We start from the raw sequence: 57671 nt of genomic DNA, 5'->3' as shown, positions 1-57671 counted from the left end.
CTACGGGAGAATGCCGAACGCGAGTTCAAACAGACCGAAGCGCTTTACGCGAAAGTACTCTCGCCTCGCAGCAAGGCGCACCTGAACGTGCCGCTCGGGCGCGCCGCGATGTGGATGCGCGGCGCTCGCGACGACGCCGACCTCGACCGCGCCGCAGCCGCGATCGGGCAGGCCGTCGCACAGGAGCGCGCAGACGCGCCGATGTCGGCGCGCACGCTGCGCAGTCGGGCCGAACTCGCGTTATATCGCGACGCTGCCGCCGCGGCCGCAGCCGACGCGCAGTTGGCGCGGGCTCGCGACGCGGCCGATCTCGATCCCGCGGCGTGGCAACTTGCGCTCGACGACGCACTGCTCGGCGAGGCGATGCGCCAGCAGGGCCGCGGCAGCGAGGCGCGCACCCTGCTCGATTCCGCCGCCGCGCGCCTCGATGCGGCGCTCGGTGCCGGACACTGGCGCAGCGCGCAGGCGCATGCATGGGCGCAAGCGGCAGGCGGCGCGACGCCGGCTCAACGCGACAACGCATCCGGGTCGTAGCGCTCCATGAAGCCCGGCGGATGCTCCAGCGGCGTGAAACCGTATTGTGCATACAGGTCATGTGCGTCACGCGTCGCCAGCATGAAGCGGCGCACGCGCTGCAGGTCCGGATGGTCGAGCACGAACGCGACCAGCCGCTTGCCGATGCCGCGGCCGCGCGCCTCGGCGGCGACGAACACGTCCGCCAGATAGGCGAAGCCGACGCGGTCGGTCACCACGCGCGCGAAACCCAACTGCGTCGTGCCGTCGTACACGCCGAAACAGATCGAGTTCGCGATGCTGCGCTCGACCAGCTCGCGATGGATACCCGGCACCCAGTAGGACTCGCGGCTCAGGAAGCCGTGAATCACATCGATATCCAGCCGCGTCCGATCCGTGGAGAATAGAAGTCCGTCATCCGTGCGCTCGTGGTGCTCGCCCATGCTTCGCCTGCCCTCATCGTTTCGACCCAACGCTGTGCTGCTTGCCGCGGCACTCGCCACTTTGTCCGGCTGCGCCACCCCGGTGTTCAAGGACGCGCCGCCCGCCTCCGCGCCGCCGGCGGAAGTCGCCGGCGCACCGGAACGCTACCACGGCGCCGACGTGGTCTGGGGCGGCAAGATTCTCGCCGTGCGCAACCAAGTCGATACGACCGAGGTACAGGTCGTCGCGTATCCGCTCGATCGCGCGCAGCGCCCGAAGCCGTCCGCGCCGACCGAGGGCCGTTTCATCGTCGTGCTGCCCGGCTATGCCGAGGCGCTCGACTACCCGGCCGGGCGGTTCCTGACCGTGCACGGGCATATCGAAGGCACGCGCGCCATCCGCATCGACGACCGTGACGTCGTCTATCCCCTGCTGCAGCGCGATGCGCTGCGGCTGTGGCCGGCCAATTTCCCCGACGACGGTCCGCATTTCAGTTTCGGGTTCGGCGTGGGCGTCGGCATCCACTGAACGTCGCTGCCGCCGATTCCGCCTCAGGCCAGTGGTTTCCTGACCAGCCACGCAGCGGCCCCGAGGCACAAGGCCACGAGCGCGGAAAAGATCACCGGCACGATGAAGAAATAGATCCAGGCCAGCACGAGTCCCGCTATCTGCGTGGTGCAGAAGGCCCAGCCGAGCCAGCCGATCGCTTCGGGCCGCGTCCGTGCGAGCTGGCCCAGATGCCAGGCCAGGAACACGGAAAACACCAGATATACCGAAACGTTCAGGCCGAAGCCTTCGTAGAACGCGCCATACGTGCGAGTGCTTCCCTGCGCGAGGAAGGTGACGCCGTACATCGCGTCGTGCACCGCACGCGCTTCCGGCGTCGGCGCAACGAAATGCAGGAAGCCGATCGTGTGTCCCAGCGTAAACAGAACGAGCAGAACCGCTGCAATGCGATAGAGCAAGGTCGCGTTCATGGCGTCTCCGTGTGACTGGCGGGCAACGCGAAGGCGAGCACGTAGTCGCCGCGCGTCGTGTCCAGTTTCGCATGACCGCCCGCCGCGACGACAACGTACTGGCGTCCGCCGATCTCGTAGCTCATCGGCGTCGCCTGCGCGCCGGCCGGGATGCGCATCTTCCAGACCTCCGCGCCGCTCGCGGTGTCGAACGCGCGCAGGAAGTTGTCGGTGGTCGCGCCGATGAAGATCAGGCCGCCGGCCGTGGTCAACGGACCGCCCATGTTCGGCGCACCCTCGATGGACCAGAACGGCCACGGCGCCTTGTCGCGCGTGGTGCCGAGGGCCTTCGACCACGCGATCCTGCCGTGCGCGAGATCGACCGCGACCAGCTTGCCCCAGGGCGGCGGCGTGCACGGTATGCCGAGCGGCGAGTCGAGCAGCTTGCGGCGCATCGCGTACGGCGTGCCGGTCATGCGCGCGAACTCCCAGCCCTTGTAGTTGCCGGAGTCGTACTCCTCGCCCAGCTTGTCGCGCGGGAGCAGCGCGACAACGAACGGCAGGTCCATCACGTTCGCGATCAGCAGCTGCCGCTGCGGATCCCAGGCGCCGCCGCCCCAATTCGAGCCGCCTGCATAGCCGGGCCGCTGGATCGTGCCGGCGAGGCTCGGCGGCGTGAAGATGCCTTCGCTGTGCAGCGCGGCGATCTTGGCGCGGCAGGCGTTGCGGTCCCAGAACGACAGGCCCCAGGCGTCGTCTGGCTTCACCGGTGCGTGCGAAACCAGCGGCGGCAATGATGAGAACGGCTGCGTCGGCCACGGCGTCTCGCCGGCGACGACGTCCTGCGGCACCGCGCGCTCCTCGATCGGAAACAGCGGTTCGCCGTCCTCGCGGTTGAACACGAACACCTGCCCGGTCTTGGTCAGCTGCACGACTGCCGCGACTTTCGCGCCACCCTGATCCAGATCGACCAGCATCGGTTGCGAGGCGGTGTCGTAGTCCCAAAGATCGTGATGCACCAGTTGGCGGCCCCAGACGAATTCGCCAGTCGCCGCACGCAGCGCGACCAGCGAATCGGCCCAGTGGTCGTCGCCAGGCCGCTCGCCGCCGAAGAAGTCCGGACTCGCCGAGCCGGTCGGGATGAACACGAGGCCACGCTCCGCGTCGACCGCGAACGGTGCCCACGCATTCGCGGCGCCGGTCCAGTGCGCCTGCTGGTCCTCGATCTCGCCAAAGTCGGGATCGGCGGCGTCCTTCGGCACCTTCGCCGTGCGCGGAATCGGATCCCAATGCCAGAGTTCCTTGCCGCTGCGCACATCGAATGCGCGCACGACACCGAGCTCGAGATCGGTGCCGCGGTTGTCGCCGATCGCCGAACCGACCACCGCGACATCACCGGCGATCGCCGGCGGCGAGGTGACCTGGTAGTTGCCGAGCTGGCGCTCGATCAGGCGCACGTTCTTCGACAAGACGACTTCGCCATTCGTCCCGAAGTCCGCGCAGCGCTTGCCGGTCTTCGCGTCGATCGCGAACAGGCGTGCATCGATCGTTGCGAACAGGATGCGCTCCGCACAGGCCGTACCCGCGGTGGTCTGGGCATCGCGCCAATAGCTGACGCCACGCGTGGCCATCTCGGAATAGTCACGCTTCCTGTCGACCTGCGCGTCGAACTGCCAGCGCTGGATGCCCTTCGCGGCGTCGAGCGCGAACACCTTGCCGGTCGCGGTATTGAAGTACAGCGTGTCGCCAGTCAGCAGCGGCGTCGCCTCGAACGTCAGCGCCTCCTTCGCGCGGTCGAAGCCCTGCCCCAGCTCGCCGGTGCGGAAACTCCAGGCGAGTTCCAGATTGCCGACGTTCCGCGGCGTGATCTGCGACAGTGGCGCGTGGCGCAGACCGCGACCGTCGCCACCGTAGGCGGTCCATTCGAATGGGGCGGCGTGCAGCAGCGGCATCCAGACCAGCAAGGTCGACAACATCAGGCGCATGGGATTCTCCTTTTCGGCGCTATTGAATTCCGCCCGACCGGCCCCGACAACTTCCGCGTGACGAAGGGGACGGCCGATGACGCAGGCGGGACCGCATCGATCGCCGCTGTTCGCGTGTCCACCCGGGAATTGGAACTCCATGAAGATGACCTACATCGGCGGCCCGACCGCCCTGATCGAAATCGCCGGCCTGCGCATTCTGACCGATCCCACGTTCGACCCTCCCGGCGGCGAATACCAAGCAGCCGCATATTCGCTGTTCAAGACGCAGGACCCGGCGATCACGCGCGCGAGCGTCGGCCACGTCGACGTGGTGTTGCTGAGCCACGACCATCACTTCGACAACCTCGATACGTCCGGTCGCGCGATGCTGTCCGACGTCGCGACCGTGCTCACGACGCAGGCGGGCGCAGAACGACTCGGCGCACCTACCCGCGGCCTTGTCCCCTGGCAGACGCATGAACTTGCGCTGCCCGACGGCGGCACGCTGCGCATCACCGCGACGCCGGCGCGGCACGGCCCGGTCGATGGCGATCGCGGCCCGGTGATCGGCTTCGTCCTGCAACGCCTCGAAGATCCGTCCAGCGAAACGATCTACGTATCCGGAGACACTGTCTGGTATGACGGCGTTGCCGAGGTCGCGCGGCGCTTTCCGGTCACGGTCGCGGTGCTGAACATGGGCGCTGCACACGTCGCCGTCGCCGGTCCTTCGCATCTGACCTTCACCGCGACGGAAGGCGTCGAATTCACACGCGCTTTCCCGACGGCCATCGTCGTGCCGCTGCACTACGAGGGGTGGGCACACTTCTCGGAATCGAGGCGTGAAATCGACGACGCATTCCGCGCAAGCGGACTCGATGCGCGCCTGCGCTGGCTGCAGCCCGGCGCCGCCACGCCTATCGCCAGCCTCGCGTAACATCCGCCTGCTTACAATCCCCGAGGACCGCGCGATGGCGACGAAGCCCGTCACTACCAGCGAGCAGCCGCTGCAGATCGGATACTTCGAACGCCAGCGCGATTGGGCTGCGTGGCTGAAAAAGAACCATGCCTCTTCGCCTGGTTTATGGCTGAAATTCGCGAAAAAGGGCGCGGGGGCCATGTCGGTCTCCTACGACGAAGCGATCGAGATCGCGCTCTGTCATGGATGGATCGACGGCCAGAAAAAGGCGCTCGACGAGCAGTTCTGGTTGCAGCGCTTCACGCGCCGATCGGCGAAGAGCATTTGGTCGAAGATCAACAAGGACAAGGCGCTCGCCTTGGTCGACGCCGGCAAGATGGCCGCCGCCGGCCTGGCCGAGATCGAACGCGCCAGGCACGATGGCCGCTGGGATGCGGCCTATGACGGCGCCCGCCGTTCGGTCGTGCCCGACGACCTTGCCGCGGCACTCGACGCGAACCCGCGCGCGCGCGACTTCTTCGCGACGCTCGACAAGACGAACAGGTACTCGGTTTTGTTCCGGGTCCAGACCGCTGTGAAACCCGAGACGCGTGCGCGGCGCATCGCGCAGCTCGTGCAGATGCTGGCGCGTCACGAGAAGTTCCATCCTTGAACCGCGTTCTGGACAGCGTGAGGCGCTGCACCTCAGTGATCGGCACGCTCAGCGAGCGGCCGCGTTCGTGCACAACGATACGGCTGAGGCGCGGCGTGCGGACGAGACCGGGGCTGAGTCGCCGCATCCACTGACCGGCTCCGACCGTCGCACGCGCACAACGCCTCGTCGCGACCGAAGCTGCTCGAATGACTCTGGGCGTATCCAGCGCAGCGCCCGTTGCGGATACTCGACCGCTTCCAATCCGGGCAACCGACAAGAAGGCTGCTCCCGAAACAACGAGGGCCATGTGCCATGCTGGGTACCGTGATCGCTCTTTCTGCCGCGATGGCAACCGCGACCGGCCATTTCACGGCGATCGTGGATGCGACGCTGATCGACGTATCGCACCACGGAAAAGAGAGTTCCGATATCGAGAACGCCGTGGTCCTGATCGACGGCGATCGTGTCGTGGCCGTGGGCGATCGCACCCAGGTGGCGTTGCCGCCGCATGCGCACGTGATCTCCGCGCGCGGCCGCTACGTCGTGCCGGGACTGATCGACGGATTCGGCGCAATGCGCGGCCAGAATTTTGCGGACGCCTATCTCTACGAGGGCGTGACGACCGTCTACGTGACGGCGACACCACCCGGCGGCAGCGTCGATGGCGAGACGCACATCGTGGCTCTGCACGACGGGCCTTCGGTTTTGACGGGAGCCGCGATCAGCGGATATTCGCTCTCGGGAAATGTTCCGCCGCCCAACCAGTGGCTCGATCATCGCCTCAAGGATCAGCGCTTGGAGAAGGAGGCCTTGCTCAAGGCCGTGGACGCCGTGGCCGACGCCGGGCATCGCGCGATAACCGTGGGCTTCGACGTATGGCCGGACCAGCTCGACACGATCGTCGCGCAAGCGCACCACCGGGGCCTCGCGGTCACTGCGGAACTGGCCTACACGAGCTATCCGTACGCCGTGCGGGCGGGAGTGGATGCCTTCCTGCGCAACGACAAGTATTCCCTGATCGTAGGCCGGCCGCAGGATTTTCTTGCGTACGCGGAAAACCCCATCGGACCCGATGCACGCACCGCATTTCGAGCCATTTGCAGCTCGCAAGGCGTAAACGACGCCTTGGCGGCGTTCGGGAGCGAACTCAGCGCCTCGCATACTGCGTTGATGCCAATGTTGTCGATGGAGGCGACCGCCGACGACGTGGGCGGACCCAATCCCTGGACCCTCCGCTCAGCGGCCTTCGTGTCCGCTTCGGACCTGGACGATCCGGTTGATCCCAAGACGGGTGCACGCCCCTATCTCGACAGCCACCCCGAACGCCGCGAAGCGATACGAGCCTGCGCCCGCCGGAAACAGCAAATCGATGCCCATCTTCACGAACTCGGCGCCACTTTTCTGGCGGGCAGCTCCGCACCCGGCTACGGCGTGATGCCCGGAGGCGGCGTGCACGGCGAGATGAAACTGCTGCAGCAGATCGGGCTGAGCCCTCGCGAAGCGCTCGCCGCTGCCACCAGCAATTTCGCCGATGTCTACGCCCTGTCCGACCGAGGCCGCGTCGAGCCGGGGCGGCGAGCCGACCTGGTGATCCTCGCGTCCGACCCTCGAAAGGACGTCGCCGCCGTGGACGACATTTCGGAGGTCATGATTGACGGACGCTTCGTGGATCGGCTGAAGCTGTTGAAGGCAGCTCAGGCACGCAAGGGTCCCCACAAACCTCGCGGGTAAGTATCCCCCGGAAAAGCCGGGGACCTTAGCAGCGGAGCCGCTCAAAGCGGCCGAGAAGAGCTGCAGCCGGATGGTCCAAAGCGCCTCGCAGGGTTGCTTTGCTCGCGTTCGTTACGCCTCTCATCCGTTCGTGCTGATGCTTCGACAAGCTCAGCACGGGGCACGCTTCGCGTATCGAAGCATGAACGGCGCGACACCACGGGGGTTCGCCGTGACTCGCGCCATCCTGACGCTCGCCCTTGGGCCGGCTGCGCCGTTCGCGCGCGCTCCGGCGCGCGCAGTCGATACCTCAGGGCGAACGGCTCCGCCGTGACACCGCAGGAGCGGTCAAACTTCTGCCGCCTCCCCGGCAGAGCCGGGGGGACTCCGTCTGTAGTTCGCGTTGCCGTGCGATTGGGATGTCAATCTCAGTGGCCTGGATTCGCACCCTGCCAGCCGTCCGGCAGCAGTCCGCGATAGCGCCGGCTCAGCATCAGTTCGCCGCCGTCCTTCAAGGTCAGCTTGAGGTCGCCGTGCGCCCACGGCGCAATGCCGGCGATGAAATCCGCGCGAACCAGATGCGAGCGATGCACGCGCAGGAACTCGGACGGCTCCAGCCGCTGTGCGAGGCGTGACAGCGTCGCGCGCACGAGATGGCGGCGGCTCGCCGTATGCACTTCCACATAGTTGCCGGACGCGCTGAGGCGCTGCACCTCCTCAACCGGCACGATCAGCGAGCGGCCGCGTTCGTGCACGACGATACGGCTGAGGCGCGGCGCGCGGACGAGACCGGGGCCGAGTCTGCGCAGACGCTCCTCATCAGCAGCGTCGCCCTCGCCTTCGCGGCGTTCGGCCAGACGCTCGGCGACGCGTGCCAGGGTGCGAGCAAAGCGTTCGCGGTCGAACGGCTTCAGCAGATAATCGAGCGCGGCGAATTCGAACGCGCGCAGCGCATGTTCGTGAAACGCAGTCGTGAACACGATCAGCGGATACGGCGGCGACGCGCGCACGAGCAGGTCGAAGCCGCTTTCGGAACCCAACTGGATGTCGAGGAACAACAGGTCCGGCTTGTCGTTGCGCAGCGCGGTGAGGCCACCGGCGACATCCTCGGCTTCTGCGACGATGCGATAGCTTGCGTGTTCCGCGAGCAGACGACGCAGCTTGGCGCGCGCGGGCGGCTCGTCCTCGACGATCGCGACGCGGATCTCAGCCATCGTTCACCAGCGGAAGTTCGATGTCGACATGCGTGCCGCCGCCGGCGCGCGGAGCGATCGTGAAGCAGTGGTCGCCCGGGTACAGAAGCTCGAGCCGGCTGCGTACGTTCGCAAGGCCGACACCCGCGTTGAAATCCGCTGCAATACCAGCACCGTCGTCATCGACCGTGCAGTGCAGGCGACCGCCTCGTGTGCCAATCGCGACCTCGACGCGCCCTCGCCCGCTCTTCAGCCCGTGCTCGAATGCGTTCTCGACCAACGGTTGCAGCAACAGGCGCGGAATGCGTGCGGCATGCGCGGACGGCTCGACCGCGATGCTCGTCTCCAGCTTGCCGCGGAAGCGTTCGCGCATCAGTTCGAAATAGCGTTCGAGCCAGACCACGTCGTCGGCGACCTTCACGTGCGCGCTGCCCGATTCGCTGAGCGCCGCTCGCAGCAGCTCGGCGAACGCAGCGATCATGCGATCCGCCGCGTCGATATCCTCGTGCATGCGGTTCGAGATCGCGTTCAGCGTATTGAACATGAAATGCGGCTCGATCTGCGCAGTCAGCTGTGCGAGTCGCGCTTCGCTGAGATCGCGTTCAAGGCGGATCACCGCAAGCTCGCGTTCGCGGCGCGCCAGCACCGCGCGCCAGGCCACGCAGGTACCGACGATGATCGCGTAGGTAATCAGGTCTTTCTGGAACTCGTAGGCGAATGCGAGCGATGGATCGCCGAATTCGTAGCGATCCCCGTGCCAGGCATAGACGAACTTGCGGATACCGAACATGCCGGCCACATGTGCGAGGGAGAACACGATTGCGGCCGGAAGATGCAGCGGCAGGCGCCGCAGCCAGCCGGTGCCGGACAGCGGGCAGCGTCGCTCGAAGCGGTAGACGCCGATGACCAGAACAGCGACGAGCGCGACGCTGCTGAGTTCCCAGGTCAGCGGCTCCCAGGCCGCAATCGGCTGCCCGGCGTTGCGACGCCCGATGATCGCGTTGATGCCGAGCCAGACGCCGAGCGCGAGAAATGCGCACGCATAGATGATCCAGAACAGGACACGATTGCGCGCGATCGCTGAAGACGCCATCACCGACTCAGTCCGCGACGTCAGGTTCGAAAAACGACCAGCGGATCTCGGGGAAACGCACCTTCATGTCCTTCTCGACCGCATTGATGTCGTCGATCAGGCTCAGCGCGGAACCGGTCGTGTTCATCTCCGCCTTGATCGCGACCATCACATCGGGTCCCAGTTGCAACGTGATCACGTTGAAGACGCGGCTGATCTCGGCACGCTGGCCCAGGAAATGGACGATCGCGGCTTTGAGGTCGGGATCGGCACTCTGCCCTATCAGCAATTCCTTGACCTCGATCGCGATGAATACCGCGATCACCACCAGCAACGCGCCGATCGCAAGCGTCCCGATCGCGTCGAATAACGGATTGCCGGTCGCAAGCGTCAACAGCACCGCAGCGAGCGCCAGCATCAGACCGAGCAAGGCAGCGAGATCTTCGCCGAACACGACGATCAGTTCGCTCTGGCGGCTGTCGCGGAACCACCGCCACAGACTGCGGCGGGCGCGCACCTTGCCGATTTCGCGCAGCGCGCCCCACATCGAGAAACTTTCCGCCGCGATGCCGAACGCGAGGACGCCGACCGCAAGCCACGGCCAGCGCAGCGGCTCCGGCTCTCGCAATTTATGCAGCCCCTCGTAGATCGAGAACATGCCGCCCACACTGAACAGCAACAGTGCAACCAGGAACGACCAGAAATAGATGGCCTTGCCGTGACCGAGCGGATGTTCCGCGGTCGCCGGTGCCCGCGCGCTGCGCAGGCCGAACAACAGCAGGACCTGGTTGCCGCAGTCGGCCAGCGAATGCACCGCTTCGGCAAGCATCGCGCCGGAACCCGTGGCAAGCGCCGCCCCGAGCTTGGCGACGAAGATCGCGAAGTTCGCGCCGAGCGCGAGGAAGATCGTGCGGAGCGAGTCGGCCTGCCCTGACATGCGGATTCCGGCGGATGGGACGCCGCGCAGTCTAGCAACCGGCCAAGCCTTCGCGTTCCCGGGCGCTTCACGGAAGGCGACGACGCGCCGAAAAGGCATCGCCGAATCCGGTCGGGCACGACCGGTGGCGGACGCTGCTCGGAGGCTGCCACCGAGCGGCGACTGCAATGAGGCCGGTCCGGGAAGAACTTCCAGCAGCCATACAAGGCCAACAATTCCAATTTCACTTATGCTGTGAAGTACACAACGATATTGGAGGCGCCATGCGCAAAACGTTCGTGTTCGCGTGTGCGACCCTGCTTGCCGACCCTGCCGCGGCAACGACGGTTCTGGTCAACACGCTGGCAGACGACGGTTCGAATGCCTGCCCCGCGACATGCACCTTGCGCGCCGCGATCGCGAGCGCCGCGGCGGGCAGCGAAATCCGATTCGCGCCGGTGCTCACTGCGAGCGCAACGCCCGACGCTCCGGCGAAGGTGGCGCTCAAGGGCAACGAACTCGTCGTCGACAAGACGCTTTCGATCATCGGTCCGGCAGACGGCGTGCTGATGGTCAGTGGGGAACACCAGTCACGTGTATTCCACGTGACGGCCGGCCAGGTCGAACTCGCGAACCTGCGCATCGCGAATGGCAGCGTGCTCGGCCAGGCGGGAGGCGACGCCGGCGGCGGCGGTCTGCGCGTGGAAACCTCCACCACCGTGTCGCTGATCGGCTGCGCCTTCGAAAACAATACCGCTAGCGGTGGCATGGGCGCTCCTTCCGGTGCAGGCGGTGGCGCCTATGGCGGCGCGATCTACAGTGCCGGCACTCTCGCCATCGGTTCGAGCAGTTTCACCGGAAACGCCGCAACCGGCGGCATGGGGGGCATGGGCACGCCGTCGATCTTCGTGCCACCGGCGCCACCCACTCCAGGCGGCCCCGGCGGCCCGGGCGGTGCCAGCGTCGGCGGCGCCATCTATCTCGCATCAGGCGTGATGGATGCCCACAACATCACCGTCTTCGACAACACCGCGACAGGCGGAAGCGGCGGCCCGGGCGGCTTCGGCCCCCTTCCCGGGCCACCGGGTCCCGGCGGCAGCGCGAGCAGCGGTGCCGTGGAAGGCACCACCGGTACCAACCTGTCGCTCGCATTCGCGACGATTGCAGCGAACCTCGCCTCCGCAGCGGTCGGCCAGAATGCTGGCGTCGGCGGCGTGACGGCGCCGAATGCGTCGATCCGAAGTTCCCTGCTTGCCGCGAATCTCAGGCAGGTCGGCGGCGGCAGCACGAGCACCGCGAACTGCTCGATCGCGTCGCTGAGCGCGGCAGGCGCCAATCTGTCCTCGGACGCGAGCTGCACGGGCTTCACGCTGACGAATACCGCCGTGGCCTTCAAACCGGGCGCACGGGTCGGCGGGACATGGAACCTGCTCCCGCTGCGGCACAGCGCCGTGATCGACGCAGCGCAGGATTGCACGCTGCCCGGCGGTACGCTGCTGACCGTGGACCAGGGCAGCCTGCCGCGCCCGATGGACGGCAACGGCGACGGCGTCGCCCAATGCGATCTCGGCGCAACCGAGGCGGACTACGTCTTCGTTGACGGCATGGACGGCTGATCACGCATGACCGATCGGCGGGAGAACCCATCTGCGTTCTCCCGCCCGAATGCGAAACGCCCGACCGGGCACCCCCTACTGCGTCACGCCGTCGTAGCCGTCGGCGAAGATCACGTCGTCGCGGCATGCGTTCGCCTGCGAGCCGACCACCATCACGTTGAACGCAGCATGGCTCGGGAAATAGGCGCCGGTTCCGGATGCGGTGGATTCGGAGAGGATGCTCCAGTGTCCCGATGCGCCGTTGTAGCCCGGAGCATAGGCCACGCTCAGCGGAATGTTGTCCAGATCGTGGCCGACGCTGCCGTTGTTGTTGTTCTTGGTGACCAGCGGCGCCGCGCAGGGATTGTTGTCGAGCAGCGGATGGGTCAGGACCAAGCTCGGCTGACTCGGAAATCCGCTCGTGTCGGCCGTGTAGGCGACGAACGCATTGTTCGACCCGGGCGTGGCCAGCACCACGTTGAAGCTGACGCCGGCGGGCATCGTGGCCGCGTCCTGATTGCGAATGGCCCAAGTGCCGCCGCTGTAGTCCACGCCCACGGAATGATCGTGATAGGTGCCGCCGCTTCCGCCCGGGTTCCAGTTGTGCAACACGAACGGCATGGAACCGACGCCGAGCTGCGGGTTGTTCATCCTCGTGGTGTCGCCGCTCGTATTCGATGCGGAGGTCAGCTGCTGGAACTGCGGCCGCGCCAGCCCGGGCACCAGCACGCTGAAACCACGCCCCAGTGACATCAAGTCCAGGTTCTCGTTGAACACCGCGTAGTGCAGAGGTGTTCCTACGAGTTCGAACACGCCCAGGTTGTCCGCTTGATCGGCAGGCGCCGCCGACGAATGCTGCGGCGTGGCGAGCACGATCGCATTGTTGTCACCGGCGGGAAATACGTAATCGTCCAGCACGGTGTAGTCGCTGACGGTGTTGCCGGTTCCTGATACATGCCTGCCAGGCTGATCGAAATTCGCGGTACCGATGGCATCGCCGCTGTACTCATAGGCGCCGATGTCGACGGTGCCGACGAACCGCGCCTCATCGTCCGCGTCCGTTCCGAATGGCGCCAAACCGGGCGCATCGGCGTTGTTGCCGTTGTCGATCGCGGGAGATCCGGATCTCAGGCGCAGATTGTGCGTGCCGATCAGCATCGGATCGCTGGTGATCGTATGCACCCCCAGTCCGCCTGAGTTGCTGCCATTGGCGTAGACGAGGTTGTAGTCATTGCTGATCGACGGATCGACATACAAACCGCTCTGCTGGCTGAACGCAACGATATTGTTTGCGACACGGCCGCTGATGCCGCTACCCGACACGAACAAGCCATGCGAATTCCAGGCTACGGTGTTGTTGCGCACGTATACCTGAGTGTTGGTCAGCCCCAGCTCCAGCGCAGCAGCGGTTGAACTCGTTGGAGACTGGATGCCGCTCACTGAATTGTTGTCAACGTACAGGGTGTTGCTGGCGCTGCCGGAATTCTGCGAGACAGCGATTCCAAAAAGGTCGCTGCCGAAAATCTGGTTCTGCACGATGGAAACCGTACCGCTCGAAGTCCCCCCTTCGGACACGGCAGCCCTGAGTGACTGGTTCGCCGCCCATATGTGGTTGCGTTGGAACGTGACTGTCCACGGGCTGCCTGTAACTGGCCCGTAGGCGCATATGCCATCCGGCAGACTGGTGCCAATGGGGGCGGACGTTATTTTCGCCACGTTGTCGGTCGCGATGAAGGTCGGCGCTGCAACTGCGCCCGCATTGGCCGCATAGTTGCCGAACGCAATCATGCCGCCGCAACCTCCGCCGTTCCCGGTGCTCTCGATGACGCGCGAATGAGTCACGACGTACGTGCTCGCCGTGTCGGAACGATGATTCACGCGGATGTAGCCACGCTGCACCGTCAGGTGATCCAGCGTGACGTTCATCGCACCCGTGACAGGGGAAGTGACCGTGATGGTATTGCCCGGCGTGAGAACCGCATCGACTACAGCACCGTCGTGTTCGGCAGTCAGCGTCAACGATTTGGTGATCGTCAGCGATTCGTTGATGAAGATCTGCGTGCTGTAGATCGGGACCAGTTGGGCGACGATCTGCACCGTATCGCCGGAAGCCGCAGCATCGATGCAGCCTTGCAGGCTGCTGTGGCAGGAACTGCTGGTGCCGGGGTTCGGGAAAATCAGGGTATTTGCGTACGCAAGCGGTGCAGCGAACACGGTCGCCAGCAGGGCCATCCGGACGAACGATGCGGTCGACATGGCGTTTCTCCCAATTCGCATGTGCATTCCCTCCGACGTGCGCTCGGCCGGGACTCGCCGGCCTCCGCACACCGTAAGCGCCGGCTGGGCGGCGATCACGCAGTTTTTGCGTTGCAACTAACAGGAAATTCCGGTTAGCCTTCGGGCCAGCGATTCCGGTGTGGGGCCGGCGCGCGCAACGACCCATCCGCAACCGATGCGTTCGCCCATGAGCCGCAGCGTCCCCGCCCTGTCCACCGAGCAAGTCGCGGCCTTCGTCGAGTTGGCGCGCCACGGCAGCCTGCAGCAGGCATCGCAAGCCCTGCACCTTTCCGCCGAGGGTTTACGCGGCCGCATCCTTGCGCTGGAAACCTCACTCGGCATCGCGCTTTACGAGAAGGCACGCGGCCGACGGGAAGAAGTCGCGCTGACCGCGCCCGGACGTCAGTTCCTGCAGAAGGCCGTCCGCTTTCTCGACCAGGCGCATGAACTGACGCGCCTGTTCGAACCGCGCAGTCACCCCAACGAAATCCAGCTCGTCGCCAGCCACTACCTGATGGCGTATGTGATCACCGACGCGGTGCGCGAGTTTCGCGAACAGCACCCGGAATACCTCCTGCGCCTGTCCACGCGCGCGGAAGCGCAGATCTTCGCCATGCTGCTGGGCGAACCGCACTGCGTGATCGGCGCCTGCACACCCACCGATTTCCCGCGCGGGCTGCGCCACCATCCATGGCGCACGGTCGGCTGGAGCCTGGTGGTTCCGCACGGACATCGCTGGGCGGAAGCGCGCACGGTGTCGCTCACGGATATCGCGTGCGAACCCCTGATCGTCTTCGAGCGCGGCTCGATCGGCAGATTGCACGTGCTGGAGACATTCTTTTCGCTGGGCTTGCAGCCCGCGATCCGCATGGAGGCGACGTCGACACCGCTGATCCTGAGCATGGTGGACGCAGGCCTGGGCGTGTCGATCGTGCCGACGCCGTCGACACCGGCGCCGCTGCGTGGCCTCGACGTCGCGGTCGTTCCGATATCCGAGCCGATCCGGCCGATCGAGACAGGGCTGTTCCTCCGCGCCGAATGGCAGGACGATCCCGGTGTCAAGGCGTTGCTCGACACCATCCTGGCACGCGGCGCCTGAGCGAATCGCACCGTCTCATCGGGCTCATCCGGGACGATGGTCCTCGAGCGCCGCCTGCGTCTTCTTGGGCAGGTTCGCGCGTACCAGTTCATAGGAGCGGCGCACGAATGCGTTCAACTCTTCACGCGAAAACCGCTCGGGTTCGGTCACGCTGATCCAGAACGCGCGCGCCATGTAATGCGCGGGCGCCATGCCGGGCTGTTCGGTCAGTTCGAGGAAGCGTTCGGTATCGACCTTGAACGAGAGCCGCCCGCGGTCAGGCCCGAGCGCGCACATCACCACGAACATCTTGTTCGCGACGCTGTAGACGAGATCGACCTCCCACTTGATCGAGCGCGTCACGCCCGGCCAGTGTGCGCAGAGCGCATCGAGGTCGTCATCACGCATACCCGTGGCCTGATCACTCATTGCGCCTGCTCCCCGGTAAACGTCCATCCTAGCCGGCTTGGCGCCACGTCGGTACCCATCGGAGTTCGTGCGCCGCGCGCTGCGTGCGCTCAGCGCGCTCGTGCTGCTGCTCGGCGCACTGGTCGCATTCGGCCGCGTGCGCGATCCCGGCTTCGGCATCGGTCGCCGCCTGTGGCCGAAACTCGCGCCGCTCGGTCGCCGGCTGTTGCCGGTGACCAACCCTGCCGCGCGCCTTCGCGTTCGGCATGCTCTGGGGCTGGATGCCGTGCGGGTTCGTCTACACGGTACTGCTGATCGCGACACTGCAACTCGATGCGCTCAACGCTGCCATGACCATGGCCGCGTTCGGCTTCGGCACCGCGCCAGCCATGCTCGCCACCGCGTTCGGCGCGCAGCGCTTCGTCGGCTTCACCGCGCGCCCAGCCGGGAAACGCGTTGCCGGCGTGGTGCTGCTGGCGAGCGCCGCGCTGACGCTCGCCGGACCGTGGCTGCTCGGCAACGCGCCCTGGCTGCATGCGTGGCTGCCGTTCGATTGCACGACGGCGCTTCGCTGAACGCCGCCTTCTCTCCTCTTCGCCGGGTTCGCCACGGACGTGGCATGCTTGCGGCGCCGCGTTATCGACTCTGGCAGCGTTCAATGCAGGGCATGAACGGAATGAGCGACGACCGATCCCGCACCCGTCCTCCACGTCGCGAGCGGCGCGCGCGCACGGCGCCGCGCAGCCGAGCGGGCGGCGAGGCATTCACGACGGCCGATGGCCGCACGCTGTTTCTGCGCCCGATCCGACCCGACGACGTCGAAGCGCTGCGTCGCGGGTTTGCACGGCTGACGCCGGAACAGGTGCGCCAGCGCGTATTCCATCGCATGACCGAGCTCACGCCGGATGTCGCCGAACTGCTCGCCAACGTCGATCCCGACAAGGGGGCCGCCTATGTAGCGACCGACGCCGAGGGCGAGATCCGTGGCGAGGCGCGCCTCTATGTCGACACAAACGTCGAAGGCGCGGAGTTCGCACTGGTCGTGGACCCCGAACTGACCGGCCAGGGCGTCGGCCGCACCCTGGTCCGGCGCCTCATCGACGAAAGCCGGCGCCGCGGCCTTTCGGAACTGTGGGGTTTCGTGCTCGCCGGCAACGGACTGATGCTCGACTTCGCGAGCCGGCTCGGCGCGAAGCGCGAAGCTGTCCCGGAAGAACCGGACCTCGTCCGCGTGCACTTCGACCTGCGCGATCCGCGCATCGGCGCCGACGACTGACACGGCGATCCCGTATCGTCAGTCCCGCATCAACGCTACGCACGCGGCGCGTCGATCAAGCCACGGGCGGAGCGACGGCTGCGTCGTGCGCGCGCCGCCTCCGCATCCACTCCTGCAACTGCTCGAAGTAGAGATAGATCACCGGTGTGATGTACAGCGTCAGCAGCTGCGAAGTGATCAGGCCGCCGACCACGGCGAGGCCGAGCGGCCGGCGCGCCTCGGCGCCGGCGCCTACGCCGAGCGCGATCGGCAAGGTGCCCATCAGCGCGGCGAACGTGGTCATCATGATCGGACGGAAGCGGATCACGCTGGCATCGACGATCGCATGCAGGGCGTCCTCTCCTTCGCGCTGCTTCTCGAGCGCGAAGTCGATCATCATGATCGCGTTCTTCTTGACGATGCCGATCAGCATGATCAGACCGACCGCCCCGTAGAGGTCCAGGTCCTTGCCGAACACCATCAGCGTGAGCAGCGCACCGAAGATCGCGGTCGGCAGGCCGGACAGGATCGTCAGCGGATGGATGAAGCTCTCGTAGAGGATGCCGAGCACGAGGTAGATCACGAAGATCGCGAGCATGAGCAGGATGCCCATGCCGGCGACCGATTCCTGGAACGACTGCGCGGTGCCCTGGAACGAGGTCGTGATCGTATCCGGCATCTTGAGCGCCGCGACCACCTTGTCGACACCCGCAACCGCGTCGCTGAGCGACATGCCCGGCGCGAGATTGAACGAGACCGTGACTGCGGGCACTTGGCCGAGGTGGTTGATCGTGGCCGGCCCGACCGAATTGCCGGTTTTCGTGACCGCCGACAGCGGCACCAGTTGCGGCGAGGTCGTGGCCGCATCGGCGGTCACGCTCTTCGGCGGCAAGGTTGGCGTGATGTAGATCGACGACAGCACGGACGTGTCGCCCTGCCGGTTCGGATCGACCTGCATCAGCACCCAGAACTGGTCCGATTGCGTGTAGATCGTCGAGACCTGGGCCGGACCGAATGCGGTGTACAGCGCATTCTCGATCGCCTCCGGGGTCACGCCGTAGGCCGCTGCGGCATTGCGGTCGATGCCGACGTCGAGTTGCGGATTCGCAATCAGCATGTCGCTGGTCACGTCCTGGAAACCCGGCACCTTGGCCAGCGCCGCGACCAGTTTCGGCGTCCATTCGAACAGCTGCCGGGTGTCGGTATCCTGCAGCACGAACTGGTAGGTGCTGTTGGTCAGCTTGCCGCCGATGCGGATCAGCGGCAGGTTCTGCGGGAACGCCTGCAGGCCGGTGATGCCGTGCAGTTTCGGCCTGAGTTCCTGCACGACCTCGTCGGCGCTGCGGCGCTCGGAGGGCGGCTTCAGGTTGACGATCATGCGGCCGAGATTCAGCGTCGCGCTGCTGCCACCGGCACCGACGAAGGCCATCACGTTGTCGACGTTCGGGTCCTTGCGGATGATGTCCACGGCCTGGCGCTGCTTGGCCATCATCGCGTCGAAGCCGATGTCCTGCGCGGCCTGGGTGAACACGAACAGCTGCCCGGTGTCGTCGTTCGGCAGGAAGCCTTTCGGAATGCGCACGGCGAGCAGCGCGGTCGCGACGACCAGCGCGAAGAACACCATCAGCACGGCGAAACGGTGCTGCACGCAGGCCCCGAGCGTGCGCCGGTAGAAATCCTGGGCCGCGTCGAACGCGCGCTCGCAGGCCTGGTAGATGCGCCCGTGCCGCGCCCCATGCAGCGGTTTCAGCATGCGGCTGCACAGCATCGGCGTCAGGCTCAGGCTGACGAGCCCCGAAACCAGCACGGCCGCGACGATGGTGACCGCGAACTCGCTGAGCAGGCGGCCGATGATGCCGCCCATGAACATGACCGGGATGAACACCGCCGCCAGCGACAGTGTCATCGACACGATCGTGAAGCCGATCTCCTTCGCGCCGTCGAAGGTCGCGGTCCAGCGGTCCTTGCCCATCTCCATGTGCCGCGAGATGTTCTCCAGCATCACGATCGCATCGTCGACGACGAAGCCGACCGACAGGGTCAGCGCCATCAGCGACAGGTTGTCGATGCTGAAACCGAGCGCATACATCACCGCAAACGTGCCGACGATCGACATCGGCAGCGCCAGCGACGGAATCAGCGTGGCCGAGACGTTGCGCAGAAACACGAAGATCACCATCACGACCAGCGTGAGCGCGAGCAGCAGGCTGAACTTCACGTCGGTGACCGATTCGCGGATGCTCTGCGAGCGGTCGTAGATCACGTTGAGCTCGGCGCCGGCCGGCAGCGAACGCTCGAACACCGGCAGCGTGGCCTTGATGTCCTCGACGACCTTGATCGTGTTGGTGCCGGGCTGTTTCTGGATCGCGAGCACGACGCCGCGCTGGTCGTTGATGAACGCGCCGCCCTTGTCGTTCTGTACGCCGTCGTAGACGCGGCCGATGTCCTTCAGGCGCACCGGCGCGCCGTTCTGGTAGCTGACGATCAGGCCGCCGAAGGCTTCCGCGTCGTGCAGCTGGCCGTCGACCATCACGTTGTAGACGCGGTTCGGCCCGTACAGCGTGCCGGTCGGCAGGTTGACGTTGCCGTTCGAGACCGCCTTCGCCACGGTGTCGATGCCGAGGCCGCGGCCGGCCAGCGCGTCGGGATCGAGGTCGATGCGCACGGCGTATTTCTGCGAGCCGTACACGTTGACCTGGGCGACGCCGTTGACGGTCGAGATGCGCTGCGCCAGCGTGTTCTCGGCATATTCGTCCAGTGTCGACAGGCGCAGCGTCTTCGAGGTGAACGCGATGTAGAAGATCGGCGAGTCGGCCGGATTCACCTTGCGGAACGTCGGTGGCGTCGTCATCTGCGTCGGCAGCTGGCGCAGCGCGGCCGAGATCGCGGCCTGTACGTCCTGTGCGGCGGCGTCGATGTTGCGCTCGAGCGAAAACTGCAAGGTGATCGAGGTGCTGCCGAGCGAACTCGTCGAGGTCATCGAATCGACCGCGGGGATCGTTGAGAACTGTTTCTCCAGCGGCGTCGCGACGGCCGACGCCATCGTCTCCGGCGACGCGCCGGGCAGCGAGGCAGACACCGAGATCGTCGGGAAATCGACATTCGGCAACGCCGCGACCGGCAACGAGCGGTAGCCCACGATGCCGAACACGAGAATGCCGACCATGACCAGCGTGGTCATGACCGGGCGCCGCACGAAGATCTCGGAAACGTTCATGGACCCGGACCTGCAGCCGACGCCGCCTCCGTTCCGGATCCGGATCCCGCCCCGGTGACCTTCAGCGATGCGTTGTTCTCCACGCGCGACTGGCCGTCGAGCACGACCGTCTCGCCCGCGGCTAGGCCTTTCTCGATCACCGCCTGACCCTCGACGGTGCGCGCGACCGTCACGCTGCGCTGCTCGGCGCGCTGATCGGGTTTGACCACGAACACATAGGCTCCGTCGGGCCCGTTCTGTACGGCATGGTCGGGCAGCACGACCGCATTCTGATCGTGCCCCAGGGTCAGGCTCACGCTGACCAGTTGGCCCGGCCATAGCACATGCTCGGAATTGCCGAACTCGGCACGCAGCTTCACGGTTCCGGTGGTGCTGTCGACCGCGTTGTCGACGAACGCAACCTTGCCGTCGACCGGCCTGGCGACGCCGGCGATCGTCACGCTGGCATCGAGCGGTACGTCCTTCTGCGCAACCAGCACACGCCCGAGCAGGGAACCCGGCAGCGCGAAGTTCACATAGATCGGCGCGATCTGGTTGATCACGACCAGCGCGTTGGTGTCGTTCGCCTTCACCACATTGCCGGGCTGGATCAGGATGCGGCCGATACGGCCTGCGAGCGGCGAGCGGATCTCGGTATAGCCGAGCGTCACCTTCGCCGCGGCGACGTTCGCCTGATCCACCTTCACGGCCGCCGCGGCCGCCGTGAGGTTCGTGCGGTACTGCTCCATCTGGTCCGCCGACAGGTAGCCCTTCGCCGCGATGCCCTCGTAGCGCTTGACCTGCGAACGCGCCTGCTGGAGCGTGGCCTGGTCCTTCGCCTGCGCGGCTTCGGCCTGGTGCAGCGCCGCCTCGGCGGGGCGCGGATCGATGCGGAACAGCAGCTGGTTCACGGCGATATCGTCACCGTCCTTGACGAAGGACTGCAGCAGCTGCCCTTCGACCAGCGACTTCACCGCGACGCTGTTGATCGCCTCGACGCGGCCGACCACGTTGACCAGGACCGGCATGTCGCGCGTCGCCGCCTTCACCACGGTCACCGGAACCGGCGGCACGGCAGGCGGCGCGTGCTGGCGCGAGCAGGCCGCGAGCGCGAGCGCGGACACGAACGCGACGAACGGAACACACCGAAATCCGATTTCAGGGAACCTCATGCAGCCCACACTCCGCAGGGTGACTTGCTACAACGCAGCATTTTGACTGATTGCAGCGGACGCCGTTCGTCGCCCGCCCGTAAGCGTTCAGTAAAGAGGCAGCGTGACCTATGGCCTAGGGATGCTCTGATCCATGCCGCGCAGCCGGCATGAGGTTCGCCACGACAACCAGGGAGTATCGCGGCGTCCTGCTAGAATTGCGCCCTTTCGCGCTGCGCATACCGATGCTGCGGCGCTGTCGCTGTTTGGCCACCTATGTCTCCCACGTTGCTGACTCCTTCCCTTCCGACCTCGACCAGGCAACGCCGTTACTGGTCTGCCCCGCATGGCGCTGCGCTCGCGCTGGCGCTGGCTGAAGCCGGCCGCTCGCACAACGGACTCGTCGTCGCGGTCGCACACGACACGCACGCGGCGCATGCGCTCGAAAGCGAACTCTCGGTGTTCGCCGGCAATGACATCGAGGCGCTGCAGTTCCCGGACTGGGAAACCCTGCCCTACGACCTGTTCTCGCCGCATCCGGACATCGTCTCTCAGCGCATCGCGACGCTGTACCGTCTGCCTGCGCTGAAGCGCGGCGTGCTGGTGGTTCCGGTCGCCACCTTGATGCAGCGGCTCGCCCCACGCAGCTACGTGACCGGCTCCGGCCTCGTGCTGGAACTGAAGCAGAAGCTCGACATCGCCAGCGAACAGCGCCGTCTCGAAGCCTCCGGCTACCGCAACGTGCCGCAGGTGCAGGAACCCGGCGACTTCGCGGTGCGCGGCGCGCTGCTCGACATCTTCCCGATGGGCAGTACCGAACCCTATCGCATCGAACTGTTCGATGACGAGATCGACTCGATCCGCACCTTCGATCCGGAAACCCAGCGTTCCGACCACAAGGTCGATTCGGTGCGCCTGCTGCCCGCGCGCGAATTCCCCCTGACCGAGGAATCCGCGAAGGCGTTCCGCAATACGCTGCGCGAGCGCTTCCCGATCGACCCGCGCCGCTGTCCGCTGTACCAGGACATCAAGGAAGGCGTGACGCCGGCCGGCATCGAGTACTACCTGCCGCTGTTCTTCGAACGCACCGAAACCTTGTTCGACTATCTCTCGAACGACACGCTGTTCGTGCTCGGCGCCGGTGTGCTGGAAGCGGCCGAGGCCTTCTGGACGAACGCGGCCGAGCGCTACGAACAGCGCTCGCACGATGTCGAACGCCCGATCCTGCCGCCAACCGAGCTGTACCTGCCGCCGCAGCTGCTGCGCGAACGTCTGAACAACGAACTGCGCGTCGATATCGTCGCGAAGAATGCGAACGAGCACACGATCGACCTCGGCACGCAACCCGCGCCGAGCCTGCCGCTGAACCGCAAGGGCGAGGAGTTCGGCGAAGACCTGAAGCGCTTCGTCGCCGCATACCCGGGACGCGTGCTGATCGCGGCGGACTCGGCCGGTCGGCGCGAGGCGCTGATCGAGCAGCTGGCCGTCGCGCATCTGCGGCCGGCCACGGTCGCGTCGTGGCATGACTTCGCGCAGATCAAGCCCTCTCCCCCAGACTTGTCTGGGGGAGAGGGAGCAAGGCGCTTCGCCATCACCGTCGCCGCGCTCGAACAAGGCTTCGCACTCACCGAGCCCGCGCTGACCGTCCTCACCGAACGCGAACTGTTCGGCGAGCGCGCGCAGCAGACGCGCCGGCGCAAGCGCGCCGCGCGCGATCCCGAAGCGATCGTGCGCGATCTCGCGGAACTGTTGATCGGCTCGCCGATCGTGCATGTCGACCATGGTGTCGGCCGCTACCAGGGCCTGCTCAAGCTCGATGTCGGCGGTGAGAAAGCGGAGTTCCTCTCGATCGAATATGCCAAGGGCGACAAGCTCTACGTGCCGGTCGCGCAGCTGCATCTGGTGTCGCGCTATTCCGGCACCGCGCCGGAATTTGCGCCGCTGCACGCGCTTGGCGGCGACGCCTGGGAGCGCGCCAAGAAGAAGGCGGCCGAGAAGGTCCGCGACGTCGCCGCCGAACTGCTCGCGATCTATGCGCAGCGCGAGGCGCGCCAGGGCAGCGCGATCCCGGTTGATCGCGAGATGACCGAGCAGTTTGCCGCCGCATTCCCGTTCGAGGAAACGCCGGATCAGGCCACCGCGATCGACGCCGTCATCGCCGATCTGGCTTCAACGAGGCCGATGGATCGGGTGGTCTGCGGCGACGTCGGCTTCGGCAAGACCGAAGTCGCGCTGCGTGCCGCGTTCGTCGCGGCGACCGCCGGCAAGCAGGTCGCCGTGCTCGCACCGACCACCCTGCTCGCCCAGCAGCACTACCAGAACTTCCGCGACCGCTACGCCGACTGGCCGATCAGGGTCGAGGTGCTGTCGCGCTTCAAGTCGAAGAAGGAAGTCGCCGACGCGCTCGCGAAACTCGCCGCCGGCCAGGTCGATGTAATGATCGGCACGCACAAATTGCTGCAGGCCGATGTGAAGTTCAAGGATCTCGGCCTGGTCATCATCGACGAGGAACAGCGCTTCGGCGTGCGCCAGAAAGAGGCGCTGAAGAAGCTGCGTGCCGAGGTCGATCTGCTCACCCTGACCGCGACGCCGATCCCGCGCACGCTGAACATGGCGATGGCCGGCCTGCGCGATCTTTCGATCATCGCGACGCCGCCGGCGCACCGCATGGCGGTCAAGACCTTCATCGGCCATCACGACCCGGCGCTGATCCGCGAGGCGCTGCAGCGCGAGCTGGCGCGCGGCGGCCAGGTCTATTTCCTGCACAACGAAGTCGACACGATCGAGAAGACCGCACGTGAACTCGGCGAGTTGATGCCCGACGCGCGCATCCGATTCGCGCACGGCCAGATGCCGGATCGAGAACTCGAGCAGATCATGCTCGACTTCTACCGGCAGCGCTTCAATGTGCTGGTCGCGACCACGATCATCGAATCCGGCATCGACGTGCCGAGCGCGAACACGATCATCATCAACCGCGCCGACCGCTTCGGCCTCGCGCAGTTGCATCAGCTGCGTGGTCGCGTCGGACGTTCGCACCATCGCGCCTACGCGTACCTGATCATCCCGGACCATCGCTCGATCACCGCCGATGCCGAGAAACGCCTCGAGGCGCTCGCCTCGCTGGAAGAACTCGGCGCCGGCTTCACCCTGGCCACGCACGATCTGGAAATCCGCGGCGCCGGCGAGCTGCTCGGCGAAGAGCAGAGCGGCCAGATCGAGGAAGTCGGCTTCTCGCTCTACACCGATATGCTCGACCGCGCCGTGCGTGCGCTGAAGAGCGGCAAGGTGCCGGATTTCGACCTGAGCCAGGAACACGAGACCGAAGTCGAGCTGCACCTGCCCGCACTGATCCCGGACGACTACCTCGCCGACGTGAACACGCGCCTGACCCTGTACAAGCGCATCGCCAGCGCGCGCAACGACGATGAACTGCGCGAGCTGCAGGTCGAGATGATCGATCGCTTCGGCCTGCTGCCGGACCAGGTCAAGCACCTGTTCGCGGCCACCGCATTGAAGCTCGCCGCGACGCCGCTCGGCATCCGCAAACTCGAAGTCGGCGCCGCCGGCGGCCGCGTGATCTTCCGCCCGCAACCAGCGATCGAACCGATGACCGTGATCCGCCTGATCCAGTCGCAACCGCGCGTCTATGCGCTGGACGGGCAGGACAAGCTCAAGTTCAAGATGCCGCTCGACGGCGCCGCCGAACGCCTGCGTGCAGCGAATGACCTGCTGGCGACGCTCGGTGCGCGCGTGGCCGCCTGATTGCGTCCGTCGAGATTCGCCGCCATACACCGCATCCGTAGAGGAATTCCGCCGCGGATGCCTGCACCCACACACCCATGACGAACCCCGCAATGTCCGACGATTTCCTTTATCGCTTCCAGCTCGAACGCGCCGGCGTGGGCGGCGCGCTCGTGCGCCTCGATCAGAGCTGGCAGCGCGTATGCACCAACGGCGACTACACCCGGCCGCTGGCCGAACTGCTCGGCAAGACCGTGGCGGCGAGCGCGCTGTTCACCGGTTCGATCAAGTTCGAGGGCCGCTTGTCGATCCATCTGCGCGACAGCGGTCCGCTGCGACTGCTGTTCGCCGACTGCACGCACGACGGAGAACTGCGCGGCATCGCGCGCTGGGACGGGGCGCTACCGCAGGCGCCAGTGCAGCTCGAATCGAGCGCGCGCCTCGCGATCACGATCGAAAACGCGGCGACCGACACCCGCTACCAGGGCCTCGTGCCGGTCGAGGGCACGGAACTCGCCCGCGCGTTCGAGGGTTATTTCGAGCGCTCCGAACAGTTGCCGACACGGATCGTGCTCGCCGCAGCCGACGACCGCTGCGGTGGCCTGATGCTGCAGCAGATCGCCAGCAGCGGCGGCACCGCGGTGGGCGACGCCGACGGCTGGAACCGCGTCGGCCACCTGCTCGCAACCCTGACCCGCGAGGAACTGCTCGGCCTGCCGCCGGAGCAGGTCCTGCTACGCCTGTTCCATGAGGAAGGCTTGCGCCTGCAGCCGGCGCAAGCGCTGGCGTTCGGCTGCACCTGTTCGCGCACGCGAGTCGAGGACATGCTGCGCTCGCTCGGCCGCTCGGAAAACGAGTCGGTACTCGCCGAGCAGGGTTCGATCGACGTCAACTGTGAATTCTGCAATCGTCGCTACGTCCTCGACGCGGAGGACGTCGCAGCGATCTTCGCCTCGACGCCACAGACCTCTGCCCCCGTGACGCGGCACTGAGCGTCACCAGGATCGCCGCACCATGCCCAGCCGCGCTCGCGAACTTGTCGACGCCCTCGTTCTGAGTCCGCATCCCGAGGGCGGCCATTACCGCCGCGTGCACGCATCCTCGCTGCACGTGCGTCTGGAGGGCAATGAACACCGGCGCGCCGCGCTGACCGCGATCCACTATCTGCTCGCCGCCGGCGAAGTCAGTCGTTGGCATCGCGTCGATGCGGACGAGAGCTGGCATCACGCCGAAGGCGAGCCGTTGGAACTGTTCGTGTTCGATCCGGCTGCGCGCCGCCTCGACCGCCATCTGCTCGGCCGCTTCGACGCGACGACCGGCGCTTCACCGCTCGTCGTCGTCCCGGCCGGCTGCTGGCAGGCCGCACGCGCGCTCGGCGACTACGTACTGGTGGGCTGCAGCGTCGGGCCGGGCTTCGAGTTTGCCGGCTTCACGCTGCTCGCCGATGCGCCGGATGTGGCGGCGCTGCTCATGGCGATGCGCCCGGAACTCGCTGCGCTGGCCTGAGCGCAGCGAGGCCGCGAACACACGGCGCTGTCCATCGCACGGCCTTCACTGCGCGTCGCGCCTGCGGTGGCGAGCCTCCCCCGTCATATCGGCGCGCCCGGCGGGATCACCGGCAACGATCGCAGTTTCACCGACTTCGGATCGGCGAGGTACTTGACGATCGTCGCGGCCGCTTCGGTGCGGCTCGCGGCGACGCCGGCTTGACCGGGATTCTTTGCCAGCCACTTCTGCCATTGCTGCAGCGACGCGCGCAGTTCGGCATCGACCTGCGCATGCAATTGACCGGCGTCGAGCGTGTTGAGCAGCGCATCGAGCACGACCCAGTTCGCGGCCGTCTGCACCGCGTCGCCGGCCGGCAGGTTGTTGCCGATCGCATCACGCTGCCAAGTGCCACGGAATGTTGCGTCGAGCACGTCGGCAATGCCGGGTTCACGTGGATCGCGCGCATGCTGCCACGCTACGCGGTTCAGGCGCTGCGGCGCGAACAGGAACTGCGTGGTCTGCGCAGCAGCGGCTTCGACCGCAGCGAACGCATCGAACAACGGCGTGCTCTTCGTCGCGAAGTATTCACGATTGCGTACGTAGTCGTTGCCGGGTGGAGTGACCAGATCGAGCACATTGGCCGGCAGCGCGAGTTGTTCCGCGCCAAGCGTCGCGACAAGACGATCGAGTGCGGCGCGCTGCGCGCCCGCGGGCACCGGCTTCGAGCCGGCCTGGCGATCCGCAGCTTGCGAGTACGCGTATTCCGCTCCGCCGACGAGACGCGCGACCGCTTCGGTCTGATAACGATGCAGCAGGTAGACCGGCACCAGTCGCGCTTCGAGTTCACCGGCCTGGCGTTCAGGCGGCAGTACGCCGATCGAAAAAGCGTCAAGCGCCTTGCGCCGCACGGCGAGCAGGTCGTCGAATGCCTTCAGCGTGTCCGGACCGAAGTCCCAGAGCAGCCCATCGGGTTCAGCATCGCCGGGCGCGCGCGCGTCCGGATCGCTGACATAACGGAAACCGGCCTTGGCGATATCGGCGCGCAGCTTCGCCAGCGACGCGGCTTCCGTGCCGGGTGCGAACTGGCCATAGGCATGCGCGACGATGAAATCGTCCCACGGGCCCACGCCGACGCCGTACGCATTGTCGAGGCTGATCGCGCCATCCGCGCCGAGCTTCAGCAGCGGATGCGGATAATCCATCACCGAGCCGTTGCCGAGCCGGCTCGCGGCGAAGTTGTGCGCGAAGCCGAGCGCATGGCCGACCTCGTGCGCGGCGAGTTGGCGCAGGCGCGCGAGCGCCATCTGCTCGGCCTGCCCTTTCAACCCGGCCGCGTTCGCCTTGTCGTACGGTGCGAGCAGGCTCTCGGCGATCAGGATGTCCTGGCGCACGCGCTGCGATCCGAGCGTGACCGAGCCCTTGATGATTTCACCGGTGCGCGGGTCGACGATCGGCTGGCCGTAGGACCAGCCGCGCGTGTAGCGATGCGCCCAGGTGATCAGGCTGTAGCGGATGTCCATCGGATCGACGCCTTCCGGTAGCAGCTCGACGCGGTAGGCGTCCTTGAAGCCGGCCTTCTCGAACGCGCTCTTCCACCAGTTCGCGCCGTCGAGCAGCGCCGAGCGCACCGGCTCCGGCGCACCGCGATCCAGGTAGAACACGATCGGCTTCTTCACCGCACTTTGCGCTGCGGCCGGATCGGTCTTGTCGAGCCGGAAGCGCGGCTGGAAACGCACGTCGATGCTCGACGCGAGCGGCTGCGCATAGTCGTAGTACCCAACGCTGAACGCGCCCGACGCCGGATGGTAGGCGCGCGGCGCAAAGCCCGGGCTCGGCAGGCGCACGAGGCTGAGATGCTGACGGAACGTCAGGCTCTGCGCATCCATCGCCACGTCCTTCACGAACGCGCCCTCGCCCGGGCCCTTGAAGGTCAGCTGCGCCTCCAGTTCGGTGTTGTCCGGAAAGCTCTTCGCCTCGCCGAGCGAGACCGCGCTGCGCTTGTCGTCGACCTCGTACTTGCCCTGCTTGGTCTCGGCCAGTCGGCTGGCGATGCCGTGGCGATCCGAGATCAGCAGCGGGCTCACGTCGATGACCAGCTCGGCATCGGCGCCCTTGCGCTCGGCGACGATGTCGGCAGCCCACAGCACGGATTCGGCGAACGCCTGGCGCACGCTGAGCGCCTCGTCGGGGTTCGGCGACACCGCGCGGAACTTCGTGTTGTCCTCGACCAGCAGCAGGCGCGCGCCGACACGACGGAACTCGACCAGGTGCGATTCGCCGCTCTGGCCGCGATCGAGGCCCACGTCATTGGATCCGAGCGCCCACGGCAACGACGTGACCAGCAACAACGGCGTGTCCAGCTTGCGTACGCCGAGCAGCACACGGCCTTTTGCGGTGTCGCGATAGACGTCGAAGAAGCCGGCAGCATGCTCCATGCCGCGCGTCGCCGCGGCAACATCGAGCGGCGCCTTTGCCTCGGCCTTGGCCGCGACTGCGTCGGCAGCCGTGGCGGTCGTGACTGCGAACGATGCGGTGAGAACCGCGCAAACCATCCGGCCGATACGCTTCATCGTCTTCCCCCTTGCCTGGACCAACACCCGAGCCTGCACGATCAGCGGCGCTGCCCCATGTGCCAAACATCATGCCCATGGAATGACAGGGATTCGCTGCTCGACGAGTGCGGGCCGTGCCCTGGAGCGTCGCGGCGCCAGGGCGAATGGATAGCCTCGCCGATTCAACGGGTCAGCGCACCCATGCGTTCGCGCAGCTCGGCAAGTTCGGCGCGCAACGCGTCCGCCTCCGCCTCCAGGCGCTCGACGCGCTCCTGCAGGTCGGCGCGCGCGGCGATCGGCGGCGCCGCTGCGGATGCGACGAACGCATCCGCCGCAACCGGGCCGCACAACAGGTGCATGTAACGGTCCTCGCGCTGGCCGGGGCCGCGCGCGAGGCGCACGACGAGCGACGGTTCTCGCCCGATCAAGCGGTCGAGCGTGTCGCGCACGTCGTCGAGACCCGGAAACTCGGCGAGCCGATCGGTACGCGTCAGCAGCTCCCCCAGCGTCTGCGGGCCGCGCAGCAGCATTACGCAGAGCACCGCCCGCTGGCGTGCGGTCACGCCGTAGATTGCATCGAAGCGATGTTCGTAGCGCATCGCTCGTTGCGAGGCCGGCGCCACGCGGACCAGCCCCTTGCCTTCCATTGCGCGCAGTGCATGAGCGACCGCGCCCGTTTCAAGCTGCATGAGCGGCTCGCGGCTGGTCTTCTGGTTGCAGGCTGCAACGATCGCATTGACGGTGAGCGGATACACCTCGGGCGTGATCGCGGCTTTCTCGATCAGGCAACCGAGGATGCGCGCCTCGATCGCGTCGAGCGGCTGTAGTTCGATCGATTCACTTGCGTTGGGCGGTGTTGCATCTTCCACGGAGGACTCATCGATTTGGGCGAGTCGCATCAGTGTAGCGCGCCCAATCCCCTCTCCCCCATCGCAACGCGATGGAGGAGAGGTCGCATGGTTCAATCGAAGCCGTTCGCGAAGATCCGATCCGTGATCGGCGCGAACACATAGGTGCCGGCTTCCTGGGCGAATGCGAACACACGACCGTCCGGCGCCAGCGCGAGCCTGCTCACGAAGAATCCGGTCTCATGCCGTGCAGTCTGCACCGGCGCCTGCGGGTGGCTCACATCGACTTCGTCGACACCCTCCTCGTTGCCGACATAGGCAACGGTGCCGACCACGACCACCGCATGGGCGACGTTGTAGTTCGGCAGGCTCGCGCTGCCCGGCAGCGTCACGCTGCCGAGCAGAACCGGATTCGCCTTGTTGCTGGTGTTGACAATGCGCAGGCTGCCATCGTCGCAGGCGACATAGGCCGTGTTGCCATCGGCGCTCACATCGACGCCACCCGCACTGGCGCAGTCGGAGTACTGGCCGACCAGCAACGGGGCGGCGGGATTGGAAACATCGACGACGCGCAGGCCGCCGGTGCCGAAAGCGCTTCCATCGACGAGGAAGGCGTAGTTGCCGCGCACGGTGAGGTCAAAGGTCTGGCTGGTCGTAAGCGATCCGAGCTCCTGCGGACTCGCGGGGTTGGAAACGTCGAGAATCTTGAAGATGCCGCCGTTGGTCGTGCTGGCGACATAGACACGGTTGCCATGTGCCTCGATCGCGCTGGCGAACGGAAAGGCGAAGCGACCGAGTTCGGTCGGATTCGCGGGATCGGCGAGGCTGGCGATCAGCACGCCGTAGCCCCAGGCCGCGAGATAGGCGCGGCCGCCGTCGACGGACATGTCTTCCATGTCTCGCGCAGCAAGACTGGCCGGCAGGGCCGCGTCGTAGCGTCCAAGCGAAGCCAGCGTCGTCGCATTGAACGCGCCGAGGCCATAGCCTTCCTCGGCGAAGTAAGCATGCGAGGCATCGAAGTCGCCGGCATGAACCGAGACTCCGAACGGCAATGTGAAACTCGCCGCGAGCACCGGATTCAAGGGGTCGCTGACGCCGAGCACCAGACCGCGATCGGTGTGGGTCAGGATCACCGGGCCGAACGACGTGGCGGCGGCCTGGTCCGGAGCGAACGCGTCCATCGCGACCGTGCGCAACAGGGTCGGCGCGCTCGGTGTGGTGAAGTTCCAGACCTGGATGCCGCTCGCGCCGACCAGGTACAACACGTTGCCGGCGCGGATCGCGTGGGTCGCCACGGCAATCGGAGCATCGAACACCTTGGTGATGTGGGCCGGATCGTGCAGGTCGTAGACCATCAGATCATTGCCAACACCGATCGCATAGCCATCGGTCAGCACCGCGCGCAGCACGATGCTTCCGTCGAGTGCGGTGTTGCCGACCTCGACAGGAGCCGCCGGATTGGAAACGTCGACGACGTGGACGACGCGACCTCCGATGAAACTCGACCCGGTGGTCAGCAACTTGCCGCCGTACACGCCCATCGCATCGAATTCATACACGCCGCTGACCATGCCCGCATACACCGGCGCGAGCGGGTTGCTGGCATCGAGTACGACCAGGCCGTTGTCGGCATCGCCCAGATACACGTAGTTGCCGGCCGCGGCGAGACCCACCGGCCGCTTCATGGCCCCGGCGACATAGTTGTCGATTTCCGCGACCGCCAGCGGATGCGCCGGATCGGCCAGCGAATAGATCGTGATGCCGCCGGTATCGGACGGGCTGTTCCACGCCGCATAGAGGTATCCACCGACCATCGCGAGCGCGCGCACCGGGCCCGGCGCAGGCGCCCGGTTCGTGCGGTCCGCCACCACCGGATGGGCCGGATCGGTCATGTTCCAGGTCGTCAGGGTGGTGCCGGTGCCGACATACAGATAGTTGCCCTGCGCGACCGGCGGCGACAGCGAACCCCCGCCGACGTCGGCGAGCGTCAGCGTGGCCGACTGGGCGGCACCGACGAAAATCAACAGACTCAGCAATATGAAGCCACCGGCACGCAGCAATTTCATGGTCGGACGTTCCTCGGTTGTTGACGACGACAGGATTCGCGGACACGACCGCGGCGCGCACGTCTGCGCCGGGTCGGTGCCTCATCGAATACGCCGTGGATTGTCAGCGACGATTTGTGGATGCGCATGCAGCATCGATGTCCTGACGATGCGAAATCGGTGAATCGCGGCGTAACGTTCGATTTTCCATGCGATTTCCGATGCGATCAGGGCGACTCGTCCAACCCGGGCGGCGGCTGCTCGGGCGAAATCCGCCTTGCACCCTCCTCCGCCTTGCGCGCGGCGTCCTCGTTGCCGAGGGCGCGATGCAACGCGATTTGCGCGCCTGCCGCGCGCAGGTCGCGATCCGCCCACGGCGCGATCCGGCCGGCGACGACCCGCGCGGCGTTCAACTGGCTGGCTCTGACCAGCGCAGCGAGGTAGGGCGTCGCGATGGCGACGAGGTCTTCCGGCACGTTGAAGTGCTCGGCCGACCGCATCGCCACGGCGAATTGTTCGAGCGCGACCTCATGCCGCCCGGCCGCCCAGCTCTGCTCCGCCTCAGCCAGGGTCGCGTACATCCCGCGCCAGTCGTCAGAGGCGCTGTCGACCCAGGCGCGCAGACCGCGCGTGGCCGCCGCTGCCTCCTCGGCGTGGCCGCCCTGTCGCAATGCACGCGTGCGCAGCAGCAACGCCTTCGTGTACGACGCCGCATCCGCGTCGCGCAGCCCAGGCACCAAAGCATCCGTCGAGCGTTGGGCGGCGATATCCGCTTCACCGCGACGAAACGCGATCCGTGCCGCCAACGCACCGGCCAGCGCGCGCGTAACGAGATCGCTGCGCGGGTCCGAGTCGGTGCGAATGCGCTCGATCAGCGCCTGCGCCTCGCTGTATCTGCCCAGATCGGCCAAGGCTTCGGCTCGCACGCACGTCAAGGTCCAGCGCAATCGCAGGTTGTTCGTGTGCGACTCGGGAGGCCAGAAGCGTTCGGTCGTCGTCAACGCGGCACCAAAATCAAGCATCTCGCGCTCGGCGATCGCCTGCTGTGCGAGCGTATGCGCGAGGCCCTCGCGCGCGCCCACCTGTTCGAACTCGCGCACCGCAGCCTTGAGAACCGGCAACGCGTCGGCCGGACGGTGCCGCATCAACAGGAACTCGCCTGAATTGACGTCGACGGCCGCGACGCCCAGACCGTCGCCGACCGTCTCCAGCTCGATGCGTGCACGCGACAATTCACTGGTCGCCTCGTCGAAGCGCGACTTCTCGGCGAGGACCGCAGCGCGCCCGAGATAGGCAATGCCGAGTACTTCGGAGTCGGATTGTCCCCGGCGCAGCGAGATCGCCTCATCGTAGAGTTCGTTCGCCTTGTCCAGTTGATTCTGGCGCAGGTACGCCACGGCAAGCGTGATCGACGCGCGAGCCCGCAACGCAGCGTCGCGCTGCGGCGAGAGCCGGTCCAGCAGGATATGCAGGCGCGTTTCGACCGCCCGATAGTCGCCTGTGCGCAGTTCGATCTGCGCCATGCGCTGTTCCACGCGCGGCTGCTGCTGCAAGTCCGGCGGGGCACGCGTGATCAGGTCGCGTGCCTGATCGAGCTGATCGGCCAGCATGGCCGCTCCCGATCGCTGCAGCAGTTCCTCCAGCGCGGGCGACAACGGTTCGGCGCTGACGACGTTCGGCGTATGCCCAAGCTTGCGCAGCAGCAGGTCCGCTGCTTCGCGGCCGGCCTTGATCGCGTCGTCCGCTTGCGCCTCGACGCTCAACGTGCGCTGCGCGCCCCATGCGTCGAGGCGCACGTTCCAGCGATTCCCTTCGACGCGCACGCGCGGCAGCACGCGCAGCGCCGCGACCTTTGCGAGCCGCGTGTCGTGCAGCAGGTCGTCGCCAGCGGCCGCGTCGCGCTGCTTGAGCAGGCCGACCACGCTCTCGCTCGGCATGGTGTGCAATGCGCCGTCGCGCAGGCGGTTCGCGACGAGATCCATCAGGCCGAAACGCAGCCAGCGCCAGTCGTCCGGCGCCGTGACCTCGGCAGGCAGCACCAACGCAGGCGCCACCAACGCTTCCCCGCCCTGCTCGCTCTTCGCGCCCGGCGACAACCCGACGCTCGCCGCGGTCAGCGCAGAACGATGCACAACGGTCGCAACGCCCATCGTGATGACCGCGAGCCCGGCCATTGCAATAGCGACGAAGCGCGGGAAACGTCGCGGTGGCGCGACCGGCGTTTCGATCGCCGGAGAGGCGGCAAGCATCACCGGCATCGCCGCATCAGCGGCAGGCGGGGCTGGCGCCGCTGACTCCGGTGGTGCCGGCGTGGCTGCGATCTCTCCGATCCAGCGGTATCCGAAGCGCGGCACCGTGCGGATCGTGCGCTGCTCGTTGCCGGTGTCGCCGAGGCTGCGCCGGATTCTCACGACGGTATGGTTGAGCAGCGCCTCGCTGATCTCGGTGCGCCCCCACACGGCCGCGATCAACTCGTCACGACCGACCGCGCGATCGCGATGCTCGATCAGGTAGGCAAGACAATCGAACGCGCGCGCCGGCAGCGCGACCAGCGCGCCCCCGCTGCGCAGTTCACGAGTGGCGGGATCGAGGTGGAAGTCATCAAAGCGATACGTCATCGCCCTAGGGTAACGTGAGCGTCAACAAGCTGCCGGTTCCGCCCTCGCATATACCGGTTCCTGTCGCCTCCGCTCGCTTGGGCATAGACTGGACGCATTTGCACCCTCATCCGTCGCTGCACATGAGAACGTCACCGCAGACCGCCTTCCTGTTCGACCTCGACGGTACGCTCGTCGACAGCGTCTACCAGCACGTGCTGGCCTGGCAGGAGGCACTCGAATCCGAAGGCATCGTGCTCTCGGTCTGGCGCATCCATCGCCGTATCGGCATGAGCGGTGGCCTGATGATGAACGTGCTGCTGCGCGAGAGCGGTTCGGCCATCGACGATGCCCGCGCGGAGCGGATGCGCAAGGCTCACGCTGCAGCGTACAACCGCCGCTCGGCGCAGATCCGCCCGCTGCCGGGTGCGCGCGAGCTGGTCGCGTACCTGACCGAGGCGCAGATACCGTGGGCGATCGCGACCAGCGGACGCATGGAGACGGCCGGCGCGGTACTGGAATCGCTCGGCGTCAACCTCGCGCGCGTGCCGGTGGTGACGCGCGACCAGGTGAAATATGCCAAACCCGATCCCGACCTGTTCCTCGCCGCGGCCGATCGCCTCGGCGTCGCGATCGGGACCGCGACGGTCGTCGGCGACGCGGTCTGGGACATGCTCGCCTCACGGCGCGCCCGCGCACTCGGCATCGGCCTGCTCTCCGGCGGCTACTCGCAGGACGAACTCGAACGCGCCGGTGCCTACCGGGTATTCGAGGACCCGGCCGACCTGCTCAAGCACATCGACGAGGTTGGCGGACGGCGTTGACCCATGCGGTGCGGAGCGTGGACGATCCGGAGTCCACACGATAGCTGAACGACGTCCGACCAGCGGACGTTACCGGTGTCATCCGAATGCCCGGATGATCGTTGTCCCATGCCGAACACATCCATCCCCTTGCGCAGGCGCCCGATGACGAACCCGATCAAGATGATCCGCCCGGTTCCAGATGCCACGTTTCCCGGGGGCGGACGTCCCCTCGTTACACGCCTGCTCGGCCTTGCCACGGGACTGGCGATCGCGTCGGCGGCGTTCGCTGCGCCCGCGCCGACGCCTGAGCCCGCGCCCCCGCCTGCGGACCTGGAGTGGCTGAACCGCGTCACGTTCGGCGTAGACAGCGCATCCTTGGCGCGCTTCGAGAAACTCGGCCGCAAGCGCTTCCTCGATGAACAGCTTTCCGGGCGCAACGATGCCCTGCCCGCACTCATCGCGCAGCAGGTCGAAGTGCTCGACGTCACACGCCTCTCGCCGACGGCAGTGATGGCCGAAACGGTCGCCGAGAATCAGCGCATCAAGGCGATACCGGAAGGCGACGAGAAGCAGGCTGCGCGCAAGGCGCTCAACGAGCGCGGCAACCAATTCGCCTATCAGGCCGCGCGCGTGGAACTGCTGCGCGCGGTCTATTCGCCGGCCCAGCTCAAGGAGCAGATGACCTGGTTCTGGCTGAATCACTTCAGCGTGTTCCAGTACAAGGCGAACCTGCGCTGGCTGGTCGGCGACTACGCCGAGCACGCGATCCGCCCGCACGCGCTCGGCCATTTCCGCGACCTCGTGATGGCCACCCTCACCCACCCGGCGATGCTGGAGTACCTGGACAACGCACAGAACGCGAACGGACACATCAACGAGAACTATGCTCGCGAACTGATGGAGTTGCACACGCTCGGCGTCGATGCCGGCTACACGCAGGCCGACGTGCAGCAGCTCGCGCACATCCTGACCGGCATCGGGGTGAATTTCGCGGACGACAAGACGCCGAAGCTGAAGCCGGAATGGCAGGCCTTGTACCGCCGCGCTGGAAACTTCGAGTTCAACCCGGCACGGCACGACTTCAGCGACAAGACGCTGCTCGGCCATGCGATCAGGGGCGCCGGGTTCGCCGAAGTCGAGCAGGCCGTGGACCTGATCATTCGCCAGCCGGCCTGTGCGAAGTTCATCTCGCGCGAACTCGCCACGTATTTCGTCGCCGACGCGCCGCCGCCCGCACTCGTCGATCGCATGGCGAAGACGTTCCAGCGCACCAATGGCGACATCGCGGCCGTGTTGCGCACGCTGTTCGAGTCGCGCGAACTCACGCAGTCGCTCGGAAAGAAATTCAAGGATCCCATGCAGTTCGTGGTCGCCTCGATACGCCTTGCCTACGACGGTCGGCCGATCGCCAACACGCACCCGCTGGTCAATTGGCTCAATGGCCTGGGCGAACCCCTGTTCGGCCGCCTTACACCCGATGGCTACGCGCTCACCGAGGCCGCCTGGACGGGTACCGGCCAGCTCAGCCGGCGCTTCGACATCGCACGTGCGATCGCCTCGGGCAATGCCGGCCTGTTCGATCCGGAGGACGGCAGTTCCGCAACCACGACCGGCTTCCCGCAGTTGTCTTCGCGCCTGTACTACGCTGCGATCGAACCACGGCTGTCCGCGCCGGTGCGCGAAGCGCTCGACCGCGCCAATTCGCAACAGGAATGGAACACGTTCCTGCTCGCCTCGCCCGACGCCAACTATCGTTGAACGGACCCGCCATGAACCGTCGAACCTTTCTCGCTTCCTCCGCGGCCACCGTCGCCACGTTGACGATGGGCGGCCGCCTGTTCGCCGCACCGGTCGACACACCGCGCTTTCTGCTGGTGTTCCTGCGCGGCGGCTACGACTGCAACTCGCTGCTGGTTCCATACGCAAGCGATTTCTACTACCAGTCGCGGCCGAACATCGCGATCGCGCCGCCGGATGCCGCCAACCCGTTGGCCGCGCTCCGCCTCGACGCGAACTGGGGGCTCACGCCGGTCCTGCACGATTCGATCAAGCCGATGTTCGAGCGCCGCGAAGTCGCGTTCATCCCGTTCGCAGGCACCGAGGACCTGTCGCGCAGCCATTTCGAAACGCAGGACAGTATCGAATCGGGCCAGCCGCTCGAGGAGCGCCGTGACTTCCGCTCGGGCTTCCTCGCGCGCCTGGCGGCGACGCTGACCGGCGTGCAGCCGATGGCGTTCACCGATTCGCTGCCGCTGGTGTTCCAGGGCGTGGGCGACGTACCGAACGTGTCGCTCAAGGGCACCGTCAAGCCGACCTTCGATACGCGGCAGGCGCAGATCCTCTCCGACATGTACCGCGGCCAGCACCTGCATGACGCGGTTGCCGAAGGGCTGGAGCTGCGCCAACAGGTTTCCAGGGATCTCGAAGCGGAAATGAACAAGGCCAACCGCGGTGCGGTCAGCGCGAAGGGCTTCGAGCTGGAAGCGCAGCGCATCGGCACATTGATGCGCGATCAGTTCCGGCTCGGCTTCGTCGACATCGGCGGCTGGGACACGCACGTCAATCAGGGCGGCGCGCAAGGCGTGCTGTCCACCAATCTCGACAACCTAGGCCGCGGCATCGCGGCTTACTCACGGGCGCTCGGACCGCAGTGGAAAAACACCGTGGTGGTGGTGGTCTCGGAGTTCGGACGAACCTTCCGCGAGAACGGCAATCGCGGCACCGACCACGGCCACGGCACCGTGTACTGGGTGCTCGGCGGCAGCGTACGTGGCGGCCGTATTGCCGGCGAGCAGGTCCGCGTCGAACGCGCGCGCCTGCTGCAGGATCGCGACTATCCGGTGCTCACCGACTACCGCGCGATGCTCGGCGGCCTGTTCGCGCGGATGTGGGGGCTGTCGCCGGAGCGGCTGCAGCAAGTGTTCCCGGACGCTCGGCCAACGGACCTCGCCCTGGTCTGAATCACGGTCCCGCGCCGTCGGCCGCGTCTTCGTCGGACCTGCTCGCCGGCACGCAGCCGCGCACGAGCGCGTCTGCGCCGGCCATCCACCATTCGCGGCGATTCGCATGACCGACGTGGATCGCCTTCGACTTGTCGACGCACTCACCCATCGCGTCCTCGAGAATGAAGATGCGCCGCCGCGCAGGCGCCTCGGCCTGCCAGCGCACGGCGTCGGCGTACTGCTTGTCCCAGGTCAGATTGAAACCGAACTCGCGCACCGGCCCGACGGCCATCAGCAGGTTCTGTTCCTTCCATGCGACCAGGCCGATCTCGGTATCCGGTCCGGCCACCTCGCGCGCGTGGCGCATGATGCCGGCCGCGGAACTCGAGTCGTTGAGCAGCGGATAGGCCCAGAGGCTGACAATCAGCCATAGCGCGCCGATCCCGCCGAGCAGTGCCTGCACGCCACGCCTCGCCCGGAACCACGCGGCGGAGGCAACGAACGCAACGCCGATCGCGGCGATCATGCCCCAGATCTGGTGTGCGACCTCGTCGAGCTCGCGCTGATGGATGAAGCGCTCGGTCGCGGCGGAATGTCCGAACAGTCCGAACAGACCGATGCCGGCGATCACCACGCCGCCCATCAATGCGAGCGCGAACGCGGCATTGCGCAGCCAGCGCGCGTTGACGATATCGACCAGGTAGGGCGCGATCGCCAGCGCGACCATCGGCAGCACCGGCATCAGGTAGACGTCGCGCTTGCCGTGCGCGACGCTGAAGAAGACGATCACCAGCAGCGACCAGGCGAGCGGCAGCAGAATGCGCGCATCGCCGGCCGCAAGGTCGCGCCGCCAACGTGGCGCAACGCTGAAGTACGCGAGCGACAGCGGAAACCAGTTCAACAGCAGCACCGGCACGTAGTACCAGAACGGCTGCGGATGCGACCACGAGCCTGCGTAGCGCCCAGCGGTCTGGTGGAAGAACAAGTCATCCACGTAGGTCATGTATTCGGGCGTACCGCGCGCATGTGCGACGAGCAGCACCGCGCCTGCCCAGAGCAGGATCGGTGCAACGAAAGCGAGCGCACCGCCGAGCCAGCGCAGCGTGGAATTCGACGCACGCGTCACGCCCTGCCAGCCGCGCAGCAACGCGAACAGATACGGCACGAACATCAGCAACGCGAGCACGCCGACACCTTTGCTGATCACGCCCAGGCCCGCGGCGAAACAGCCGAGCCAGTACGCGCGCCAGTTCGGCCCGCGCAGGAAATGCAGCAGCAGGCCCCAGTTTGCGAGCGTGATCCAGGCCATCACCAGCGGATCAATCTGCGCGCGCTTGACCTGGTACATGAAGTGGAACGTGAACAGCACGCCGATCGCGGCATACAACCCGGCGCGATGATTCCAGAAGCGCCGGCCGAGGTCCCAGGTCAAACCGAGCGTCAGCAGTCCGGCCAGCAGCGACGGCAGCAGGAACGCGACGCGCCAGTTGCGTACCAACTCATACGCAGCGGCCTGCAACCAGAACAGCATCGGTGGCTTGTCCGAGTAGAGCTCGTGACCGCGATGCGGAAACAACCAGTCGCCGGATTCGACCATCTGCTTCGCCGCGAGCAGGTAGCGCGGTTCGTCGGACGGCCACGAATCGCGCAGACCGATGCCCGCGCCGAGCAGGACCAGCGCGAACAGCATGAACAGCCAGAACTCGCGGCGCTGGGCCGACTCCAGATGCTCCGGTGAGGCGATGCGGATCATGACTGCCGACAGGGTGGACGAGGCGACGGATGGTAGCAGTCCGACCGCAGATCACAGGGGAAAACAACGACGGGTAGCGCCCGGCAGGAACGCCTGACCACGAGCATGTGAGCTTCCGGCGTCGCTCTTGCGTGACCGGACGATGCGGCCGGATACTCGCGGCGACCCCGAACGCCCTTCGAGCGATGCGCCCGATGCCCGCAAACGCCGATTTCGCCGGACAGCCGCTCGCAACCGCAACGGCGCTGCCGGCCCACTACTACGTGGGCGCACAAACCGCGGAACTCGACCGCCGCGCCGTGTTCGCGCATAGCTGGCAGCTCGCGGGGCATGCGGCGCAGCTCGGCAATCCCGGCGACCATGTCGTCGCCGAGATCGCCGGTGTGCCGTTGCTGATCGTGCGCGGCAACGATGGCGAACTGCGCGCGTTGCACAACGTGTGCCGGCATCGCGCCGGTCCGCTCGCCCTCTGTGACGGACTGGCAGCGAAACGCTTGCGCTGCCACTACCACGGCTGGACCTACGCGCTCGACGGCCGCCTGCTGAGCGCGCCGGAAATGGGTGATGCGGCGGATTTCAAGGTCGATGCGATCCGGCTACCGCAGGCGCGCGTCGCCAAATGGCACGGCCTGGTGTTCGTCGCGCTCGACGAGGCGCCGCCCTTTGCGGACGTACTCGATGGCGTCGACGCGCGTATCGGAATGGACGCCCTCGCCGATTACGTGCTGCACCAACGCGTCACCTACGACATCGCCTGCAACTGGAAGGTCTATGTCGACAACTACCTCGAGGGCTACCACGTGCCGCACATCCATCCGGAACTCAACCGGATGCTCGACTACCGCAGCTACGTGACCGAACTCTCGCGCTGGCATTCGCTGCAGTGGAGTCCGCTCGAGAGCGCCGGTGATCTCTACGGCAACGGTGAGGCGTTGTACTACTGGATCTGGCCGAACACGATGCTGAACATCCTGCCCGGTCGCCTGCAGACCAACCGCGTGCTGCCGCTCGGTGCGGAGCGCTGCCGTGTCGAATTCGATTTCCATTATCCGCGCCATGCCGATGACGCCTTGCGACGCGAACGCGACCTCGCGTTCAGCGATATCGTGCAACAGGAAGATGTCGATATCTGCGAGCGCGTGCAGCGCGGTCTCGCGTCGGGTTCGTACGTCGCCGGACGCCTGAACCCGAAACGCGAGAGCGGCGTACACCAGTTCCACGAACTGCTGCGCGAGGCCTACCGCGGCGAGATGACGCGTCGCCTGTAAGCGCAACGTCACAATAGCCCCATGAGTGCGTGTCGTGCTGCACGCCGGTGGACGTCGACATCGAATCATGCATCACAGTTCCCCGGCACACGGGATCGACGCGGGTTAACCCGACTGCAACACCTCGTTAACCGCATGAACACCACCGCCCGGTAACCTGCGTAGCATCCACGACGGAGGTCATCATGCTCAACAAACGCCGGACCGAAGTGAATGTGCTCGGCTATCGCATCGAGCGCGTGCAGAAGTTCAACGAACGCGGTGAAGTTTCCGCGCACTGGTATGAAGTGCTCGCCCCGGAATCCACCTATGTCCTCGGCACGTTTGCGCATCGCGCGGAAGCGGAGCGCGAGATCGTTTCGCGCGAACTGCGCGCATTGCAGCGGCCCGCTGCCTGATTGCGAGCGCGTTGTGAATCGCGAAGAATCGGGTTCGCGCATCTGGCCCGAATAGGGATTGCGCCATGAGCGAAGTCGTCATCCTGCACAATCGGCGCTGCTCGAAATCACGCGAAACGCTTGCGCTGATCGAGTCACGCGGCATCGCGCCGCGCATCGTCGACTATCTCGGCTCGCCGCCGTCCGTCGAGGAACTGGAATCCATCCTCGACAGGCTCGGCATCGAGCCACGTGCATTGATGCGCCGCGATGAACCGGAATACGCGGACCTGAACCTCGATGACCCCGCGCTCGGCCGCAAGCAGCTGGTCGCCGCGATGCACGCACACCCACGCCTGATCCAGCGACCGATCGTGCTCGCAAACGGCAAGGCCGCGCTCGGCCGCCCGCCAGAGAACGTGCTGGCGATTCTTTGATCCATCGGTAGCCGATCAGCTGCGAAGAAGCCCCTCTCCGATCGGGAGAGGGGTTGGGGAGAGGGTTCGGGCAGAGCAGGAGCCGTGACGACGGCGCGAATTCCAATTGCGCCCGTCGGTATTTGCAGATTGCAGCGCCACCGCTACGGTGTGATCACGAACTCGTCGGCGTCCATCCATGCCGGGAAACGCTCGCGGTGCGCGACGAGTGCGGCGGGATCCAGCGTCACGGTGACCACCTGCTCCTGCGCTCCGAGTTCGACCAGCGGCTGACCGAGAAAATCGAGCGCAGCACTGTCGCCGGAATAATGCAGGTCATTGCCGTCGACGCCCACGCGGTTGACGCCGACGCAATAGCTCAGGTTCTCGATCGCACGGGCCTGCAGCAGCGTGCGCCAGGCGTGCCGACGCGCGCTCGGCCAGTTCGCGACGAAGATCAGCAGGTCGTAATCAAAACGATTCGCCGTGCGGTCGTAGCGGTTGCGCAGCCAGACCGGGAAGCGCAGGTCGTAGCAGACCTGAGGGCAGATCCGCCAGCCGTTCAATTCCACAGTCAGGCGTTCATTGCCGCCGGCGTAGCGTTCGTGCTCCTTCGCCATGCGGAACAGATGGCGCTTGTCGTACTGCGCGAACGTGCCGTCCGGACGCATCCAAATGAGGCGATTCACGCACCGATCGCCTTCGCGCATGACCAGGCTGCCGGTGATCGTCGCGCCGCTTTCACGGGCGAGGTCGCGCAGCCAGCGCAGCCCTTCGCCGTCCATCGTTTCGGCATTGCCGAGCGTTTCGTTCGTGAAGCCGGACAGGAAGGTTTCCGGCAGCACGAGCAGATCGCTCTGCCCCTTCAGCGACCGCGCCAGCGCGCCGTAGCAGGCGCGGTTCGCGGCGGCGTCGTGCCAGCGCGTCGCGCCCTGCAAGAGCGAGATGCGCAACGGCTGCATCGTGGCGGCCACGTCAGAGCACCTTCAGGCGCGACGCCGCGTGCTGCAGCGTCTCGTTGTTCTTGGCAAAGCAGAAGCGGATCAGACGCTGCCCGGCCGGCGGCGATTCGTAGAACGCCGACAGCGGGATCGCGGCGACGCCGCCCTCGCGGGCGAGCCATTCGCAGAATGCGAGATCGTCGACGTCGCTGAGCGCCGAATAGTCCGCCACCTGGAAGTACGCGCCGCCGACCGGCAGCAGCTTGAATCGCGAGCCGTCCAGCAGGTGACAGAAATGATCGCGCTTGGCCTGGTAGAACGCAGGCAGATCGAGATAGTGCTGCGGATCCTTTTCCAGGATCTCGGCGAACGCGACCTGCGCCGGCGTGAATGTGCAGAACGTCAGGTACTGGTGCACCTTGCGGAACTCGGCCGACAGTGCGCGCGGCGCGATGCAGTAGCCGACCTTCCAGCCCGTGCAGTGATAGGTCTTGCCGAAGGAACTCACGACGAAACTGCGTTCGGCCAGCTCCTTGTGGCGCAGCACGCTCTGGTGCGCGGCATCGTCGAACACGATGTGTTCGTAGACCTCGTCCGACAGCACGAGAAGGTCATGCTTGCGGGTCAGCTCCGCGAGTGCATCGAGATCGGCTGCGCTGAACACCGAACCACAGGGATTGTGCGGCGTGTTGACCACGATCATGCGCGTCTTCGGTGTGACCGCATCCGCGATGCGCTGCCAGTCCGGCGAAAAATCATGCGGATCCAGCGCCACATGCACCGCGCGACCGCCGTTGAGTTCAATCGCCGGCTCGTAGCTGTCGTAGCAGGGATCCAGCACGATGACCTCGTCGCCTGCGCGCACAACCGCGGCGATCACGGCGAACAGGGCTTCGGTCGCACCCGAGGTGATCGTGATCTCGGTGTCGACGTTGACCTTGCGCCCGTACATGCGCTCGGTCTTGCGCGCGATCTGCTCGCGCAGCGCCGGCAGTCCGGTCATCGGCGCGTACTGGTTGCGACCCGCATTCATCGCTGCGGCGAGCGCATCGCGCAACGCCTGCGGACCGTCGAAGTCCGGAAAGCCCTGACCGAGATTGACGGCCTTGTGCTCGATGGCGAGCTGGCTCATCACGGTAAAGATCGTGGTGCCGACCTTCGGCAGCTTCGTTTCGATCTGCATGTCGCCTGTTCGTTTGGACGGCCAAAGCCGGAGCGATCGATGGTAGCACGCAGCTGCCGCCGGACCGCTACGGCCGCTGCGTGCCTCGCCGCCGATCACTCATCCGTTCAGTGCGACGGACCCGACCCCAACAGAACGCGGTTCACCCGTGCGATGAACGCAGCCGGATCGGCAAGCTGGTCACCCGCCGCGAGCTGTGCTTCCTCGAACAGCAGCTGGCCGATATCCGCGCTGCGCGTGTCATCGGTCTCCGCGGCAAGCTTCTGCACCAGCGGATGCGCCGGATTGATCTCGAGGATCGGCTTGCTGTCCGGCACCTCGTGCCCGGCTTCGCGCAACAGGCGCTGCATGTGCAGGGCCATGTCGTATTCACCGAGCACGATGCAGGACGGCGATTCGGTCAGGCGCTGGCTGACGCGGACCTGCTCGACCTTCGGGCCAAGCAGCTCGGCAAGCTTCTTCAGCACCGGCTGGGCGGCCTCGTCCGCCTGCTTGCGGCGCTCGGCGTCGCCGCCGTCGGCGGCATCGAGGTCGCCCTTGGCCGCATTGCGCAGCTTCTTGCCGGCGTATTCACCGAGATAGCCGATCATCCATTCGTCGATGCGATCGCTCAGCAGCAGCACCTCGGTGCCTTTCGCACGCAGCGCCTCGATCTGAGGACTGCCCTTCGCGGCTGCATGCGAATCAGCGGTGATGTACCAGATCGCCTCCTGGTCCGCCTGCATGCGACCGATGTAGTCATCCAGCGAGACGCTCTTCTGTGCGTCCTCGGATTTCGTCGACGCGAAGCGCAGCAGCTTCGCGATGCGCTCGCGATTCGCGCCGTCCTCGGCGATGCCTTCCTTGAGCACGTTGCCGAACGCAGTCGTGAACTGCTGGAATTTCTCCGGTTCGTCCTTGGCAAGCTTCTCGAGGAGATCGAGCACGCGCTTCACACAGGCGCTGCGGATCTGCGCGACCAGGCGGTTCTCCTGCAGGATCTCGCGACTGACGTTGAGCGGCAGGTCGTCGGAATCGACGACGCCGCGCACGAAGCGCAGATAGCTCGGCAACAGCTGTTCGCTCGCATCCATGATGAAGACGCGGCGGATGTAGAGCTTGAGGCCCTTGCGTTCGTCGCGCCCGCTGAAGACCGCATCGAACGGCGGCCTCTCCGGCACGTACAGCAGCAGTGAGTAGTTCTGCGAACCCTCGACGCGATTGTGCGTCCACGCCAGGGCATCGTTGAAGTCGTGTGAGAGCGACTTGTAGAACGCCTGGTAGTCCTCGTCCTTCAGCTCGCTCTTCGGCCGCGTCCACAGCGCGGCGGCATGGTTGACGGTCTCGAACTCGTCGGTTCGGCTCTGATCAGACGCGCCGCCGTCCTTCTGCGCCGGCAGGCGGATCGGGAACGCGACGTGGTCGGAATAGCGCTTGATGAGCTCGCGCAGCTTCCACGCATCGAGGAACTCGGATTCGTCCGGCTTGAGATGCACGGTCACGGTCGTGCCGCGCTGCGGGGCGTCGACGTTCTCCAGCGTGTACTCGCCGCTGCCGGCCGATTCCCAGCGCACGCTCTCGCCCGCCGGCGCGCCTGCCTTGCGCGTGGTCAGCGTGACGTTGTCGGCGACGATGAACGCAGAATAGAAGCCGACGCCGAACTGGCCGATCAACTGGGTGTCCCTGCGCGCGTCGCCGGACAGCGATTCGAGGAACTTGCGCGTACCCGAGCGCGCGATCGTGCCGATGTTCTCGACGACCTCATCGCGGCTCATGCCGATGCCGTTGTCGCGGATCGTCAGCGTGCGCGCATCGCGGTCGACGGAGATCTCGATGCGCAGCTCGGCGTCATCGGCAGTCAGCGACGCATCCGACAGTGCGGCGAAGCGCAGCTTGTCGCAGGCATCGGACGCGTTCGAGATCAGCTCGCGCAGGAAGATCTCCTTGTGCGAGTACAGCGAATGCGTGACCAGGTGCAGGACCTGCGAGACCTCGGCTTCGAACGCGCGGGTTTCAGTGGCGGAACTCATGCGGCTTCCCTCCGGGATGTAATGGGGCGCAGATGGAGGCAGGCCGGCGATGCTTCAAGCTGCCAGGCAGAAACGCCCATAGAAGCCTGCTGTTGATTGAAAAGCGCGGCCATGGATGGCCGCTCTGGACACCACGAAGGCAACAGGTTGCGCACCGGGCACGCGACCTCGAAGCAGCGCCCAGGGACGAGCGCACAAACAAATCCATAAAAAAAGCGGTCGTCGTTGCCGACGACCGCTTCTGACGAGGAGCACAGACGCGACTCGATGCTCCAAGACGGATGACTTTGGCGTCAGTCGTCCTTGCGGGCGTTGGCGCCGAGATCTTCCTTGATGCGCGCTGCCTTGCCTTCGAGGCCGCGCAGGTAATACAGCTTCGCGCCGCGCACCTTGCCACGACGCTTGACGACGACCGAGTCGATCGCCGCGCTATGCGACTGGAACACGCGCTCGACACCGAAACCGTGCGAGATCTTGCGCACGGTGAACGCCGAGTTCAGGCCCGCGTTCTTGCGCGCGATGCAGACGCCTTCATAGGCCTGCACGCGCTCGCGGTTGCCTTCCTTGACCTTCACGTTGACGATGACGGTGTCGCCCGGGCTGAATTCCGGCAGCGTACGGGTCATCTGGGCGGCTTCGAATTGCTGGATCAGGTTCATCGCATTCACCAATAAGTTTCGATTTCTTCAATCGCCGGATTCACGACCCGACGTCGTTCTTTTCGCATGCTCGTCCTGGAACTCGGCCAGCAACGCGCGTGTTTTCTTGTCCAACTCGACCCGGTCCAGAAGGTCCGGGCGTCGCAGCCAGGTCCGCCCCAGCGACTGCTTCAGACGCCAACGGCGGATCGCCGCGTGGTCACCGGAGGTCAGCACCGCCGGCACGTCGCCCCAGTCGTCATGCTCGGGGCGCGTGTAGTGCGGACAGTCGAGCAGGCCGTTCGAGAACGAATCCTGTTCGGCCGAAGCCGCGTCGTTCAACACACCTTCCTGCAGGCGTCCGACCGCGTCGATCACGATCGCCGCCGCCAGTTCTCCGCCGGAGAGCACGTAGTCGCCGATCGAGAGTTCCTCGTCAACCGCGTGCTCCAGGAAGCGTTCGTCCACGCCTTCGTAGCGACCGCTCAGCAGGATCAGATGATCGCGCCTCGCGAGTTCCGCCACCTTGGCCTGGTCGAGCCGCGTTCCTTGCGGACTCAGGTAAATTACTTTTGCTTCGGCATTCGCCTCGGCTTTGGCTTCCGACCCACTCGCGGCGCGCACGCTGGCAAGCGCCTTTCGCAATGGATCGACCATCATCACCATGCCGGGACCGCCGCCGTAGCAGCGGTCGTCGGCCGAACGGTAGTTGTCGCTCGCGAAATCGCGCGGATTCCAGGTTGCGATCTGCAGCAACCCGCGTTCGCGCGCGCGCCCGACGACTCCGATCCGCGCACAGCTTTCGATGAAGTCAGGAAACAGCGTGATGACGTCGATGCGCATCGCGCCGGGTCCGTTATTTTTGCGATCGTCCATGATCGCGAGAAACAAAAAGCGTACATCCTGCACGCACTTTTCAACCAAAAGCCGTAAAACCTAGAAATCCGGATCCCAGTCGACCGTCAACCGGCCTGTACCAAGATCCACCTCCGTCACGAACTGCCCGATCAGGAACGGAATCAACCGCTCGCGCTCGGCGTCCTTCACCACCAGCACATCGTTGGCGCCGGTCGCGATCAGATGCGAGACCTTGCCGAGCGATACGCCGTCGATGGTGACGATCTCGAGTCCTTCGAGATCGGACCAGTAGTACTCGCCGGGTTTCGGCGCCGGCAATGCCGAACGCGCCACCCAGATTTCCGCTCCGGCCAGTGCCGCCGCCGCATCGCGATCCGCGATGCCTGGCAATTCGGCGACAAGGCCCTTGCCCTGGGCACGCCCACGGCAACCCTCAACCTGCTTCTCGCCGGACGCGGACCGCACCAACCAGGGCTGGTAGCGGAAAATCTGCGTTCTCGGCTCGGTATACGATTCGAGCTTCAGCTCGCCACGTATGCCGTGGACACCGACAATCTTGCCGAGCAGGACGAGTTTTTCGCCCGGACTGCTCATAGGTTTGCAAAACCAGGCATCCTGCCGCGGCTTGCAAACAAACGGTCGCGGCAGAGCCGCGCCACGTTTGTCGCATCAAGCGCTTGCGCGCCTGATGCGGCGGCACCTCCTGGTGCCGGAGCGGCTCTGCGACCCGCTCTCACGACGCTCAGGCAGCGGCAACCTGCTTGCCGGCTTCCTTGTAGAGCGACCTGACCTTTTCGGTCATCTGCGCGCCCTTTTCCACCCAGGCCTTGACCTTGGCGGTGTCGAGCTGCAGACGCACATCCTTGCCGGCCGCGATCGGGTTGAAATAGCCGACGCGTTCGATATTGCGACCGTCGCGCGCATTGCGCTCGTCGGTCACGACGATGTGGTAGAACGGGCGCTTCTTGGCGCCGCCGCGGGAAAGGCGAATCTTGACCATCGTAGCTCTCTGAAAATACTGGAATTTTTTATTGGGCGAGCCGAACCGGCCGGCCGCTCCCGAGGGAGCCGCGCATTCTAGCTGAATTGCGGGAAAAATAAAGCCCCGCGCGGGGTTAGCATGCGGGTTCGAGGGCACGCCGGCCGCATGCCAAGCAAGATCACCGCCCGATCGTCATCCCGGCGAAAGCCGGGATCCAGCTCCTGTTGGACCAGCGTCAAGACACTGGATCCCGGCTTTCGCCGGATGACGGAAAAGAGAAGCGCTGCGTTTCCTCTTCAACGCGGCGGCATGAACCCGCCGCCGCCCATGCCTTTCATCGCGCCGGACATCTGCCGCATCAGGCCCTTGATGCCACCGCTGCCGAGCTTGGCCATCATCTTTTCCATCTGCTGATACTGCTTCAACAGCTTGTTGACGTCGGCCGGCTGCATGCCGGAGCCGCGCGCAATGCGCGCCCGCCGTGAACCGTTGAGCAGATCCGGGTGCCGGCGCTCCTTCTTCGTCATCGAGCCGATGATCGCGATCATGCGATGTACTTCCTTGTCGTTGACCTTCGACTTGACCTGGTCCGGCAGGTTCGATACGCCCGGCAGCTTCTCGATCAGCGAGGCCATGCCGCCCATGTTGACCATCTGCTCGAGCTGGTCCTTCATGTCGTTGAGGTCGAAGCGCTTGCCCTTGATCACCTTCTCGGCGAGCTTGCGCTGCTTCTCCTGATCGACGCTCTGCTCGACCTGCTCGACCAGCGACAGCACGTCGCCCATGCCGAGGATGCGTTGCGCGATACGGTCCGGATGGAACGGTTCCAGACCATCGGGCTTCTCACTGACGCCGATGAACTTGATCGGGCGGCCGGTCACGTAGCGCACGGAGAGCGCCGCGCCACCGCGCGCGTCACCGTCGGTTTTGGTCAGCACCACGCCAGTCAACGGCAGCGCCTCGGCGAACGCCTTGGCCGTGTTCGCCGCGTCCTGGCCGGTCATCGAGTCGACGACGAACAGGGTCTCGACCGGATTCAACGCCGCATGCAGCGCCTTGATCTCGGCCATCATCTCCTGGTCGATGTGCAGGCGACCGGCGGTATCGACGATCAGCACGTCGGCGAAATTCCTCTTCGCCGCGTCCAGTGCGTGCCTAGCGATTTCGACCGGATCCTGTTCGCCGCTTGAAGGATGGAACAGCACATCGACCTGTTCGGCCAGCGTACGCAGCTGCTCGATCGCGGCCGGACGATAGACGTCGGCACTGACCACCATCACCTTCTTCTTGCGCCGGTCCTTCAGGAACCGCGCGAGCTTGGCCACCGTCGTGGTCTTGCCGGCGCCCTGCAGGCCGGCCATCAGCACGATCGCCGGCGGCGCCGCCGCGAGATTGAGATCGCTGTTGGCGACGCCCATCACTGCGGTCAGCTCGTCGCGCACGACCTTCACCAGTGCCTGGCCCGGGGTCAGGCTCTTCAGCACCTCCTGCCCGACCGCGCGCACCTGCACGCGCTGGATCAATGCCTGCACGACCGGCAACGCGACATCGGCTTCGAGCAAAGCGATACGGACTTCGCGCAGGGATTCGCGGATGTTCGCCTCGGTCAATCGCCCCTTGCCGCGCAGGCGCTGGACGGTGGCGGAAAGACGTTGGCTGAGCGACTCGAACATGGCGGACCGGAAGGGCGGAAAGCGCGCGATTATAGCGGAGCCGCCGTGGCGCCGCGTTCACGCGCGACAGACGCTATGCGACACTGCGCGCATGATGATCCCAGCCCTCGCCCTGCTCGCGATCGCACTCTACCTCGCCGCCACCGGCCTGCTCGCGCGCCCGCTGCTCGGCCGCGGCGAGCCGTTGAACCGGTTTGCCGAAGGCACGGCGACGTTCGCTGTGCTCGCGCATGCCGGCGTGCTGCTCGGCGTGCATCGCGGCGCGCTGGACTTGCACTTCTTCGCAGCGCTCTCGCTGGCCGCGTGCGTCGTCGCCGCGCTGACCCTGATCGTGAATCTCGCGCGCCCGGTCGCCGCGCTTGGCGTGATCGTGTTCCCGCTCGCGGCGCTGCTGCTCGGCATCGACGTGTTCGCCGCGCCTTCAACGCTGCCGCTGCCGATGGACTGGCAGATCAAGCTGCACGTGACCGTCGCCTTGCTCGCATTCAGCGTGCTGTCGATCGCGGCGGCGCTGGCGATCCTGCTCGCGATCCAGGAACGTGCACTGCGCCATCGCCAGTTCGGCGCAATGTTGCGCGCACTGCCGCCACTGACGCTGACCGAAACCTTGCTATTCCGCCTGATCGCAGCCGGCTTCGCACTACTGACGCTGACCCTGCTGACGGGCATCCTGTTCGTCGACAACCTGTTCAGCCAGCACCTGATCCACAAGACCGTGCTCTCGATCATCGCGTGGGTGGTGTTCGGCACCTTGCTCGTGGGCCGCTGGCGCCACGGCTGGCGCGGGCGCAGCGCGGTGAACCTGACGCTGACCGGGATGGCGATTTTGCTGCTCGCGTTCTTCGGGTCGAAATTCGTGCTGGAAGTTATTCTGCACCGCACCGCGTGAGCGGGAGCGACTACGGAAGCCCGCTCTTCGTAGGAGCGGCTTCAGCCGCGATATCCCTTTGCATGTATTCGATGCGCGACAAAAGCATCGCGGCTGAAGCCGCTCCTACGAAAGCGGGATCGAGGCGTCCCTTCAGCTGGCCGCACTCAACGCCTCGGCAAGCCGATCGACCGCGATGATCTCCATCTCGCCGACGCGCGCCTGATTCAATTTGGAATGCTTCGGCGCATTCGCCTTCGGCACGATCGCGCGCCGGAAGCCGTGCGTCGCAGCTTCCTTCAGGCGCTCCTCGCCATTCGGCACCGGCCGAATTTCACCGGACAAACCCACTTCACCGAACGCGACGGTCTTGTCCGGCAGCGGGCGGTCGCGGAAGCTGGACAATACCGCCAGCAACACCGGCAGGTCTGCCGCGGTCTCCTGCACGCGGATGCCGCCAACCACATTGACGAACACGTCCTGGTCGTAGACCGCTGCGCCGCCATGCCGGTGCAGCACCGCGAGCAGCATCGCGAGGCGGTTCTGTTCGAGGCCGAGCGCGACGCGGCGCGGATTACCGAGCGAACTCTGGTCGACCAGCGCCTGCACCTCGACCAGCAGCGGCCGCGTGCCCTCGCGCGTGATCATCACCGCGCTACCCGCGGTCGGCTGCGCGTGCGCGGACAGGAAGATTGCCGAGGGATTGGGCACCTCGCGCAGGCCCTTGTCGCCCATCGCGAACACGCCGAGTTCGTTGACCGCGCCAAAGCGGTTCTTGAACGCGCGCAGGATGCGGAACCGGCTGCCCGCCTCGCCCTCGAAATACAGCACCGCATCGACCATGTGTTCGAGCACGCGTGGCCCGGCGATACCGCCTTCCTTGGTCACGTGGCCGACCAGGAATACGCTGGTGCCGCTTTCCTTCGCGAACCGCACGAGCCGCGCCGCGGATTCGCGCACCTGCGACACCGAACCCGGTGCCGCGGTCAGTGTCTCGGTCCAGATCGTCTGGATGGAATCGATGATCAGCACGTCCGGCCTGCTGGCCGCCGCCTCGCCGAGGATGCGCTCGATCGAGGTTTCGGCCAGCGCCTCCAGTCCATCCAGCCCTATGCCGAGCCGCTGCCCGCGCGAGGCGACCTGTGCCAGCGATTCCTCGCCGGTCACATACAGCCCGCGCACGCGCTGGCCGATCGCGCCGAGCATCTGCAGCAGCAACGTGGATTTGCCGATGCCCGGATCGCCACCGATCAGCACGACCGATCCAGCGACGAGGCCGCCGCCGAGCACGCGATCCAATTCAGCGATGCCGGTTGCGCTGCGCTGCTCGGCCTCGGCCGCGACCGTCGCGAGCTTCGTCACCTTCGCCGCATCGACCGCGCCTGCGTAGCCACTGCGCGGATTCACCGCCGCCGATTTCGTCGCCGGCTGCACCACGAATTCGCTGAGCGTGTTCCACACACCGCACTCGGCGCACTGGCCCTGCCACTTCGAGTGTTCGGCGCCACACTCGCTGCAGACGTAGGCGGTCCTGGTCTTGGCCATGGCTATTCAACGACCCCAGAGTTCGAACTTTCAGTTCTTCTTTTCATCGTCGCCGCGGGATGTCGCAATCTTGCGCGCCAGTTCCTTGTCGGCGACCAGCCTCATGCGCAGCTTCTGCCATTGTTCCCAGGCGTGTTCCGGATCGATGTCCGCGTATCCGCGCCTGCGTTCCGTCGCGCGAACGACCTCCGCTGGCAGCGCTATCACGTAGGATTCGTCGCGGATCGCTTCAACCTGGCGACGCGTGAGCGGCGAGCCTTTCAACTGTTCGGCTCGTACCAGTAACGCGCTCAACGATGGAACGAAAGCCAGTTCGAGATCGTCGTCTTCATTGTCGGTCACGCTATCAGTCCCATTCGATTTCCCGGCCGTCTTGGCGGGAGTCGGTTTTTCCAGTGGGCGGGCCACTGCCGACGTGTCGCTTTTCTGGTTCATCGGTGCCGGCTGCGCAAGCGCGTCCCAGGCAACCACGAGAGACAGCAGCGCGACACACCGGAAGATCATCGATTGATGAAGGTCGACATCCATGAACGCTATTCCTCCTCTACAAAGCGCACGCGCCGCGTGATGCCGCAGGTGAGGTCGTAGCCGATCGTGTCGGCGTGCTGCGCGATTTCCTCGACCGGCAGACCGCGGCCCCAGAGCACGACGGGATCGCCGATCTTCGCGCCTGCGTGACCGCGCAGGTCGATCGTGATCAGGTCCATCGAGACGCGGCCGACCACGTTCGCGCGCGTGCCGTTGACGAGCACGGGCGTACCGGACTCGGCGTGACGCGGATAGCCATCGCCGTAGCCGATCGCGGCGACGCCGACGAGCATGTCTTCGGGCGCCTCCCAGGTCGCGGCGTAACCGACGTGTTCACCACGGCGCACGCGATTGATCGCGACCAGCTTCGTCGCCAATGTCATCGCCGGGCGGAAACCGAAATCGGCGCCGATCCTGCCGGCCACGACCGAGATGCCGTACAGCGCGCCGCCGGCGCGTACCCACTGGCCCTGCGCCTCGGGCCAGCCGAGGATGCCGGCCGAGTTCGACAGCGAACGTTCGCCATCAAGGCCGCTGACCGCGCGATCAAACCGGTCGATCTGCTGCGTGGTCAACGCATCGTCGAACACGTCGGAGTTCGCGAAGTGCGTCATCAGCGCGATGTCCTTGTCGACGCAGGGCAGCGCGCGCAAGCGCGCATAGGCGTCGCGCGCGCGTTCGGGCGGGAAGCCGAGGCGATGCATGCCGGTGTCGAGCTTGAGCCAGACGCGCAGCGGGCGCGGATCGCGATCGGCTGCGAGCGCGTCGATCTGCGCCTCGTGATGCACGACCGTATCGAGGCGCAGGCGGCGCATCTCGGCGAGGTCGCACGTCTCGTCGAGGCCGGACAGCACGACGATGCGTTGCGACACGCCGGCGGCGCGCAGGCGTTGGCCATCGGCGATGCCGGCGACGCCGAATGCGTCGGCGCCCTCGAGAGCGCGCGCAACCCGTTCGAGACCGTGACCGTAGCCGTCGGCCTTGACGACCGCCATCACGCGCGCGCCGGGTGCAAGTTCGCGCACGCGGCGCAGGTTTTCGCGCAGGGCTCCGAGGTGGATGGTCGCGCAGGTGGCGCGCATTAGCGTGAAGCCGGGATTGGAGAATGGGGAATGGGGAATGGGGAGGCAGGCACGCCTGGAGCGTAAGCGCCGCCACAAATACGCGGCGCGCTTTTCCGATTCCCGATTCCCGATTCCCGATTCCCGGCCTTCATTCGAAGCTCCCCGAGAAACCACCGCCGGCATAGTTCTCGAACTTCGTGTACTCGCCGAGGAATGCGAGTGTAACCGCGCCGATCGGACCGTTACGTTGCTTGCCGATGATGATCTCGGCGGTGCCCTTCTTCGGCGACTCCTTGTCGTAGACCTCTTCGCGGTAGATGAACAGGATCACGTCGGCGTCCTGCTCGATCGCGCCCGATTCACGCAGGTCCGACATCACCGGACGCTTGTCGGTGCGTTGTTCGAGCGAGCGATTGAGCTGCGACAGCGCGATCACCGGGATATTCAGTTCCTTCGCGAGCGCCTTGAGGCTGCGCGAGATTTCTGAAATTTCGGTGGCGCGGTTCTCCGTGTTGCCGGGCACCTGCATCAGCTGCAGGTAGTCGATCACGATCAAGCCGAGATCGTGCTCGCGCTTCAGGCGGCGCGCGCGCGCGCGCAGCTCGCCCGGACTCAGCGCCGGCGTGTCGTCGATGAAGATCTTCGCCTCGCTGAGCAGGGTGATTGCGTTGGTCACGCGCGGCCATTCCTCCTCGGCGAGGTCGCCGGTGCGCAGGTGCTGCTGGTTGATGCGACCGAGCGAGGAGATCAGGCGGAACGCGAGCTGCGAGGCCGACATTTCCATCGAGAAGATCGCGACCGCCTTCTTGGTCTTCATCGCCGCGTACTCGGCCATGTTGACCGAGAACGCGGTCTTGCCCATCGACGGGCGCGCCGCGACGATGATCAGGTCCGACGGCTGCAGGCCGGCGGTCATTTCGTCCAGATCGGTAAAGCCGGTCGGCAGGCCGGTCACCGTGCCGCGGTTCTCGTAGCGGTGATGAAGGATCTGGAACGCGTCCTTGACCGCCGCACGCATCGTCACGAAACCCTTGCGCCCGCGCGCGCCGGCCTCGGCGATATGGAACACCTTCTGCTCGGCGACCTCGAGCAGTTCCTGACTGGAGCGGCCCTCGGGCTGGAACGCATCACCCGCGATCTCGGTGCCGGCGTCGATCAGCTGCCGCAGCACCGACTTCTCGCGCACGATGTCCGCGTACGCCGTGATGTTCGCTGCGCTCGGCGTCGAGTTCGCGAGTTCGATCACATAGCTCGCGCCGCCGACGAGTTCGGCGAGGTTCTGCGCCTGGAACCATTCGCCGAGCGTGACCGCGTCGTACGGCATGCCCTTGTTCGACAGGTCGCCGATCGCGCGGAAGATGATGCGATGGTCGCGGCGGTAGAAGTCGTCCTCGGTCAGGCGATCGGCGATGCGGTCCCAGGATTCGGGCGCCAGCATCAGGCCGCCGAGTACGGCCTGCTCGGCCTCGATCGAGTGCGGCGGCACGCGCAGCGCTTCGATGTTGGAGACGTTCTTGCGATCGGTCAGGGCGGGCATGGGCGAGGATGGCGTGTGCATCGAAAACGAATTCCGGATACTAGATGGACGTCTCAGGATCCGCGACGCACAAGTCTCCGGACAACCGGTGGATAACCCGGCTCAGGCTGGGGATGAACCTGTGGACAAGCTGTGTGTGCCGGCGCGATCGCGGCAACAAAAACGGGCGCCCGCAAAGGCGCCCGTCGGGTGTTGCATGACTCGGACCTTCGCCGTGCGAAGGTCCGGAAGATCATTCGTCAGCGGCGATGATGACCTTGACCGCGATGTGCACGTCGGCGTGCAGATGCACCTGCACGTCGAACTCGCCGATATTGCGCAGCGGGCCTTCGCTCATCACGACTTCGCTCTTGTCGAGCGCGGTGCCGGCGTTGGTGAACGCCTCGGCGATGTCGCGCGGGCCGACCGAGCCGAACAGCTTGCCTTCCGGGCTCGCGTTCGCCTTGATCGTGACCGATGCGTTCTCGAGCTGGGCCTTGCGCGCTTCGGCGCCGGCGAGCTGCTGGTTCGCCTTGGCCTCGTACTCGGCGCGGCGCTTCTCGAATTCCTCGAGATTCGCGGCGGTCGCAGCCGTCGCCTTGCCCTGCGGCACGAGGTAGTTGCGGCCGTAGCCCGGCTTCACCTTGACCTTGTCACCGAGGTTGCCGAGGTTCTTCACTTTCTGCAGGAGGATGAGTTCCATGATTGTTCCTATTCGTTAGCGTCGGGATGGCCGGCGCAGCTTGCGCTGTCCGAATGTTGGAGGAAGAAAGAAGCAGTGATGCGATCGCTTTCCCTCACCCCAGCCCTCTCCCCGGAGGGGAGAGGGAGAGTGGTCGTCGCGCGAGCGCGCGACGCTTGTTTCAATGGCTGTCGCTGTACGGCAGCAGCGCGAGGAAACGCGCGTGCTCGATCGCAGTGCCCAGCATGCGCTGGTAGCGCGCCTTGGTGCCGGTGATGCGGCTCGGCACGATCTTGCCGGTCTCGCTGATGTACTGGCGCAGCATGTTGAGATCCTTGTAGTCGATCTCGGTCACGCCCTCGGCGGTGAAACGGCAGAACTTCTTGCGGCGAAAGAACTTGGACATGGGATTTTCTCCGTAGACGGGGGCGGCTGCTTATTCGGCAGCGGGTTCGGCGGGAGCGGCGGCGACTTCTTCGCGCGGCGCGCGCTCGCGGCGCGGACGCGGCTCGTCGTCGTCGCTGCCGAAACCGAAGCCTTCGTCGTCACGACGGCGGCGGTCGCCCTTGTCGTCCTTGTTCTTCATGATCGGCGACATCTCGGTCACCGGGCCTTCGCGGGTCACGATCAGGTGGCGCAGCACCGCATCGTTGAAGCGGAAGCCGGACTGCAGCTCGGCCAGCACGGCTGCGCTGCACTCGATGTTGAGCAGCACGTAGTGCGCCTTGGCCAGGTGCTGGATCGGATAGGCGAGCTGGCGACGGCCCCAGTCCTCGAGACGATGGACCTTGCCGTTGTCGCCCTCGATCAGCGCCTTGTAGCGCTCGATCATCGCGGGCACCTGCTCGCTCTGGTCAGGGTGGACCAGAAACACGACTTCGTAATGACGCATGTCGACTCCTTGTGGGTATCGAGGCGGACGATTCCGCTCGACAGCCTCCCGCGTGGCGGTGAGGCAAGGCCCTCGTTTGGTTGAGAAGTGCGGCCATGGACGGCCGCTTCTTGATTCTCGCGATCACGGAAGATCGCAACACCAACGAAGGGGGCGCGGATACTAATGGAATCAGGGCATTGGCGCAAGCATGATG

At 66.0% G+C, this 57671-nt stretch carries 49 protein-coding genes and 1 pseudogene (1 of these 50 running past the window's edge); 19 read left to right on the top strand and 31 right to left on the bottom strand.

Annotated elements, in window-relative coordinates:
* Positions 1–534 carry the final stretch of a protein kinase domain-containing protein gene (locus tag ABD002_RS18790; protein WP_343793996.1) on the top strand. The gene continues 2145 nt to the left of window position 1, outside the view, so 534 of the gene's 2679 nt are visible here — the last part of the coding sequence; its start codon lies off the left edge, out of view; the stop codon is at positions 532–534.
* Here ABD002_RS18790 and ABD002_RS18785 read toward each other — a convergent pair.
* Positions 507–956 (bottom strand): GNAT family N-acetyltransferase, encoded by a 450-nt coding sequence (locus ABD002_RS18785; protein WP_343793994.1) that lies wholly within the window; start codon positions 954–956, stop codon positions 507–509. The genes ABD002_RS18790 and ABD002_RS18785 overlap by 28 nt on opposite strands.
* Positions 957–990: 34 nt before the next feature.
* Between ABD002_RS18785 and ABD002_RS18780 the strand changes: the two genes are divergently transcribed.
* Positions 991–1464, top strand: coding sequence for a Slp family lipoprotein (locus tag ABD002_RS18780; protein ID WP_343793992.1), 474 nt, complete (start codon positions 991–993; stop codon positions 1462–1464).
* Positions 1465–1487: 23 nt separating this feature from the next.
* On the opposite strand, the gene ABD002_RS18775 is transcribed toward ABD002_RS18780, so the two are convergent.
* Positions 1488–1913 (bottom strand): LIC_13387 family protein, encoded by a 426-nt coding sequence (locus tag ABD002_RS18775; protein ID WP_343793990.1) that lies wholly within the window; start codon positions 1911–1913, stop codon positions 1488–1490.
* Positions 1910–3877, bottom strand: a complete 1968-nt coding sequence (locus tag ABD002_RS18770) for a pyrroloquinoline quinone-dependent dehydrogenase (RefSeq protein ID WP_343793988.1) — start codon at positions 3875–3877, stop codon at positions 1910–1912. The genes ABD002_RS18775 and ABD002_RS18770 overlap by 4 nt, the downstream gene beginning before the upstream one ends.
* A gap of 139 nt (positions 3878–4016) precedes the next feature.
* Here ABD002_RS18770 and ABD002_RS18765 point away from each other — a divergent pair, with 139 nt between their 5' ends.
* The 3 genes from ABD002_RS18765 to ABD002_RS18755 all read left to right on the top strand — a co-directional run bounded on the left by ABD002_RS18765 (position 4017) and on the right by ABD002_RS18755 (position 7140).
* Entirely contained in the window at positions 4017–4793 is a 777-nt protein-coding gene (locus ABD002_RS18765; protein ID WP_343793986.1) for an MBL fold metallo-hydrolase, read from the top strand.
* Positions 4794–4827: 34 nt separating this feature from the next.
* Complete coding sequence (locus ABD002_RS18760; RefSeq protein ID WP_343793984.1) at positions 4828–5427, top strand: YdeI/OmpD-associated family protein; 600 nt, start codon at positions 4828–4830, stop codon at positions 5425–5427.
* 294 nt (positions 5428–5721) lie between these two features.
* Entirely contained in the window at positions 5722–7140 is a 1419-nt protein-coding gene (locus ABD002_RS18755; RefSeq protein ID WP_343793982.1) for an amidohydrolase family protein, read from the top strand.
* A 407-nt stretch (positions 7141–7547) separates the two neighbouring features.
* Here the strand turns inward: ABD002_RS18755 and ABD002_RS18750 are convergent, their stop codons facing one another.
* Genes ABD002_RS18750 through ABD002_RS18740 form a run of 3 tightly spaced genes read right to left on the bottom strand, consistent with a single transcriptional unit; the run spans position 7548 to position 10321 of the window.
* Positions 7548–8333, bottom strand: coding sequence for a LytR/AlgR family response regulator transcription factor (locus tag ABD002_RS18750; protein ID WP_343793980.1), 786 nt, complete (start codon positions 8331–8333; stop codon positions 7548–7550).
* Positions 8326–9405 carry a sensor histidine kinase gene (locus ABD002_RS18745; protein WP_343793978.1) on the bottom strand — a complete coding sequence of 360 codons (1080 nt, stop codon included), beginning with the start codon at positions 9403–9405 and terminating at the stop codon, positions 8326–8328. The genes ABD002_RS18750 and ABD002_RS18745 overlap by 8 nt, the downstream gene beginning before the upstream one ends.
* 7 nt (positions 9406–9412) lie before the next feature.
* Positions 9413–10321: a cation diffusion facilitator family transporter gene (locus tag ABD002_RS18740; protein ID WP_343793976.1), complete on the bottom strand. Its 909-nt coding sequence runs from the start codon at positions 10319–10321 to the stop codon at positions 9413–9415.
* Between the two features lie 263 nt (positions 10322–10584).
* On the opposite strand from ABD002_RS18740, the gene ABD002_RS18735 reads away from it, so the two are divergent.
* Positions 10585–11916 (top strand): hypothetical protein, encoded by a 1332-nt coding sequence (locus ABD002_RS18735; protein ID WP_343793974.1) that lies wholly within the window; start codon positions 10585–10587, stop codon positions 11914–11916.
* A gap of 75 nt (positions 11917–11991) precedes the next feature.
* Here ABD002_RS18735 and ABD002_RS18730 read toward each other — a convergent pair whose 3' ends face one another.
* Positions 11992–14151, bottom strand: a complete 2160-nt coding sequence (locus ABD002_RS18730; RefSeq protein ID WP_343793972.1) for a DUF7452 domain-containing protein — start codon at positions 14149–14151, stop codon at positions 11992–11994.
* Between the two features lie 208 nt (positions 14152–14359).
* On the opposite strand from ABD002_RS18730, the gene ABD002_RS18725 reads away from it, so the two are divergent.
* Positions 14360–15271: a LysR substrate-binding domain-containing protein gene (locus ABD002_RS18725; RefSeq protein ID WP_343793970.1), complete on the top strand. Its 912-nt coding sequence runs from the start codon at positions 14360–14362 to the stop codon at positions 15269–15271.
* A gap of 24 nt (positions 15272–15295) precedes the next feature.
* Here ABD002_RS18725 and ABD002_RS18720 read toward each other — a convergent pair whose 3' ends face one another.
* The gene (locus ABD002_RS18720; protein WP_343793968.1) at positions 15296–15679 is read right to left on the bottom strand and encodes an MmcQ/YjbR family DNA-binding protein; all 384 of its coding nucleotides are present in this window, start codon (positions 15677–15679) and stop codon (positions 15296–15298) included.
* A 28-nt stretch (positions 15680–15707) separates the two neighbouring features.
* Complete coding sequence (locus ABD002_RS18715) at positions 15708–15926, bottom strand: hypothetical protein (RefSeq protein WP_343793966.1); 219 nt, start codon at positions 15924–15926, stop codon at positions 15708–15710.
* Between ABD002_RS18715 and ABD002_RS18710 the strand changes: the two genes are divergently transcribed.
* Together ABD002_RS18710 and ABD002_RS18705 are read left to right on the top strand one after the other, a co-directional pair.
* On the top strand, positions 15925–16233 hold the full coding sequence (locus tag ABD002_RS18710; protein WP_343793964.1) for an urease accessory protein UreH domain-containing protein: 309 nt from the start codon (positions 15925–15927) through the stop codon (positions 16231–16233). The two genes, ABD002_RS18715 and ABD002_RS18710, sit on opposite strands and share 2 nt — an antisense overlap.
* A 101-nt stretch (positions 16234–16334) precedes the next feature.
* On the top strand, positions 16335–16934 hold the full coding sequence (locus ABD002_RS18705) for a GNAT family N-acetyltransferase (protein WP_343793962.1): 600 nt from the start codon (positions 16335–16337) through the stop codon (positions 16932–16934).
* A gap of 55 nt (positions 16935–16989) precedes the next feature.
* Here the strand turns inward: ABD002_RS18705 and ABD002_RS18700 are convergent, their stop codons facing one another.
* On the bottom strand, positions 16990–20130 hold the full coding sequence (locus tag ABD002_RS18700; protein ID WP_343793960.1) for an efflux RND transporter permease subunit: 3141 nt from the start codon (positions 20128–20130) through the stop codon (positions 16990–16992).
* Positions 20127–21281, bottom strand: coding sequence for an efflux RND transporter periplasmic adaptor subunit (locus ABD002_RS18695; RefSeq protein WP_343793958.1), 1155 nt, complete (start codon positions 21279–21281; stop codon positions 20127–20129). The genes ABD002_RS18700 and ABD002_RS18695 overlap by 4 nt, the downstream gene beginning before the upstream one ends.
* A gap of 255 nt (positions 21282–21536) precedes the next feature.
* On the opposite strand from ABD002_RS18695, the gene mfd reads away from it, so the two are divergent.
* The 3 genes from mfd (at position 21537) to ABD002_RS18680 (ending at position 26510) form a co-directional block, all read left to right on the top strand.
* Positions 21537–25025 (top strand): transcription-repair coupling factor, encoded by a 3489-nt coding sequence (mfd, locus tag ABD002_RS18690; protein ID WP_343793956.1) that lies wholly within the window; start codon positions 21537–21539, stop codon positions 25023–25025.
* Between the two features lie 77 nt (positions 25026–25102).
* Positions 25103–25996: an Hsp33 family molecular chaperone HslO gene (gene hslO, locus ABD002_RS18685; RefSeq protein ID WP_343793954.1), complete on the top strand. Its 894-nt coding sequence runs from the start codon at positions 25103–25105 to the stop codon at positions 25994–25996.
* Positions 25997–26018: 22 nt separating this feature from the next.
* The gene (locus ABD002_RS18680; RefSeq protein ID WP_343793952.1) at positions 26019–26510 is read left to right on the top strand and encodes a cupin domain-containing protein; all 492 of its coding nucleotides are present in this window, start codon (positions 26019–26021) and stop codon (positions 26508–26510) included.
* 83 nt (positions 26511–26593) lie between these two features.
* Here the strand turns inward: ABD002_RS18680 and ABD002_RS18675 are convergent, their stop codons facing one another.
* The 4 genes and pseudogenes from ABD002_RS18675 to ABD002_RS19765 all read right to left on the bottom strand — a co-directional run.
* A complete protein-coding gene (locus ABD002_RS18675) occupies positions 26594–29062 on the bottom strand; it encodes a zinc-dependent metalloprotease (RefSeq protein WP_343793950.1) in 2469 nt (822 codons plus the stop codon).
* A 164-nt stretch (positions 29063–29226) separates the two neighbouring features.
* The gene (locus tag ABD002_RS18670; RefSeq protein ID WP_379989377.1) at positions 29227–29943 is read right to left on the bottom strand and encodes a YceH family protein; all 717 of its coding nucleotides are present in this window, start codon (positions 29941–29943) and stop codon (positions 29227–29229) included.
* 62 nt (positions 29944–30005) lie between these two features.
* Positions 30006–31958 carry an LVIVD repeat-containing protein gene (locus ABD002_RS18665; protein WP_343793946.1) on the bottom strand — a complete coding sequence of 651 codons (1953 nt, stop codon included), beginning with the start codon at positions 31956–31958 and terminating at the stop codon, positions 30006–30008.
* Between the two features lie 2324 nt (positions 31959–34282).
* Positions 34283–34555: pseudogene (locus tag ABD002_RS19765) on the bottom strand (winged helix-turn-helix domain-containing protein); the annotation flags it as partial.
* A gap of 122 nt (positions 34556–34677) precedes the next feature.
* Here ABD002_RS19765 and ABD002_RS18655 point away from each other — a divergent pair.
* From ABD002_RS18655 to ABD002_RS18645, 3 genes are all read left to right on the top strand, one after another.
* On the top strand, positions 34678–35358 hold the full coding sequence (locus ABD002_RS18655) for an HAD family hydrolase (RefSeq protein WP_343793942.1): 681 nt from the start codon (positions 34678–34680) through the stop codon (positions 35356–35358).
* A 162-nt stretch (positions 35359–35520) separates the two neighbouring features.
* Positions 35521–37098 carry a DUF1800 domain-containing protein gene (locus ABD002_RS18650; RefSeq protein WP_379989386.1) on the top strand — a complete coding sequence of 526 codons (1578 nt, stop codon included), beginning with the start codon at positions 35521–35523 and terminating at the stop codon, positions 37096–37098.
* An 11-nt stretch (positions 37099–37109) separates the two neighbouring features.
* Complete coding sequence (locus ABD002_RS18645) at positions 37110–38300, top strand: DUF1501 domain-containing protein (RefSeq protein WP_343793938.1); 1191 nt, start codon at positions 37110–37112, stop codon at positions 38298–38300.
* Between the two features lies 1 nt (position 38301).
* On the opposite strand, the gene ABD002_RS18640 is transcribed toward ABD002_RS18645, so the two are convergent.
* Entirely contained in the window at positions 38302–40035 is a 1734-nt protein-coding gene (locus ABD002_RS18640) for an ArnT family glycosyltransferase (protein WP_343793936.1), read from the bottom strand.
* A 194-nt stretch (positions 40036–40229) separates the two neighbouring features.
* On the opposite strand from ABD002_RS18640, the gene ABD002_RS18635 reads away from it, so the two are divergent.
* The 3 genes from ABD002_RS18635 (at position 40230) to arsC (ending at position 42117) form a co-directional block, all read left to right on the top strand.
* Positions 40230–41303, top strand: coding sequence for an aromatic ring-hydroxylating oxygenase subunit alpha (locus tag ABD002_RS18635; RefSeq protein WP_343793934.1), 1074 nt, complete (start codon positions 40230–40232; stop codon positions 41301–41303).
* A gap of 185 nt (positions 41304–41488) precedes the next feature.
* On the top strand, positions 41489–41701 hold the full coding sequence (locus ABD002_RS18630; protein WP_343793932.1) for a hypothetical protein: 213 nt from the start codon (positions 41489–41491) through the stop codon (positions 41699–41701).
* A 65-nt stretch (positions 41702–41766) separates the two neighbouring features.
* The gene (gene arsC, locus ABD002_RS18625) at positions 41767–42117 is read left to right on the top strand and encodes an arsenate reductase (glutaredoxin) (RefSeq protein ID WP_343793930.1); all 351 of its coding nucleotides are present in this window, start codon (positions 41767–41769) and stop codon (positions 42115–42117) included.
* A 143-nt stretch (positions 42118–42260) separates the two neighbouring features.
* On the opposite strand, the gene ABD002_RS18620 is transcribed toward arsC, so the two are convergent.
* From ABD002_RS18620 to ffh, 8 genes are all read right to left on the bottom strand, one after another.
* On the bottom strand, positions 42261–43058 hold the full coding sequence (locus tag ABD002_RS18620) for an amidohydrolase (protein ID WP_343794021.1): 798 nt from the start codon (positions 43056–43058) through the stop codon (positions 42261–42263).
* A gap of 13 nt (positions 43059–43071) precedes the next feature.
* Entirely contained in the window at positions 43072–44220 is a 1149-nt protein-coding gene (locus ABD002_RS18615) for a pyridoxal phosphate-dependent aminotransferase (protein WP_343793928.1), read from the bottom strand.
* Positions 44221–44327: 107 nt separating this feature from the next.
* Positions 44328–46229: a molecular chaperone HtpG gene (htpG, locus tag ABD002_RS18610; protein ID WP_343793926.1), complete on the bottom strand. Its 1902-nt coding sequence runs from the start codon at positions 46227–46229 to the stop codon at positions 44328–44330.
* A 293-nt stretch (positions 46230–46522) separates the two neighbouring features.
* The gene (gene rplS / locus ABD002_RS18605) at positions 46523–46888 is read right to left on the bottom strand and encodes a 50S ribosomal protein L19 (RefSeq protein ID WP_379989374.1); all 366 of its coding nucleotides are present in this window, start codon (positions 46886–46888) and stop codon (positions 46523–46525) included.
* 27 nt (positions 46889–46915) lie between these two features.
* Positions 46916–47710, bottom strand: a complete 795-nt coding sequence (gene trmD / locus ABD002_RS18600) for a tRNA (guanosine(37)-N1)-methyltransferase TrmD (protein WP_343794019.1) — start codon at positions 47708–47710, stop codon at positions 46916–46918.
* Positions 47711–47803: 93 nt separating this feature from the next.
* Positions 47804–48319, bottom strand: a complete 516-nt coding sequence (rimM, locus tag ABD002_RS18595) for a ribosome maturation factor RimM (RefSeq protein ID WP_343793922.1) — start codon at positions 48317–48319, stop codon at positions 47804–47806.
* A gap of 148 nt (positions 48320–48467) precedes the next feature.
* Positions 48468–48725, bottom strand: coding sequence for a 30S ribosomal protein S16 (gene rpsP / locus ABD002_RS18590; RefSeq protein WP_343793920.1), 258 nt, complete (start codon positions 48723–48725; stop codon positions 48468–48470).
* Between the two features lie 278 nt (positions 48726–49003).
* Complete coding sequence (gene ffh, locus ABD002_RS18585) at positions 49004–50380, bottom strand: signal recognition particle protein (protein ID WP_343793918.1); 1377 nt, start codon at positions 50378–50380, stop codon at positions 49004–49006.
* 91 nt (positions 50381–50471) lie between these two features.
* Here ffh and ABD002_RS18580 point away from each other — a divergent pair, with 91 nt between their 5' ends.
* Entirely contained in the window at positions 50472–51269 is a 798-nt protein-coding gene (locus ABD002_RS18580; protein ID WP_343793916.1) for a cytochrome C assembly family protein, read from the top strand.
* A 132-nt stretch (positions 51270–51401) separates the two neighbouring features.
* Here the strand turns inward: ABD002_RS18580 and radA are convergent, their stop codons facing one another.
* The 7 genes from radA to rpsF all read right to left on the bottom strand — a co-directional run bounded on the left by radA (position 51402) and on the right by rpsF (position 57475).
* Positions 51402–52793, bottom strand: a complete 1392-nt coding sequence (radA, locus tag ABD002_RS18575; protein ID WP_343793914.1) for a DNA repair protein RadA — start codon at positions 52791–52793, stop codon at positions 51402–51404.
* Between the two features lie 30 nt (positions 52794–52823).
* Positions 52824–53321 (bottom strand): hypothetical protein, encoded by a 498-nt coding sequence (locus tag ABD002_RS18570; protein WP_343793911.1) that lies wholly within the window; start codon positions 53319–53321, stop codon positions 52824–52826.
* A gap of 5 nt (positions 53322–53326) precedes the next feature.
* Positions 53327–54403: an alanine racemase gene (gene alr / locus ABD002_RS18565; RefSeq protein WP_343793909.1), complete on the bottom strand. Its 1077-nt coding sequence runs from the start codon at positions 54401–54403 to the stop codon at positions 53327–53329.
* A gap of 130 nt (positions 54404–54533) precedes the next feature.
* A complete protein-coding gene (locus tag ABD002_RS18560) occupies positions 54534–55922 on the bottom strand; it encodes a replicative DNA helicase (protein WP_343793907.1) in 1389 nt (462 codons plus the stop codon).
* A 232-nt stretch (positions 55923–56154) separates the two neighbouring features.
* Positions 56155–56604 carry a 50S ribosomal protein L9 gene (gene rplI, locus ABD002_RS18555; protein ID WP_343793905.1) on the bottom strand — a complete coding sequence of 150 codons (450 nt, stop codon included), beginning with the start codon at positions 56602–56604 and terminating at the stop codon, positions 56155–56157.
* A 160-nt stretch (positions 56605–56764) separates the two neighbouring features.
* Positions 56765–56989 (bottom strand): 30S ribosomal protein S18, encoded by a 225-nt coding sequence (gene rpsR / locus ABD002_RS18550; RefSeq protein ID WP_343793903.1) that lies wholly within the window; start codon positions 56987–56989, stop codon positions 56765–56767.
* A 30-nt stretch (positions 56990–57019) separates the two neighbouring features.
* Positions 57020–57475 carry a 30S ribosomal protein S6 gene (rpsF, locus tag ABD002_RS18545; protein WP_343793901.1) on the bottom strand — a complete coding sequence of 152 codons (456 nt, stop codon included), beginning with the start codon at positions 57473–57475 and terminating at the stop codon, positions 57020–57022.
* Positions 57476–57671: the final 196 nt, after the last annotated feature.

This window comes from Dokdonella soli (genome assembly GCF_039523175.1).
In the GTDB taxonomy this organism is placed as follows: domain Bacteria; phylum Pseudomonadota; class Gammaproteobacteria; order Xanthomonadales; family Rhodanobacteraceae; genus Dokdonella_A; species Dokdonella_A soli.
Note: the sequence above shows the minus strand (reverse complement) of the source record. Positions and strands in the feature narration are given on the sequence as shown.

Bases quoted from the DNA above. Each gene is read 5' to 3' on its own strand.
- ABD002_RS18785 (WP_343793994.1), bottom strand. From the start codon at position 956: ATGGGCGAGCACCACGAGCGCACGGATGACGGACTTCTATTCTCCACG.
- ABD002_RS18775 (WP_343793990.1), bottom strand. From the start codon at position 1,913: ATGAACGCGACCTTGCTCTATCGCATTGCAGCGGTTCTGCTCGTTCTG.
- ABD002_RS18770 (WP_343793988.1), bottom strand. From the start codon at position 3,877: ATGCGCCTGATGTTGTCGACCTTGCTGGTCTGGATGCCGCTGCTGCAC.
- ABD002_RS18765 (WP_343793986.1), top strand. From the start codon at position 4,017: ATGAAGATGACCTACATCGGCGGCCCGACCGCCCTGATCGAAATCGCC.
- ABD002_RS18760 (WP_343793984.1), top strand. From the start codon at position 4,828: ATGGCGACGAAGCCCGTCACTACCAGCGAGCAGCCGCTGCAGATCGGA.
- ABD002_RS18755 (WP_343793982.1), top strand. From the start codon at position 5,722: ATGCTGGGTACCGTGATCGCTCTTTCTGCCGCGATGGCAACCGCGACC.
- ABD002_RS18750 (WP_343793980.1), bottom strand. From the start codon at position 8,333: ATGGCTGAGATCCGCGTCGCGATCGTCGAGGACGAGCCGCCCGCGCGC.
- ABD002_RS18745 (WP_343793978.1), bottom strand. From the start codon at position 9,405: ATGGCGTCTTCAGCGATCGCGCGCAATCGTGTCCTGTTCTGGATCATC.
- ABD002_RS18740 (WP_343793976.1), bottom strand. From the start codon at position 10,321: ATGTCAGGGCAGGCCGACTCGCTCCGCACGATCTTCCTCGCGCTCGGC.
- ABD002_RS18735 (WP_343793974.1), top strand. From the start codon at position 10,585: ATGCGCAAAACGTTCGTGTTCGCGTGTGCGACCCTGCTTGCCGACCCT.
- ABD002_RS18730 (WP_343793972.1), bottom strand. From the start codon at position 14,151: ATGTCGACCGCATCGTTCGTCCGGATGGCCCTGCTGGCGACCGTGTTC.
- ABD002_RS18725 (WP_343793970.1), top strand. From the start codon at position 14,360: ATGAGCCGCAGCGTCCCCGCCCTGTCCACCGAGCAAGTCGCGGCCTTC.
- ABD002_RS18720 (WP_343793968.1), bottom strand. From the start codon at position 15,679: ATGAGTGATCAGGCCACGGGTATGCGTGATGACGACCTCGATGCGCTC.
- ABD002_RS18710 (WP_343793964.1), top strand. From the start codon at position 15,925: ATGCTCTGGGGCTGGATGCCGTGCGGGTTCGTCTACACGGTACTGCTG.
- ABD002_RS18715 (WP_343793966.1), bottom strand. From the start codon at position 15,926: ATGCCGAACGCGAAGGCGCGCGGCAGGGTTGGTCACCGGCAACAGCCG.
- ABD002_RS18705 (WP_343793962.1), top strand. From the start codon at position 16,335: ATGAGCGACGACCGATCCCGCACCCGTCCTCCACGTCGCGAGCGGCGC.
- ABD002_RS18700 (WP_343793960.1), bottom strand. From the start codon at position 20,130: ATGAACGTTTCCGAGATCTTCGTGCGGCGCCCGGTCATGACCACGCTG.
- ABD002_RS18695 (WP_343793958.1), bottom strand. From the start codon at position 21,281: ATGAGGTTCCCTGAAATCGGATTTCGGTGTGTTCCGTTCGTCGCGTTC.
- mfd (WP_343793956.1), top strand. From the start codon at position 21,537: ATGTCTCCCACGTTGCTGACTCCTTCCCTTCCGACCTCGACCAGGCAA.
- hslO (WP_343793954.1), top strand. From the start codon at position 25,103: ATGACGAACCCCGCAATGTCCGACGATTTCCTTTATCGCTTCCAGCTC.
- ABD002_RS18680 (WP_343793952.1), top strand. From the start codon at position 26,019: ATGCCCAGCCGCGCTCGCGAACTTGTCGACGCCCTCGTTCTGAGTCCG.
- ABD002_RS18675 (WP_343793950.1), bottom strand. From the start codon at position 29,062: ATGAAGCGTATCGGCCGGATGGTTTGCGCGGTTCTCACCGCATCGTTC.
- ABD002_RS18670 (WP_379989377.1), bottom strand. From the start codon at position 29,943: ATGCGACTCGCCCAAATCGATGAGTCCTCCGTGGAAGATGCAACACCG.
- ABD002_RS18665 (WP_343793946.1), bottom strand. From the start codon at position 31,958: ATGAAATTGCTGCGTGCCGGTGGCTTCATATTGCTGAGTCTGTTGATT.
- ABD002_RS18655 (WP_343793942.1), top strand. From the start codon at position 34,678: ATGAGAACGTCACCGCAGACCGCCTTCCTGTTCGACCTCGACGGTACG.
- ABD002_RS18650 (WP_379989386.1), top strand. From the start codon at position 35,521: ATGATCCGCCCGGTTCCAGATGCCACGTTTCCCGGGGGCGGACGTCCC.
- ABD002_RS18645 (WP_343793938.1), top strand. From the start codon at position 37,110: ATGAACCGTCGAACCTTTCTCGCTTCCTCCGCGGCCACCGTCGCCACG.
- ABD002_RS18640 (WP_343793936.1), bottom strand. From the start codon at position 40,035: ATGATCCGCATCGCCTCACCGGAGCATCTGGAGTCGGCCCAGCGCCGC.
- ABD002_RS18635 (WP_343793934.1), top strand. From the start codon at position 40,230: ATGCCCGCAAACGCCGATTTCGCCGGACAGCCGCTCGCAACCGCAACG.
- ABD002_RS18630 (WP_343793932.1), top strand. From the start codon at position 41,489: ATGCTCAACAAACGCCGGACCGAAGTGAATGTGCTCGGCTATCGCATC.
- arsC (WP_343793930.1), top strand. From the start codon at position 41,767: ATGAGCGAAGTCGTCATCCTGCACAATCGGCGCTGCTCGAAATCACGC.
- ABD002_RS18620 (WP_343794021.1), bottom strand. From the start codon at position 43,058: ATGCAGCCGTTGCGCATCTCGCTCTTGCAGGGCGCGACGCGCTGGCAC.
- ABD002_RS18615 (WP_343793928.1), bottom strand. From the start codon at position 44,220: ATGCAGATCGAAACGAAGCTGCCGAAGGTCGGCACCACGATCTTTACC.
- htpG (WP_343793926.1), bottom strand. From the start codon at position 46,229: ATGAGTTCCGCCACTGAAACCCGCGCGTTCGAAGCCGAGGTCTCGCAG.
- rplS (WP_379989374.1), bottom strand. From the start codon at position 46,888: ATGAACCTGATCCAGCAATTCGAAGCCGCCCAGATGACCCGTACGCTG.
- trmD (WP_343794019.1), bottom strand. From the start codon at position 47,710: ATGCGCATCGACGTCATCACGCTGTTTCCTGACTTCATCGAAAGCTGT.
- rimM (WP_343793922.1), bottom strand. From the start codon at position 48,319: ATGAGCAGTCCGGGCGAAAAACTCGTCCTGCTCGGCAAGATTGTCGGT.
- rpsP (WP_343793920.1), bottom strand. From the start codon at position 48,725: ATGGTCAAGATTCGCCTTTCCCGCGGCGGCGCCAAGAAGCGCCCGTTC.
- ffh (WP_343793918.1), bottom strand. From the start codon at position 50,380: ATGTTCGAGTCGCTCAGCCAACGTCTTTCCGCCACCGTCCAGCGCCTG.
- ABD002_RS18580 (WP_343793916.1), top strand. From the start codon at position 50,472: ATGATGATCCCAGCCCTCGCCCTGCTCGCGATCGCACTCTACCTCGCC.
- radA (WP_343793914.1), bottom strand. From the start codon at position 52,793: ATGGCCAAGACCAGGACCGCCTACGTCTGCAGCGAGTGTGGCGCCGAA.
- ABD002_RS18570 (WP_343793911.1), bottom strand. From the start codon at position 53,321: ATGGATGTCGACCTTCATCAATCGATGATCTTCCGGTGTGTCGCGCTG.
- alr (WP_343793909.1), bottom strand. From the start codon at position 54,403: ATGCGCGCCACCTGCGCGACCATCCACCTCGGAGCCCTGCGCGAAAAC.
- ABD002_RS18560 (WP_343793907.1), bottom strand. From the start codon at position 55,922: ATGCCCGCCCTGACCGATCGCAAGAACGTCTCCAACATCGAAGCGCTG.
- rplI (WP_343793905.1), bottom strand. From the start codon at position 56,604: ATGGAACTCATCCTCCTGCAGAAAGTGAAGAACCTCGGCAACCTCGGT.
- rpsR (WP_343793903.1), bottom strand. From the start codon at position 56,989: ATGTCCAAGTTCTTTCGCCGCAAGAAGTTCTGCCGTTTCACCGCCGAG.
- rpsF (WP_343793901.1), bottom strand. From the start codon at position 57,475: ATGCGTCATTACGAAGTCGTGTTTCTGGTCCACCCTGACCAGAGCGAG.